General features: G+C 68.8%; 46 protein-coding genes, 1 tRNA gene and 2 pseudogenes. 24 read left to right on the top strand and 25 right to left on the bottom strand.

Features of this window, described 5'->3' with window-relative positions; translation table 11 throughout:
• Positions 1 to 652, bottom strand: a pseudogene (locus ON21_RS01340) (MinD/ParA family ATP-binding protein); the annotation flags it as partial.
• Between the two features lie 264 nt (positions 653 to 916).
• Entirely contained in the window at positions 917 to 2,710 is a 1,794-nt protein-coding gene (leuA, locus tag ON21_RS01345) for a 2-isopropylmalate synthase (protein ID WP_039794497.1), read from the bottom strand.
• Positions 2,711 to 2,979: 269 nt separating this feature from the next.
• On the opposite strand from leuA, the gene ON21_RS01350 reads away from it, so the two are divergent.
• The 4 genes from ON21_RS01350 to ON21_RS01365 all read left to right on the top strand — a co-directional run bounded on the left by ON21_RS01350 (position 2,980) and on the right by ON21_RS01365 (position 8,221).
• Positions 2,980 to 3,747 carry a sulfite exporter TauE/SafE family protein gene (locus ON21_RS01350; RefSeq protein ID WP_039794498.1) on the top strand — a complete coding sequence of 256 codons (768 nt, stop codon included), beginning with the start codon at positions 2,980 to 2,982 and terminating at the stop codon, positions 3,745 to 3,747.
• 166 nt (positions 3,748 to 3,913) lie between these two features.
• Entirely contained in the window at positions 3,914 to 5,533 is a 1,620-nt protein-coding gene (locus ON21_RS01355) for an alpha/beta hydrolase (RefSeq protein ID WP_039794500.1), read from the top strand.
• A gap of 76 nt (positions 5,534 to 5,609) precedes the next feature.
• Positions 5,610 to 7,229: a GMC oxidoreductase gene (locus ON21_RS01360; protein WP_039794502.1), complete on the top strand. Its 1,620-nt coding sequence runs from the start codon at positions 5,610 to 5,612 to the stop codon at positions 7,227 to 7,229.
• A 122-nt stretch (positions 7,230 to 7,351) separates the two neighbouring features.
• Positions 7,352 to 8,221, top strand: a complete 870-nt coding sequence (locus ON21_RS01365; protein WP_245562414.1) for an ion transporter — start codon at positions 7,352 to 7,354, stop codon at positions 8,219 to 8,221.
• Here the strand turns inward: ON21_RS01365 and ON21_RS01370 are convergent.
• Both ON21_RS01370 and ON21_RS01375 read right to left on the bottom strand, forming a co-directional pair.
• Positions 8,199 to 9,410, bottom strand: coding sequence for a low temperature requirement protein A (locus ON21_RS01370; protein WP_039794558.1), 1,212 nt, complete (start codon positions 9,408 to 9,410; stop codon positions 8,199 to 8,201). The genes ON21_RS01365 and ON21_RS01370 overlap by 23 nt on opposite strands.
• A gap of 87 nt (positions 9,411 to 9,497) precedes the next feature.
• Positions 9,498 to 9,956 carry an SRPBCC family protein gene (locus tag ON21_RS01375; protein WP_039794504.1) on the bottom strand — a complete coding sequence of 153 codons (459 nt, stop codon included), beginning with the start codon at positions 9,954 to 9,956 and terminating at the stop codon, positions 9,498 to 9,500.
• Between the two features lie 253 nt (positions 9,957 to 10,209).
• Here ON21_RS01375 and ON21_RS01380 point away from each other — a divergent pair, with 253 nt between their 5' ends.
• Positions 10,210 to 10,563: a hypothetical protein gene (locus ON21_RS01380; protein WP_039794560.1), complete on the top strand. Its 354-nt coding sequence runs from the start codon at positions 10,210 to 10,212 to the stop codon at positions 10,561 to 10,563.
• Positions 10,564 to 10,638: 75 nt separating this feature from the next.
• On the opposite strand, the gene ON21_RS01385 is transcribed toward ON21_RS01380, so the two are convergent.
• Together ON21_RS01385 and ON21_RS01390 are read right to left on the bottom strand one after the other, a co-directional pair.
• A complete protein-coding gene (locus ON21_RS01385) occupies positions 10,639 to 10,830 on the bottom strand; it encodes a DUF1918 domain-containing protein (protein ID WP_039794508.1) in 192 nt (63 codons plus the stop codon).
• A gap of 89 nt (positions 10,831 to 10,919) precedes the next feature.
• Complete coding sequence (locus ON21_RS01390; RefSeq protein WP_039794563.1) at positions 10,920 to 11,333, bottom strand: secondary thiamine-phosphate synthase enzyme YjbQ; 414 nt, start codon at positions 11,331 to 11,333, stop codon at positions 10,920 to 10,922.
• 163 nt (positions 11,334 to 11,496) lie between these two features.
• Here ON21_RS01390 and ON21_RS01395 point away from each other — a divergent pair, with 163 nt between their 5' ends.
• On the top strand, positions 11,497 to 12,762 hold the full coding sequence (locus ON21_RS01395) for an aspartate kinase (RefSeq protein WP_039794509.1): 1,266 nt from the start codon (positions 11,497 to 11,499) through the stop codon (positions 12,760 to 12,762).
• A gap of 3 nt (positions 12,763 to 12,765) precedes the next feature.
• A complete protein-coding gene (locus ON21_RS01400; protein WP_039794510.1) occupies positions 12,766 to 13,800 on the top strand; it encodes an aspartate-semialdehyde dehydrogenase in 1,035 nt (344 codons plus the stop codon).
• A 187-nt stretch (positions 13,801 to 13,987) separates the two neighbouring features.
• On the opposite strand, the gene ON21_RS01405 is transcribed toward ON21_RS01400, so the two are convergent.
• Positions 13,988 to 14,551 (bottom strand): TetR/AcrR family transcriptional regulator, encoded by a 564-nt coding sequence (locus tag ON21_RS01405; RefSeq protein WP_039794511.1) that lies wholly within the window; start codon positions 14,549 to 14,551, stop codon positions 13,988 to 13,990.
• Positions 14,552 to 14,635: 84 nt separating this feature from the next.
• Between ON21_RS01405 and ON21_RS01410 the strand changes: the two genes are divergently transcribed.
• Both ON21_RS01410 and ON21_RS01415 read left to right on the top strand, forming a co-directional pair.
• The gene (locus ON21_RS01410) at positions 14,636 to 15,058 is read left to right on the top strand and encodes a nuclear transport factor 2 family protein (protein WP_039794512.1); all 423 of its coding nucleotides are present in this window, start codon (positions 14,636 to 14,638) and stop codon (positions 15,056 to 15,058) included.
• Positions 15,059 to 15,216: 158 nt separating this feature from the next.
• On the top strand, positions 15,217 to 16,140 hold the full coding sequence (locus ON21_RS01415) for an aminotransferase class IV (RefSeq protein ID WP_039794514.1): 924 nt from the start codon (positions 15,217 to 15,219) through the stop codon (positions 16,138 to 16,140).
• Between the two features lie 8 nt (positions 16,141 to 16,148).
• Here ON21_RS01415 and ON21_RS01420 read toward each other — a convergent pair whose 3' ends face one another.
• Both ON21_RS01420 and ON21_RS01425 read right to left on the bottom strand, forming a co-directional pair.
• Positions 16,149 to 17,498 (bottom strand): serine hydrolase domain-containing protein, encoded by a 1,350-nt coding sequence (locus ON21_RS01420; protein ID WP_039794515.1) that lies wholly within the window; start codon positions 17,496 to 17,498, stop codon positions 16,149 to 16,151.
• A 124-nt stretch (positions 17,499 to 17,622) separates the two neighbouring features.
• Positions 17,623 to 18,201 (bottom strand): annotated as a pseudogene (locus ON21_RS01425) (amino acid permease); the annotation flags it as partial.
• A gap of 652 nt (positions 18,202 to 18,853) precedes the next feature.
• Between ON21_RS01425 and ON21_RS01430 the strand changes: the two are divergent.
• From ON21_RS01430 to ON21_RS01450, 5 genes are all read left to right on the top strand, one after another.
• Positions 18,854 to 19,279, top strand: a complete 426-nt coding sequence (locus ON21_RS01430; protein ID WP_039794516.1) for a Fur family transcriptional regulator — start codon at positions 18,854 to 18,856, stop codon at positions 19,277 to 19,279.
• Positions 19,280 to 19,340: 61 nt separating this feature from the next.
• Entirely contained in the window at positions 19,341 to 20,810 is a 1,470-nt protein-coding gene (locus ON21_RS01435; protein ID WP_039794517.1) for a catalase, read from the top strand.
• 104 nt (positions 20,811 to 20,914) lie between these two features.
• A complete protein-coding gene (gene bla / locus ON21_RS01440; RefSeq protein WP_039794518.1) occupies positions 20,915 to 21,829 on the top strand; it encodes a class A beta-lactamase in 915 nt (304 codons plus the stop codon).
• Between the two features lie 696 nt (positions 21,830 to 22,525).
• Positions 22,526 to 23,752 (top strand): cytochrome P450, encoded by a 1,227-nt coding sequence (locus ON21_RS01445; RefSeq protein WP_039794520.1) that lies wholly within the window; start codon positions 22,526 to 22,528, stop codon positions 23,750 to 23,752.
• Positions 23,753 to 23,789: 37 nt separating this feature from the next.
• On the top strand, positions 23,790 to 24,380 hold the full coding sequence (locus tag ON21_RS01450) for a TetR/AcrR family transcriptional regulator (protein WP_039794523.1): 591 nt from the start codon (positions 23,790 to 23,792) through the stop codon (positions 24,378 to 24,380).
• 55 nt (positions 24,381 to 24,435) lie between these two features.
• Here the strand turns inward: ON21_RS01450 and ON21_RS01455 are convergent, their stop codons facing one another.
• The 4 genes from ON21_RS01455 to ON21_RS01470 form a co-directional block, all read right to left on the bottom strand.
• Positions 24,436 to 25,668: an FAD-dependent monooxygenase gene (locus ON21_RS01455; RefSeq protein WP_039794524.1), complete on the bottom strand. Its 1,233-nt coding sequence runs from the start codon at positions 25,666 to 25,668 to the stop codon at positions 24,436 to 24,438.
• Between the two features lie 163 nt (positions 25,669 to 25,831).
• Positions 25,832 to 27,553 carry an allophanate hydrolase gene (atzF, locus tag ON21_RS01460; RefSeq protein WP_039794526.1) on the bottom strand — a complete coding sequence of 574 codons (1,722 nt, stop codon included), beginning with the start codon at positions 27,551 to 27,553 and terminating at the stop codon, positions 25,832 to 25,834.
• Positions 27,554 to 31,165, bottom strand: a complete 3,612-nt coding sequence (uca, locus tag ON21_RS01465; protein ID WP_039794528.1) for an urea carboxylase — start codon at positions 31,163 to 31,165, stop codon at positions 27,554 to 27,556.
• A 13-nt stretch (positions 31,166 to 31,178) separates the two neighbouring features.
• On the bottom strand, positions 31,179 to 31,886 hold the full coding sequence (locus ON21_RS01470; protein WP_039794529.1) for a GntR family transcriptional regulator: 708 nt from the start codon (positions 31,884 to 31,886) through the stop codon (positions 31,179 to 31,181).
• A gap of 192 nt (positions 31,887 to 32,078) precedes the next feature.
• On the opposite strand from ON21_RS01470, the gene ON21_RS01475 reads away from it, so the two are divergent.
• Positions 32,079 to 32,537 (top strand): hypothetical protein, encoded by a 459-nt coding sequence (locus tag ON21_RS01475; RefSeq protein WP_039794530.1) that lies wholly within the window; start codon positions 32,079 to 32,081, stop codon positions 32,535 to 32,537.
• Positions 32,538 to 32,590: 53 nt separating this feature from the next.
• Here ON21_RS01475 and ON21_RS01480 read toward each other — a convergent pair whose 3' ends face one another.
• The 4 genes from ON21_RS01480 to ON21_RS01495 all read right to left on the bottom strand — a co-directional run bounded on the left by ON21_RS01480 (position 32,591) and on the right by ON21_RS01495 (position 36,203).
• Positions 32,591 to 33,313, bottom strand: a complete 723-nt coding sequence (locus ON21_RS01480; RefSeq protein ID WP_051020156.1) for an SDR family NAD(P)-dependent oxidoreductase — start codon at positions 33,311 to 33,313, stop codon at positions 32,591 to 32,593.
• A gap of 162 nt (positions 33,314 to 33,475) precedes the next feature.
• Positions 33,476 to 33,549: transfer RNA gene (locus tag ON21_RS01485), tRNA-Pro, on the bottom strand.
• Positions 33,550 to 33,609: 60 nt separating this feature from the next.
• Positions 33,610 to 35,115, bottom strand: coding sequence for a DUF8017 domain-containing protein (locus ON21_RS01490; protein WP_169332659.1), 1,506 nt, complete (start codon positions 35,113 to 35,115; stop codon positions 33,610 to 33,612).
• A gap of 125 nt (positions 35,116 to 35,240) precedes the next feature.
• The gene (locus tag ON21_RS01495; protein WP_039794532.1) at positions 35,241 to 36,203 is read right to left on the bottom strand and encodes a metallophosphoesterase; all 963 of its coding nucleotides are present in this window, start codon (positions 36,201 to 36,203) and stop codon (positions 35,241 to 35,243) included.
• A 133-nt stretch (positions 36,204 to 36,336) separates the two neighbouring features.
• On the opposite strand from ON21_RS01495, the gene ON21_RS01500 reads away from it, so the two are divergent.
• Positions 36,337 to 36,801 (top strand): GatB/YqeY domain-containing protein, encoded by a 465-nt coding sequence (locus tag ON21_RS01500; protein WP_039794534.1) that lies wholly within the window; start codon positions 36,337 to 36,339, stop codon positions 36,799 to 36,801.
• 56 nt (positions 36,802 to 36,857) lie between these two features.
• On the opposite strand, the gene ON21_RS01505 is transcribed toward ON21_RS01500, so the two are convergent.
• The gene (locus tag ON21_RS01505; protein ID WP_039794536.1) at positions 36,858 to 39,224 is read right to left on the bottom strand and encodes a penicillin-binding protein; all 2,367 of its coding nucleotides are present in this window, start codon (positions 39,222 to 39,224) and stop codon (positions 36,858 to 36,860) included.
• Between the two features lie 367 nt (positions 39,225 to 39,591).
• On the opposite strand from ON21_RS01505, the gene ON21_RS01510 reads away from it, so the two are divergent.
• A complete protein-coding gene (locus ON21_RS01510; protein ID WP_014981178.1) occupies positions 39,592 to 39,915 on the top strand; it encodes a WhiB family transcriptional regulator in 324 nt (107 codons plus the stop codon).
• A 95-nt stretch (positions 39,916 to 40,010) separates the two neighbouring features.
• Here ON21_RS01510 and bagB read toward each other — a convergent pair whose 3' ends face one another.
• Together bagB and bagA are read right to left on the bottom strand one after the other, a co-directional pair.
• Positions 40,011 to 41,150 carry an ATPase BagB gene (bagB, locus tag ON21_RS01515; protein WP_039794539.1) on the bottom strand — a complete coding sequence of 380 codons (1,140 nt, stop codon included), beginning with the start codon at positions 41,148 to 41,150 and terminating at the stop codon, positions 40,011 to 40,013.
• The gene (bagA, locus tag ON21_RS01520; RefSeq protein ID WP_051020157.1) at positions 41,147 to 42,166 is read right to left on the bottom strand and encodes an ATPase BagA; all 1,020 of its coding nucleotides are present in this window, start codon (positions 42,164 to 42,166) and stop codon (positions 41,147 to 41,149) included. Before bagA ends, bagB begins: the two co-directional genes overlap by 4 nt.
• A 676-nt stretch (positions 42,167 to 42,842) precedes the next feature.
• On the opposite strand from bagA, the gene sp36 reads away from it, so the two are divergent.
• Genes sp36 through ON21_RS01530 form a run of 3 tightly spaced genes read left to right on the top strand, consistent with a single transcriptional unit; the run spans position 42,843 to position 44,311 of the window.
• A complete protein-coding gene (gene sp36, locus ON21_RS37810) occupies positions 42,843 to 43,004 on the top strand; it encodes a Sp36 family protein (RefSeq protein WP_085994820.1) in 162 nt (53 codons plus the stop codon).
• A 17-nt stretch (positions 43,005 to 43,021) separates the two neighbouring features.
• Complete coding sequence (locus tag ON21_RS01525) at positions 43,022 to 43,480, top strand: RidA family protein (RefSeq protein ID WP_039794541.1); 459 nt, start codon at positions 43,022 to 43,024, stop codon at positions 43,478 to 43,480.
• Positions 43,481 to 43,519: 39 nt separating this feature from the next.
• Positions 43,520 to 44,311, top strand: a complete 792-nt coding sequence (locus tag ON21_RS01530) for an MBL fold metallo-hydrolase (protein ID WP_039794543.1) — start codon at positions 43,520 to 43,522, stop codon at positions 44,309 to 44,311.
• Between the two features lie 66 nt (positions 44,312 to 44,377).
• On the opposite strand, the gene ON21_RS01535 is transcribed toward ON21_RS01530, so the two are convergent.
• Both ON21_RS01535 and ON21_RS01540 read right to left on the bottom strand, forming a co-directional pair.
• The gene (locus tag ON21_RS01535; protein ID WP_039794544.1) at positions 44,378 to 45,052 is read right to left on the bottom strand and encodes a Crp/Fnr family transcriptional regulator; all 675 of its coding nucleotides are present in this window, start codon (positions 45,050 to 45,052) and stop codon (positions 44,378 to 44,380) included.
• A 132-nt stretch (positions 45,053 to 45,184) separates the two neighbouring features.
• Positions 45,185 to 45,427 (bottom strand): hypothetical protein, encoded by a 243-nt coding sequence (locus ON21_RS01540; protein WP_039794546.1) that lies wholly within the window; start codon positions 45,425 to 45,427, stop codon positions 45,185 to 45,187.
• Between the two features lie 223 nt (positions 45,428 to 45,650).
• On the opposite strand from ON21_RS01540, the gene nth reads away from it, so the two are divergent.
• The 4 genes from nth (at position 45,651) to ON21_RS01560 (ending at position 48,985) form a co-directional block, all read left to right on the top strand.
• The gene (nth, locus tag ON21_RS01545; protein ID WP_051020165.1) at positions 45,651 to 46,352 is read left to right on the top strand and encodes an endonuclease III; all 702 of its coding nucleotides are present in this window, start codon (positions 45,651 to 45,653) and stop codon (positions 46,350 to 46,352) included.
• On the top strand, positions 46,349 to 46,993 hold the full coding sequence (locus ON21_RS01550) for a TlpA family protein disulfide reductase (RefSeq protein WP_051020159.1): 645 nt from the start codon (positions 46,349 to 46,351) through the stop codon (positions 46,991 to 46,993). The genes nth and ON21_RS01550 overlap by 4 nt, the downstream gene beginning before the upstream one ends.
• Before the next feature lie 85 nt (positions 46,994 to 47,078).
• The gene (locus ON21_RS01555) at positions 47,079 to 47,795 is read left to right on the top strand and encodes an NUDIX hydrolase (RefSeq protein WP_039794549.1); all 717 of its coding nucleotides are present in this window, start codon (positions 47,079 to 47,081) and stop codon (positions 47,793 to 47,795) included.
• Positions 47,792 to 48,985: a MarP family serine protease gene (locus ON21_RS01560; protein WP_039794550.1), complete on the top strand. Its 1,194-nt coding sequence runs from the start codon at positions 47,792 to 47,794 to the stop codon at positions 48,983 to 48,985. Before ON21_RS01555 ends, ON21_RS01560 begins: the two co-directional genes overlap by 4 nt.
• A 167-nt stretch (positions 48,986 to 49,152) precedes the next feature.
• On the opposite strand, the gene ON21_RS01565 is transcribed toward ON21_RS01560, so the two are convergent.
• The 3 genes from ON21_RS01565 to nhaA are packed head-to-tail and all read right to left on the bottom strand — an operon-like array spanning position 49,153 to position 51,975.
• The gene (locus ON21_RS01565) at positions 49,153 to 50,088 is read right to left on the bottom strand and encodes an alpha/beta fold hydrolase (RefSeq protein WP_039794551.1); all 936 of its coding nucleotides are present in this window, start codon (positions 50,086 to 50,088) and stop codon (positions 49,153 to 49,155) included.
• A gap of 45 nt (positions 50,089 to 50,133) precedes the next feature.
• Positions 50,134 to 50,640 (bottom strand): phage holin family protein, encoded by a 507-nt coding sequence (locus tag ON21_RS01570; RefSeq protein WP_039794553.1) that lies wholly within the window; start codon positions 50,638 to 50,640, stop codon positions 50,134 to 50,136.
• A gap of 33 nt (positions 50,641 to 50,673) precedes the next feature.
• Positions 50,674 to 51,975 carry a Na+/H+ antiporter NhaA gene (nhaA, locus tag ON21_RS01575; protein WP_083880346.1) on the bottom strand — a complete coding sequence of 434 codons (1,302 nt, stop codon included), beginning with the start codon at positions 51,973 to 51,975 and terminating at the stop codon, positions 50,674 to 50,676.
• Positions 51,976 to 52,182 lie beyond the last annotated feature (207 nt).

Genomic DNA, 52,182 nt, shown 5'->3' on the forward strand with positions numbered 1-52,182 from the left:
CATGCTGCGGTTGGAACGGCAGTGCGGACTGGTATTGACCCGGACCGCCCTGCCAGCTCGGCGGCCCCTGCGGTTGCCCGAGCGGCGGCGGAGGCGGCGGTTGATAGGCGGGCGGCGGAGGCTGATGCGTCACCGGCGGAGGCGGCGGCGCCCAGCTGTAGATCGGGCCGCTGGGCTGATCCGGCTGCGCAGGGGATTCCGGCTGCGCGGACTCCACTGGCATACGGTGGGTCAGGCCGTCGCCGCCGATGTCCTGGCGGTACTCCCCATAGCCGGGATGAGGTCCGTCCGGGGGCGGGGCTATCGGGTGGCTACCGCTGTGGCCCGACGGTGGCTGAAATGCGCCGGTAGCGAACGGCTCTCCCGGAAAGGGGGACGGAGGGGGATACCCGCCCGCGCTCGGCGGAGCGTACGAACCGTAGGGCTCGGCCGGTCCGGCCTGCGGGGGAGCCCAGGCCTGCGCAGGCGCGGCGGCTTGCGGGTAGGCCGTGGTCTGCTCCGTCGAGCCTTGCGGCTCCGGCTGTTCGGGCTTGGCGTCCGGCTGGGCCGGCCCGGCCGAGACGTCGGTTTCCTTCGCTTCCGCGCCGCCGGCCTGCTCGGCCGGCGCGTCGTTGGCCGATGACTCCACGTCGCTGACTTCGGCCGTATCCACGGAATGGCTCTGCAGCCAGGGTGGAGAGGTCGGATTGTGGTCGTTTGTTGTCACGGTTCCCCCATCTGCTCGGGAGTTCGAGCAGAGAGCTCGGCGCTTGGCGTGCGAAACCAACGCTAGCACGGGGTTCGCTACCCCGTGTCGCGGTAGGCATGCCGGGCTTGGGAGCAAGACGCCCGTGACAAATGGTCTGCCCCAGCGAGATCGGGCGCCGCGCGGTGGAACCCGCGCGGCGCCCGACCGGATGCGTGCCGAGTCGCGCTGTCAGTGCGCCCGGTTCACCGCCGACACCACCGCGCGCAGCGACGCGGTCGTGATCGAGGTGGCGATGCCGACACCCCACACCACCTTGTCGCCGATCGCGCACTCCACATAGGCGGCGGCCTGCGCGTCGTCGCCCGCGGACATGGCGTGCTCGGAGTAGTCCAGGACCTCGACGTCGAAGCCGACGGCGGCGATCGCGTCGACGAACGCGGCGAGCGGCCCGTTGCCCTTGCCGGTGATCTCCTGCTCGACGCCGTCGACCTTCACCACGGCCACGATCGAGTCGACCCCGCCGTCGGTCTCCGACGCGGTGACCTTCTGGCGCATCCGCTCCAGCGGCCGGATCGGGCTCAGGTACTCCTCGTGGAAGACGTCCCACATCTCCTTGGGCGTCACCTCGCCGCCCTCGCCGTCGGTGATCTTCTGGATCGCCTGCGAGAACTCGATCTGCAGCCGCCGCGGCAACGCCAGCCCGTGGTCGGTCTTCATGATGTAGGCGACGCCGCCCTTGCCGGACTGCGAGTTGACCCGGATGACCGCCTCGTAGGTGCGGCCCACGTCCTTCGGGTCGATCGGCAGGTAGGGCACCTCCCAGACGATGTCGTCGACGTCCGACTCGGCGGCGTCGGCCGCGGTCTTCATCGCGTCCAGGCCCTTGTTGATGGCGTCCTGGTGGCTGCCGGAGAACGCGGTGTAGACCAGGTCGCCGCCGTAGGGGTGCCGCTCGTGCACCGGCAACTGGTTGCAGTACTCGACGGTGCGGCGAACCTCATCGATGTCGGAGAAGTTGATCTGCGGATCGACGCCGCGGGAGAACAGGTTCATCCCCAGCGTGACCAGGCACACGTTTCCGGTGCGCTCGCCGTTGCCGAACAGGCAGCCCTCGATCCGGTCGGCGCCTGCCTGGTAGCCCAGCTCGGCGGCGGCCACGGCGGTGCCGCGGTCGTTGTGCGGGTGCAGCGACAGCACGATCGCCTCGCGGCGGGCCAGGTTGCGGCTCATCCACTCGATCGAGTCGGCGTAGACGTTCGGCGTCGCCATCTCCACGGTGGCGGGCAGGTTGATGATCAGCGGCTTCTCCGGGGTCGGCGCGATGATCGCCGAGACCGCGTCGCAGACCTCCTTGGCGTACTCCAGCTCCGTGCCGGTGTAGGACTCCGGGCTGTATTCGTAACGCCAATTGGTGTCCGGGTAGCGCTGCTCGATCTCCAGGCAGAGTGCGGCCGCGTCGGTGGCGATCTTCTTCACCGCGTCGCGATCGGCGCGGAAGACCACCTTGCGCTGCAGGATGGAGGTCGAGTTGTAGAAGTGCACGATGACGTTCTGCGCGCCGGCGCAGGCTTCGAAGGTGCGCTCGATCAGCTCCGGGCGGCACTGGGTCAGCACCTGGATGGTGACGTCGTCGGGGATCGCGCCGTCCTCGATGATCTCGCGGACGAAGTCGAAGTCGGTCTGGCTGGCCGAAGGGAAGCCGACCTCGATCTCCTTGTAACCCATCCGCACCAGCAGGTCGAACATGCGGCGCTTGCGGGCCGGGCTCATCGGGTCGATCAACGCCTGGTTGCCGTCGCGCAGGTCGACCGCGCACCAGGCGGGCGCGCGATCGATGACCTTGTCCGGCCAGGTGCGGTCGGGCAGCGTGATCGGCTCGACCTCCTCGGCGAACGGCCGGTAACGGAACGTCGGCATCGAGGAGTTCTTCTGCTTGTTCCAACCGGGTTGGTCGGCGGGGGCTGGTCTGCTCGGCGCGGTGATGGTGCGCGCGCCTGATACGAATGCGTCAGCAGGGGACATGGGCGGTTCTCCCGAGGATGTCGTTTTTCCCAAAGGGCTGGTCGACCGGCGCGGCGAAACCCCGCGACGGGAGCCGGTCCGATCAGACCCCGTCGCGGCGGTCGAGAAGAAGTGCCCGCTGCATGATGTCCGCGAGTTTACCGTGCCGACATACGGCCGGGAAGGGAGGTCCCGTCGTCGGGTGATCCGACGACCCCGCTACCGTTCGGTCCGGCAGTGAACCACGCTTGTACGGGCCCGTGGTCCGACAGGACGTCGAAGGATTGGCTATGACCTGGCTGGAGCAACTGGCCGTTTTCGGTGCGGGCATCTGGGCGGGCGGCATCAACACGATCGTCGGCTCCGGCACGCTGATCACCTTTCCCGTTCTCCTCGCGTTCGGCCTGCCGCCGGTGACCGCGAATGTGTCCAACACCATCGGCTTGGTCCCCGGCTCGATCAGCGGCGTGCACGGGTACCGCCGCGAACTGGCGGGCCAGCGCGACCGGCTGCTGCGGTTGGGCACCGCGTCGCTGCTCGGCGGGATCACGGGTGCGGTGCTGCTGCTGGTGTTACCCGCCGAAGCGTTCAAGGCGATCGTGCCCGTCCTGATCATCCTGGCACTGGTGCTGGTCATCGTGCAGCCACGGCTCGCGAACTGGGTCAAGCGCCGCCGGGAGAACGACGGCGCCCCGGTGCCGGAGCACGGAGGACTCATCCTCGCCGTCGCGGTTTACGCCGCCGGTATCTACGGCGGGTACTTCGGCGCCGCGCAAGGCGTGCTGCTGATCGGGTTGCTCGGCGTTTTCGTGCACGACGACATCCAGCGCCTCAACGGCGTGAAGAACGTGCTCGCCCTGATCGTGAACGCGGTCTCCGCGCTGATCTTCATCGTCGTGGCGGACGTGGACTGGCGCGCGGTGGTGCTGATCGCACTCGGCTCGATCATCGGCGGGCAACTCGGCGCTCGGGTCGGCAGGCGGATGTCGCCGACCCTGTTACGCGGGGTCATCGTCGTGGTCGGCCTCATCGCGGTGGTCCGCCTCCTGACGTCCTGAGGGCACGTCGATGGCACTGGAGAGCGACACCGATTCTGGGGCAGCCATCCGCACTGTGGCGGTGCACTGATGCCGCGCCTCGGTCGGGTGCGGTAGTGCCCGCACGAATTTCAGGGTCGGATGTCAATCCTCAGGCTGACGACGGCCACCGGGCGCGGAGCACAGGATGAGTGCCGTGCTTCGCTGGAAGATCGTCATCATCGCCGCGCTGCTACCCGTGGTGAGCGGCTGTGGCGGGCCGCCGAGCCGACACGAGGCGGCGGTCGCGGAACTGGTCGCGCAAGCAGACGCCGCGCCGACGCCCCGGCTGGACTGGGCGCCGTGCGCGGAGCCGGAGCTGAGCCGATTCCAATGCGCGACCGCACAGGTGCCGGTGGACTACGCGCACCCCGACGGCCCGACCCTCGGGCTGGCGGTGGTGCGTCAGCAGGCCACCGACCCGCAGCGGCGGGTCGGCACGCTGTTCTCCGCGGTCGGCGGGCCGGGAGGGTCGGGACTGCGCTGGGCCGCGCAGGGGGAGCTGGTCGGCGGCGAACTCGCACGCCGCTTCGACGTGATCACCTTCGACCAGCGCGGCGTCGGCCGCAGCGGGCAGGTGCGGTGTTTCGCGGACACCGAGCAGCAGCGGCGGTTCTGGTCCAGCGCGGCGCTGCCGCCCGTCGACCCGGAGCAGGAGCGTGCGGCCGACGCGGCGAGCCGCGCGCTGGCCGCCGGTTGCGCGGCGCACGGCGGCGCGTTGCTCGGGCACCTGACCACCGTCGACGCGGCGCGCGACCTGGATCTGCTGCGCCGGGCCGTCGGCGACCCCCGGCTGACCTACGAGGGCGGCTCCTACGCGAGTTATCTGGGCCAGGTGTACGGCGCGCTGTTCGGCGACCGGGTGCGTGCGCTGTACCTGGCGTCGATGATCGACCCGGACGCGTACACCAACGACACCCGAAGCGCCATCGAGACCACCGCCGCCGGGACCGAGGAGGTGCTCGGCGAATTCCTGCGGCTGTGCGCGGAGGCGGGCCGGGCGCGCTGCGCCTTCGCGGCGAGCGACGGCCAAGGCGAAGCCGCCGTGCGCGGCGGCGCCGGCGATCCCGGCGGCGCGGCCGACCTCCGCGCTCGCAATGATGCTGTGTTGCAACGTCTTCGCCAGGCACCGCTGGTGGTCGGGACGGGGGAGCGGGCGCGGACGGTCACCTACGCCGAGGCGCTGTCATCGCATGCGCTGTTGCTGTACGACCCGAACGAGGGCTGGCCCGCCCTGGCCGCGTTGCTCGCCGAACTGGAGCGCGGCCCGGCGGGCAATCCCGACGCGGTGGGCGAAATCCTGTCGGCCACCGCGCAGCGGGAGGATTTCCTCGACTCGTACACCGCGATCTCCTGTGCCGACAACACATTCGCGCGCGACCCCGGCCAATGGCCCACGCTGGCAGCGGATGTGGCGCGTGCCGGGCCCACTTACGGCGCGTTCTGGCTGTGGCTGCACCAGGCCTGCGTCTACTGGCCGTCTCCGCCCGAGGGGTACGCCCAGCGGTACGCCGGGCCGTGGATCCTGCGGTCGGACACCCCGGCGCTCTTGGCCAACAACCGATTCGACCCGGTCACCCCGCTCAGCGCGGCGCGGCGCGCACAGCAGGAACTGGTGAACGCTCGTCTGGTCGTCGTCGAGGGCGGGTACGGGCACACTCTGCTCAGCGAATGCGCCCGGAAACTGAGCGAGCGCTACCTGATCGACTTGCAGCTACCTGCCCCCGGAGCCACCTGCCGCGCGGACGACCTGCCGTTCGACCGATAGCGAAAACGGATATCTGTTCACAAATCGGGAATACCGGTAATCTGCGCACGCTAAGCCTGATGATGGAAGGTGACCGGTGCGTAGACGTGCCTTGTTCAAGGCGGCTGGCACGGCCGCCCTGCTCGGTGCTGTGGGAACGATGAGGGGGACGGGCGCGGCGTCCGCCGATCCGATGTGGGAGGCCCTGTTCCGCGCTTGGGTGCCGGAGATCTTCGCCCCGATTCCCGACCCGCCGGAGCACTCGCCCGCGATCGTCATCGGCTCTGGCTTCGGCGCCGCGGTGTCCGCGTTGCGCTTGGCCGAGGCCGGGATCGTCACCACTGTGCTGGAACGCGGATCGCGCTGGCCGAACGACCCGTGGCGGGAGATCTTCACCGGTGACGACCTCCCCGACGGCCGCGGCTTCTGGCACCGCACCAACTTCACCGGCGTCACCAAGGTGCCGATGCATTTCGCCAGGTTCGGCGGCGTCTTGGACTGCACCGAATATCCGGGCATCGACGTGTGGCGCGCGGCCGCCGTCGGCGGCGGCTCGGTGATCTTCAGCGGCGCCATGATCGCCCCGGAGCGCCGCTTCTTCGACCACATCTTCGGCGGCACCGTCGACTACGGCGAGATGGAGCGCGTCTACTACCCGCGCGTGCGGGAGATGCTGCGGCTGAGCCCGATGCCCGCGGACATCTACAACTCCGCGCCGTTCGCGCACTCCCGCGCCTGGGACGATCAGGTGCGCAAGGCCGGCTATCAGCCCCAGGCGAACGACTCGATCTTCAACTGGGACATCCTGCGCGCCGAATTGGCCGGAGCCTCGCGGGCTTCCGCGACGGCGGCCAGGAGCAACCTCGGCAACTCCAACGGCGCCAAATTCGACCTGAACCAGAACTACCTGGCGTACGCGCAGGGCACCGGCCGGTGCGGAGTCTTCCCCGGTCACCGGGTCGACGCCATCGCGCAGGATTCCGGCGGCCGCTACGCGGTCACCGTCGCGAAGCTGTCGCCGACCGGCGACGTGCTGTCCACCCGCACCCTCACCTGCGATCGGCTCTTCCTCGGCGCCGGGTCGATCGGTACCTCCGAACTGCTGGTCCGCGCGCAGGCCACCGGCGCGCTGCCGAACCTGAACGAACACGTAGGCGACGGCTGGGGCACCAACGGTGACGTGGTGCTGGCCCGCGGCGCCAGCGCGCTGGCCGGTCAGGGCCAGGGCGTGCCGAGCGCGAGCCGGATCTTCGACGAGTCCGCCGTGCCGCTGACCCTGGAGAGCTGGTACATCCCCGGCATCCCGTTCGAGACCGGTGCGCTCGCCTCGCTCGGCATGGTGCTCGACCCCACCCGCACCCGGTTCGGCTACGACCGGGCCACGAACCGGGTCGGGCTGAGCTGGTCGGTCGAGAACCGGGATGAGACGGTCGCGCTGGCACGTGCGGTCGACCACCGGATCGCCGAACGAGCGGACGCCCTCGTCGAGTACGGCGTCCTCGGTTACGACGCGAACGCGCTGTTCACCGCCCATCCACTCGGCGGGGCGGTGCTTGGGCGCGCCACCGACGGCTACGGCCGGGTGCACGGTCATCCCGGTCTCTACGTGATGGACGGCGCCGCGATACCCGGCAGCACCGGAACGGTCAATCCGTCGCTGACCATCGCCGCGCTGGCCGAACGCAATATCGAGGCGATCGTTCGCGCCGGTCGGTGAACTTCGCCGGCGCCGGGCGCAGCGTTCGCCCGGCGCCTTTTCCGGGGGTATCGCCAACAGTGCCGAGCGTGCTTTCCGCGTATTAGTGTCGGCGGCACCGTTCGGCGTCGAAGGGATCCGCAGTGTCCGCTCCCAGCTCGGGTATCGAAAGTTCCTCCGTCGAGCGATACGGTCTGCGGGAAGCGCCACGATCGCAGGACTATCCGCGCAAGCCGCCGATGTTGTGGACGGATTTCGTGATGCTGGCGCTGGCCATCGTCTCGGTAGCGCTGGTCACCTGGATCACGTTCTTCCCGGTCTCCGGGCACACCTACCACACGATCGTGGTAGTCGACTGGTCGTTGTGCGCGGTGTTCGCGCTCGAGTTCCTGTGGCGCTGGCGCCGCGCGGGCTGGCCGTGGACCTTCCCGTTCGTCTATTGGTACGAGATCCTCGGCATGATCCCGGTGACCAGCCCGTTCTTCCGCGGCTTCCGGCTGTTGCGCATCGTGGTGATCCTGGGCAGGCTCGCCCGGGTGGCGGACCGGGTGTTCGGCGACCGGGTGACCGCCGCGGTGGTGAACCGGTTCGTCGCGACCATCGTCGACACCATTCGCCGTCCGATGACGATCGCGGTGATGGACGAGGTGGCCGAGGTGCTGCGCACCGGCCACTACACCCGCAACATCGCGGCCGCCCTGGAGGAGAACCGGGCCGAGCTGGACGAAATGATCCTGGAGTTGATCAAGAAGGATCCGCAAGCGGGACGGGTACGCTACATCCCCTTTCACGACGAGATCATCCGGCTGATCGCCGACACCACGTTCCGCATCGTGTTCCAGGTGCTGGAGGATCCGCGCACCGACGAACTCGTCGCCGACGTCCTGCGGGAGAACATCGATCAGATTCGCGACGCGGTCCGCGACGGCGTGCGGGTGCCGCCGGCCGCGTACGGGCGCACACCCGATGAGGACGGCGTGCGGCATCGCGTCAATCAGGTACCGCGTGCCTGATCGCGTCCCGCGGCTGCGCCAGACGTACGGTCTCCCAAGCGATCAGCGCGACCAGGACGCCACACAGCAGGGCCAGCGAGGCCAGCGCGGGCAGGCCGCAGGCCAATGGGATCAGCGCGAGCAGCACCGCGATCGCGACCACGCGCGCCACCGTGACGGTGCGCGTGGCGTAGTGCTTGAACCCCACCAGCGCGATCAGATACAGCACGACGCCGCCGTAGAGGGCATAGAGCGGAATCCCGTACAGCGCGTCCTTCAAAGTGTGGTGTGAGGAGTCCCCGACGTAATAGAGCACCTTCTTCAGACCGAGCGACAGCGCGATGATTCCGACGATCATCGGGAAATGCCAGAAGGTATAGGAAGCCTGCGCGATCTTGATCTGCCGCCTGCCCTCCGCGTGGACGAGTTCGTGCTCCACCGCCAAGGCGGCGACGTCGAAATACGCCCACCACAGCAGACCGGAAATGGCGAGGCCGAGCATCGATCCGAGCGCGATCGGCCAGGAGATCGGCAGGCCGGCCACGCCGATGCCGATGGAGACGACCGATTCCCCGAGCGCGACGATGATGATCAGTCCGTATCGCTCGACGAAATGGTTGGCCGAATTCAACCGCCAATCGGTGCCTGCGAACAGCGTCCAGAGGTAGTCGCCCGCGATCGCGGCGATCCACAGCGCGATCTGCACGCGACCGGTGGTCAGCGCGGCGACCACGAGCAGCGTGGTGCCGAGGGTGATGGAACCGAGCGCCCAGCGCAGCAGCTGGCCGCGCAACTGCGGATCCTCGGAACTGGCCAGCCAGAACATCCCGAGATGCACCAACCGCACGATCAGATAGGCGACGGCGAAGACCAGCGGGCCGAACCATCCGCCCGGCGCGTCCTGGAACGCCTCGGGGATGGTGAGCGCGGCGAGGAAGGCGCCGCCCATGGCGGCGAACATGCCGACCCGCGCGATGCCCTCGTCGGCGCGGACCACGTTGCCGAGCCAGGAGTAGGCGATCCACAACCACCACATCACCGCGAGCACCAGCAGCGCGCGCACCATGTTCTTCGCGCTGGTCTCGCCCGCGGCCAGGCCGGTGACCATGGTGAACGCGAACACGAGCACCAGGTCGAAGAACAATTCGAGTTGGGTCACCGACGCGCCTTCGGCCGTCGGCTGGAACCGCACTCGTTTGGAACCGATCATGGGCTTCATCGTCGCACCCCGATCGATTCCGCGCCGGTTCGCCGCTGCACCCGGCGGTGGATTTCGCGCAGAGCGCAGCCGTCCGCGCTATACGGGTTGATAGGTCTCCGTTTCGGGGAACCGCTCGGCGAAATCTATGAAGCACTCCACGACCACCTCGTTGGCCTTGCGGAAAGTGCGTTTGAGCAGAAATCCGGGAACCGGGAGCGGCAGATAGAGCTCGACGTGGTACCAGACGTGCGTGCCGTCGACGCTGTCGGACACCTCGAAAAAACCGCCGCCCCGCACGCCCCTGGTGCTGTCGGCGACGATCCAGGAGGACCGGTCGTCGGTCCAATCGTATTCCAGCACTTGCAGATCCGAACTGCCGAGTAGCTCCGCCTTGAGGAAGACCCGCCGCGGCCTGCGCCGGGCGTCGCGGGTCGCGACCCGGACGTCGCTGTAGGAGGTCGACCATTCCGGAAGCGATTCGACGTCGGTCAGGGCGTCCATGACCTGATCGGGATCGGTGTCTACGAAGAATCGGATATCCGTTTTGGTGCGCATGGCATACCTCCGACCCCCGGTTGGACAAGTCGGCCCGATTGTCTCCGTGATTTGTCCGGTTCGTCAACTCGACTGTGCCAGGCCGTATCTCGGCTAACCGGAAACACGCCGTTATCTGGTCGAGATCGGCGATCGGCAACCGCGGGAACAGCTTCCGACTGGAAGGACCCCGCATGCCGGGGGTCCGCGCGCCTACGATCGGTTCCGAATGGGCGCCGGTATCCGGCGCCGTCGGTACGGGCGGGAGGATGTCATGAAATACGCCGAACTGCTTGCGCAGGCGCGGGACACGATCACGGTGCGCCGGGTTTACGGCGAGCCCTACGAATGCGATGGGGCGATCGTCATTCCCGCCGCCTCGGTCGGGGGCGGCGGCGGGGGCGGTGGCGGCGCCGGGAACAGCGCCGACGGAGACGGCTCCGGGGAAGGCGTGGCGTTCGGCGTGGGCGCGAAGCCCGTCGGCGCCTACCTGCTCCGGGACGGCCGACTCACCTGGCACCCGGCCGTGGACGTCAACGGGATCATCGAGACGGCGGGCAAGGTGCTGGTGCTGATCGCCGCGATCCTGGCCTTCTCGCTGACCCGCCGCGGCAAGCGTCGCGCCTGAGCGGCGCGAGTTCTCCGTTTGCGAGCGCCGGACCGAGCGGAGGCGAGGCCTCCAGCGCCCGATCCGGCGCGGGTTTCATTCCGACGTAGCGGGCTCGACGATCGCGTCGGGCCCCGGATACACCAGCGACTCGTGACCGTCGGAGAAACGCACCACGTAGGGCGGCGTCCCGTCCGGTCCGCGGACCTCGATGATCTCGGCCAGGTGATCCACTTCTCCCACCACGTGTCCGTGCACGCAGAGTCGATCTCCTACATGTGCGATCATCGCCCCATTATCGAACGGAGTGGTGCGCGTCACAACCACCAAGGTGGGTGCGCAGGGCTCAGCGCCACTATGTATGTAGTGATCTCGGCTCAGTCCGCGTCGCGGAGGAACGACAGCCGCACCTGGCGGTCCGGGTTGTCGACATTGAGATCGACCAGCGCGATCGACTGCCAGGTGCCGAGGGCGAGTTTTCCGCCGAGCACCGGGACGGTCGCGTACGGCGGGATGAGGGCGGGCATCACATGCGAGCGCCCGTGTCCGCGCGAGCCGTGCGCGTGCCGCCACCGGTCGTCGGCGGGCAGCAGATCGCGCAGCGCGGCCAGCAGGTCGTCGTCGCTGCGCGCGCCGAGCTCCATGATCGCGATCCCCGCCGTGGCATGCGGCACGAAGACGTGCAGCAACCCGTCCCCGCCCGCTTCGCGCACGAATGACGCGCACTGCGGCGTGATGTCCTGTACCACTTCACTGTGGCCCGTTCTCACCTCGAGCAGCGTGCTCTTCATGCGCCCATCGTCCCCCATCCGCGGCGGCGCGCGCGGAACGACCGGGAACGGAAGCGGCTGTGTGGTTTTCCACAAGCCGGGTAGGTAGAAGCAAAACCGCTGGCCTCGGCCGGTACCCTGGATGACTGTTACCAGTTTGTTGTCGATCTTGGAGGACCCTGTCGTGGCTCTCGTGGTTCAGAAGTACGGAGGATCCTCGGTAGCGACCGCCGAGCGGATCCGGCGCGTCGCTGAACGGATCGTGGAGACCAAGAAGCAGGGCCACGACGTGGTCGTCGTCTGCTCCGCCATGGGCGACACCACCGACGAGCTGCTCGATCTCGCTCAGCAGGTGGCGCCGTCGCCGCCGGCCCGCGAGATGGACATGCTCCTCACCTCGGGTGAGCGCATCTCCAACGCGCTGGTCGCGATGGCCATCCACTCGCTCGGCGCGGAGGCCCGCTCGTTCACCGGCTCGCAGGCGGGCGTGATCACCACGGGCGCGCACGGCAACGCGAAGATCATCGACGTGACCCCCGGCCGCGTCCGCGATGCCCTGGACGAGGGTCTCGTCGTGCTGGTCGCTGGCTTCCAGGGCGTGAGCCAGGACAGCAGGGACGTCACCACGCTCGGCCGTGGCGGTTCGGACACCACGGCGGTCGCGCTGGCCGCCGCACTGGACGCGGACGTCTGCGAGATCTACACCGACGTGGACGGCGTCTTCACCGCCGACCCGCGGATCGTGCCCGACGCGCAGCGGCTCGAGCAGGTCTCCTACGAGGAGATGCTGGAACTGGCGGCCTGCGGCGCCAAGGTGCTGATGCTGCGCTGCGTGGAATACGCCCGCCGCTACAACGTGCCCGTGCATGTGCGCTCGTCCTACACCGACAAGCAGGGCACCTACGTTTACGGATCGATGGAGGACATCCCCTTGGAGCAAGCAATCCTCACTGGCGTCGCGCACGACCGCAGCGAGGCCAAGGTGACCGTGGTCGGGCTGCCGGACGAACCGGGCTACGCCGCCAAGGTGTTCCGCGCCGTGGCCGACGCGGAGATCAACATCGACATGGTCCTGCAGAACATCTCGAAGGTCGAGACGGGCAAGACCGACATCACGTTCACGCTGCCGAAGACCGAGGGCGCCCGCGCGGTCGACATGCTGACCAAGCGCCAGTCCGAGATCGGCTTCTCCCAGGTGCTCTACGACGACCACATCGGCAAGGTGTCGCTGGTCGGCGCGGGCATGAAGAGCCACCCCGGCGTCACCGCCACCTTCTGTGAGGCGCTGGCCCATGCCGGCGTCAACATCGATCTCATCTCCACCTCCGAGATCCGGATCTCCGTGCTGGTCAAGGACACCGAGCTGGACGAGGCGGTCCAGGTGCTGCACAAGGCGTTCGACCTGGGCGGCGACGAGGTCGCGGTGGTCCACGCGGGAACGGGGCGATAAACCATGGGAGTTCGCGTAGGAGTCGTCGGCGCGACCGGACAGGTCGGCGCCGTGATGCGGAAACTGCTGGAGGAGCGCAACTTCCCGGCCGACGAGGTCCGGTTCTTCGCCTCGGCTCGTTCGGCGGGCAAGACGCTGCCGTGGCGCGGCCGCGAGATCGTCGTCGAGGACACCGAGACCGCCGATCCGTCCGGCCTGGACATCGCGTTGTTCTCCGCGGGCGCCACCATGTCCCGCGTGCAGGCGCCGCGCTTCGCCGCGGCGGGCGTCACCGTGATCGACAATTCCTCGGCGTGGCGTAAGGACCCCGAGGTCCCGCTGGTGGTCAGCGAGGTCAACCCGGAGCAGGCGCGCAACCTGGTCAAGGGCATCATCGCCAACCCGAACTGCACCACGATGGCGGCCATGCCGGTGCTCAAGCCACTGCACGACATCGCGGGTCTGCGCCGCCTGATCGTCTCCAGCTATCAGGCGGTCTCCGGCAGCGGTCTGGCCGGTGTCGAAGAGCTGGTGAGCCAGGCTCGCGCGGTGATCGACGAGGCGGAGAAGCTGACCCACGACGGCCGCGCCGTCGACTTCCCCGCGCCGAACAAGTACGTCGCGCCCATCGCGTTCAACGTGCTTCCGCTGGCCGGTTCGCTGGTCGACGACGGCTCGGGCGAGACCGACGAGGATCAGAAGCTGCGCAACGAGAGCCGCAAGATCCTCGGCATCCCGGATCTCGCGGTGAGCGGCACCTGCGTGCGCGTGCCGGTCTTCACCGGCCACTCGCTCTCGGTGAACGCCGAGTTCGCCGAGCCGCTCTCGGTCGAGCACGCCAAGGAGATCCTGGCCAAGGCGCCCGGCGTGAAGCTGGTCGACGTGCCGACTCCGCTCGCCGCCGCCGGCGTCGACGATTCGCTCGTCGGCCGCATCCGCCAGGATCCGGGTGTGCCGGACGGTCGCGGGCTCGCGCTGTTCATCTCCGGCGACAACCTGCGAAAAGGCGCGGCGCTCAACACCATTCAGATCGCCGAGGTGCTACTCAGCGACCGCTGAGACGTTCCTCGAACGAACGGGCCGTGGACTTCCACGGCCCGTTCGTCGTTTCCGTCTTCGCGACCGCGTCCGGGGCATGGATGGTGCCGATGGAGGCGGCCGGTTTCGTATCGCTGATATCCGCGCTGCGCTGAGCGGGCGGAGGGATCGATCCGCGGCCGGATTCGGCGGGCGCTTCTGGAGCGGATCAGCGGACGCGCAGTCCGTCGAAGACGACGGCGAAGGTGCGCTCGCGCTGGGCGGGGGTGGCGGAGGTGCCGTGGGTGGCGAGGAACGCACCCTTGATGACCCGCATCAGGTCTTCGACCTCGATGTCGGTGCGCACGCCGCCCGCCTTCTGCGCGCGGGTGAGCAGCGTGCCGATGGCCGCGTTGAGTTCGTGCACCGGCCGGAGATACTCCGGGGCGTCCGGGCCGCCGACGGCGTCGGCGAGATCGCGCTTGACGCTGCCCTCCGCTACGAGCCGGTCCAAGAAGTCGAAGAACGCGGGCACCGGTTCCGCGGCATCGGCCAATTCCCGTGCCAGCGCGATGATCCGGTCTACCCGATCCACGATCGCCGCCTCGAACAGCGCTTCCTTGGTGGGGAAGTGCCGGTAGACGGTGCCCGCGCCGACACCGGCCCGCCGCGCGATCTCGTCCAGCGGCACCGACAGCCCTTCCGCCGCGAACGCTTCCTGCGCGGCTGCCAGGACCCGCTCGCGGTTGCGGCGAGCGTCGGCGCGCAGCGGTCGGCGCTCGGGTTCGGTCACGAGAAGCGAGTTTACTGTTGACAAACGGGGCGCACGTTCCGGATGATAACCGGGTCTTGCGTTCCGGTTAGTTGGAGGTGTGTGATGGCGGCTGATTCTTCTGTGCGCAGCCCGCGCGAGCTGGTCGAGCGGTTGTTCGCCGACCTACCTGCGCGCGATGCGGACGCGTTCGTCGCGCTGCTCGCGCCCGACGCGGTCTTCGAGATCCCGTTCACCATCCCGGGGCTTCCGACCCGTTTGGAAGGCCGCGAGGCGATTCGCGAGCATCTGGCGCGGCGCTGGTCGGGGCTGTCCGGAATCGAAGTGCACGCGATTCATCCCCAGGTCTACGAGACCACCGATCCCGAAGTACTGCTCGTGGAGAACGAGGTCGACATGACCGTCCCCGGTTCCGGCCGCGCCCGGGTGCGCACCTCCGTCAACGTGGTGCGAGTCCGCGACGGCGAAGTGGTGCTCTTCCGTGACTACATGGACACCGCACGCTTCACCCGCTTGGCCGCGGGCTGAGTTCCTGCTCGGCAGTACCCCGCTGTCGGCGCGCCTCGAAGTCGCCTAGCGAGTGGTCGACGATGCGGTCTGGATCGCCGAGGTCGGCAAGCGCTACGACTGACATCGCCGCGGAAAAGGCCTCGCTCCGCGCAGGGGGGTGCTGTTAGCCTGCGCCGATGGCGAATCCTCATCCTCACGTGTATCTCGGCGACCGGATCGTTGCGGCCGAAGCGGCCACGGTGAGCGTCGCGTCGTCGGCGGTGTTGTACGGACTCAGTGTCTACACCGTCTTCCCGGTGCACGTGGATGGGGCAGCGCGCACGGCATTCCGTTTGGACGACCATTTCCGCCGGCTCGAGGAATCCTGCAAGATCATCGGGATCGATGGGTTCGCGGCGGAGTGGGATTACGCGCGGTTCCGCGCGGCCGTCGTGGAATTGATCGCGGCGAATGCGCCGCGCGAGGACGTTTTCGTGCGGGCGACGGTGCACGTGGTCGAGTCCATTCCTGGCACGCGGGTGCGGGGCTGCGCCATTCGGGTCAGCATGTTCGTCTACGACGCGGTGCCCATCGTCCCGCAGGACGGCATGCGCCTGAAATCCAGTCCGTGGCGGCGCATTCCGGACAACGCGATCCCGTCTCGCGCGAAAGTCAACGGCGCGTACGTGAACTCGGTGCTGGCCAAGCAGGACGCGATCGACAGCGGTTACGACGACTGCGTCTTTCTCGACGGCAACGGGCACGTCTGCGAACTCAGCGCGGCGAACATCTTCCTGGTCCGCAACGGCACGCTGATCACGCCCGACGTCTCCTGCGACATCCTCGACGGCATCAACCGCAGGACCGTTCTCACCTTGGCGGCCGAAGACGGGATTCCGGTGGTGGAACGCACCGTCGATCTCACCGAGCTGTACATCGCCGACGAAGTGTTCGTCACCGGCACGTCATCCGGCGCCGCGCCGGTCGTCGAGGTGGACGGCCGCCTGGTCGCCGACGGCGTCCCCGGCCCGATCTCGCAGGCGCTGCGCAAACGCCACCATGCGGCATTGCGCACCGACGACGTGCACGGCTGGGTCACGGATCTGTCCGCGACTCGGTAACAGCTCGTTCAGCGGATAGCCGGGGTGCGCGGGTCGGGTCCCAGGCAGACCAGGATGGCGCACCCGGGCGGAGTATCCGAGAACGGCGGATCCAGGGGGTGATTCAGGCAGGCGAAGACGTTGCAGCCCGGATAGGCGGCGGGCCCGAGGCCGAACACCGCGATCAGGATGTCCGTGTCGACGAAACGGCGCGGGTCCAGCCGCAGCGGCGGCTCGACGTAGGGGCCCGGGTCGGGTACCGGTCGGTCGTAGAACGCGTCGAACACTTTGCGGAAGAACTCGTAGGGCAATTCCTGGGTGTTCTGCACGACTCCGGACACGCCCTGGCTGCTGACGTTCCCGAAGACGCCGGTCCACACCACCGTGAGGTCGAGGCTGGGTATGACGAAGACGTTCTGCATGCCGAGGCCCGCCATCGCGTACACGTCGTCGGGCAGGAAGTCCGCAATCTCGGCGCAACCGCCGCCGAGCCAGAACAGGTACCCGTAGCACGCGTTCGTCGGTGAGGGCGTGCGCGCCTTGCGCAGGTAGTCGCGGGAGACGATCTGCTGTCCGCCCCAGCGCCCGTCGTTGCTCACCAGGAGTCCGAGCTTCGCGAAGTCGTTCGGCGGAATCATCAGGTGCGCGTAGCCGTAAGTGTGCCCGGAGCGGTCCTGAGCCCAGTAGTAGTCGCTGCGCGGAATCCCGAGTGGATCGAACAATTCACGCTGCGCGAAATCTTGCAGAGGCTCGGCGACGGCCAGCTCCAGCACATAGGACAAGAGGTCGACGTTGCGCTGGCTGTAGGTGAAGACGGTGCCCGGCGGGTTGTCCAGCGGCACGCCCAGCGCCTGCACCGCGCTGTCCGGGTCGACCGGGATCACACCGGTGACACCCTCGGTCAGCACGCCGACCCGCATGCCCGAGGTCTCGGTGAGCAGATTCTCGACGGTGATCGACCGGTGTTCCGCATCACCGAGTCCGGGGGGCAGATACCGATCGATGGGCGCATGGAGATCGAGTTTTCCTTGGTCCCAACCGATTCCGGCGAGAATGGAGACGACGCTCTTGGTCGCGCTCCAGATATTCCACGCCACATTCCCGCTCTGGTCGTTCGTCGGCCCCTCGCCGATGAGGCAGTTGTGCCGGAAGACCTGCACGTTGAAACGGTTTCGCCCGGCCGCGAAAGTCAGCGCGTCCTGCAGCTTCGCTGAATCCAAGCCGACTTGTTCCGGTGCCGCCCGCTCCAGATCACGCCCCGAGGTGACCGCGCACCGGACCTCGTCGCCGGTCGCGGCAACCGCGCTTGCGGCGAAGAGATTGCCCGCCACCAGCGAAACCGCCGCGATTCCCGCCAGGAATCCACCGAAACGCCCCATGGGCAAAGGCTAGCGCCCTTCGGCCTGTTCACGCGGTAAACAGGCGGGGAACTGGACGTCTGATCTCGGCAACGAGACGCTGACCGGACAGGGGGCGCTCGGTGACATAGCTGGGTCCCAGTTCCTAGCGGTAGCGCTCACCCAACGCATACAGCGCCGCGCCGAGAATCAGCGCGCCGAGCCCGGCCAGAACGGAGCCGAGGGGCAGTGCGAATCCGACGACGACGCATCCCACCGCGCCGACCACGGGAATCCACCGGGGCGGCCGATTCTCGTCGGCGGTCAGTGTGGCGGCGGAGATGTTGGCGATCAAGTAGTAGAAGAGCACCGTGAACGAGGAGAACCCGATGGCCGCGCACACATCGAAGAGCGCGGCGACCACGGCGACGATCGCGCCGACCACCAGTTCGGCGCGGTGCGGCACCCCGAATCGTGGATGCACCGCGGCGAGCGCGCCCGGCAGATAGCGGTCCCGCGCCATGGCCAGCACCGTGCGGGATACCCCGAGGATCAGGGCGAGCAGTGATCCGGCCGCCGCGACCACCGCGCCGATCCGCACCACCGGCGCGGCAGCGGGAACTCCCGCCGCGCTGACCATTCGCGCGAGCGGGCCGGTCGCCTCGGCCAGCCCGGCGGAGCCGAGCACGCTCAGCGTCGCGACCGCGACCAGCGTGTAGACGGCGAGTGCGAGCGCCACCAGCAACCAACTCCCAGCCGAAGCCGCCGCAGGCGCGAGCGCCGCGAAGATGCCCGCCCCCAACCCGATGACCACCGAATCGACAAGCCCGAGCCTCCGACGCAAGCTCCCATCCAGTGACGCCATGACACGAATCCTCCCCCACCACCCCCACCCCCGCAGCGCGACTCCGCGAGTGGCACATGGCTGCGGCGAAACGCGAGAAGCCCCACAACCATGTGCCACTCGTGGGGCTGGAAACGAGGAAGCGCCGCCAGGTTGGACCTGGCGGCGCTGTCGCTCGGACACCGTGCTGATGTCATAGCCGTCGACGTCCCACAAGCGCCTCTCGGCGAGTGGTCGCTCGTAGCGACGAAGGGTGCGGCCCGGGGCTGTCCGGACATCGGCGGTGGGTGCCGACGTCCCACAAGCGCCTCTCGGCGAGTGGTCGCTCGTAGCGACAAAGGGTGCGGCCCGGGGCTGTCCGGACGTCGACAGGGGATTCAACCACGTGCTCCCGGAGGCTATTCCGGCCGGAAATTGTGACGCTCGCCACTTCGTGCGCTGTCGGTTCAGCCGCGCCTTGTGGACCGCTGGAACAGCGCCGACCGAGCCTGTTTTCTGGAGTGATTCCACTCTCTTTTCTTGACTGATTCCAGAAGATGGCCAGAATCGAAGTATGCACGCCAACGGCACTGCCTCACGTGAGTGGCTTCGAGCAGCGGGTTTGCGGGTCACCGCGCCGCGGCTCGCGGTACTGGACGCGGTCGCGGCACGGCCGCATTCGGATGCCGACACGGTGGCCGCCACCGTCCGGGAAGCGCTGGGTTCGGTGTCCACGCAGGCCGTCTACGACGTCTTGCATGCTTGCGTGCGCGCCGGAATCCTGCGGCGGATCGAGCCCGCGGGCTCGTCCGCGCGGTACGAGACCCGGATCGGTGACAACCACCACCATCTGGTGTGCCGAAGCTGCGGTGCGGTCGTCGACGTCGACTGCGCCGTGGGCCGAGCCCCATGCCTGGACCCTTCGGACGCGCACGGATTCGTGGTCGATGAAGCCGAAGTCGTCTTCTGGGGACTGTGCCCGACCTGCCGTTCCGAGTAGCGGTCCATACACCCGGGCGGCGCATCCCGGGAAACGATGTTCACCAGCCGAGGAGTCTTCTGTGACCGAACCGACCACCACGAACACCGGCATCCCGGTCGAAAGCGACGACGAGTCGCTCACCGCGGGCGCGCAGGGCCCGATCCTGCTGCACGATCACTACCTCATCGAGAAGCTGGCCCAGTTCAACCGCGAGCGGGTGCCGGAACGCATCGTGCACGCGAAGGGCTCGGGCGCATACGGTGAGCTGGTCGTGACCAACGACGTCAGCAAGTACACCAAGGCGAAGCTGTTCCAGCCCGGTGTCCGCACCGAATCCCTGGCGCGCTTCTCCACCGTGGCCGGTGAGCAGGGCAGCCCGGACACCTGGCGTGACCCGCGCGGATTCGCGGTGAAGTTCTACACCGAGGACGGCAACTACGACCTTGTCGGCAACAACACGCCGGTGTTCTTCATCAAGGACCCGATCAAGTTCCCCGACTTCATCCGGTCGCAGAAGCGCCTGCCCGGCAACGGTCTTCGTGACCACAACATGCAGTGGGATTTCTGGACCCTGCGTCCGGAGACCGCGCACCAGGTCACCTGGTTGATGGGCGATCGCGGCATCCCGAAGACCTACCGGCACATGAACGGCTACGGTTCGCACACCTACCAGTGGATCAACGCCGCGGGTGAGCGTTTCTGGGTGAAGTACCACTTCAAGACCGACCAGGGCATCGAGTTCCTGACCCAGGCCGAGGCCGACCGGATCGCGGGCGAGGACGCCGATTACCACCGCAAGGACCTGTGGGAGGCGATCGAGCGCGGCGACTTCCCGAGCTGGACGGTGTACGTGCAGGTCATGCCGGTCGCGGAGGCCGAGAGCTACCGGTTCAACCCGTTCGACCTGACCAAGGTGTGGTCGCACAAGGACTACCCCCTGATCGAGGTCGGCAAGTGGACGCTGAACCGCAACCCGCGCAACTACTTCGTCGACATCGAGCAGGCCGCGTTCGAGCCGTCGAATGTCGTTCCCGGCATCGGCTTCTCGCCGGACAAGATGCTGCTCGGCCGCGTCTTCGCCTACGCGGACGCGCACCGCTACCGCATCGGCACGAACTACGCGCAGCTGCCGCCGAACCAGGCCAGGGCGGCGCAGGTGAACTCCTACTCCAAGGAGGGCGCCATGCGGTATCACTACAACGAGCCGAATGTGCCGGTGTACGCGCCCAATTCGTTCGGCGGACCGCACGCCGACCCGGAGAAGGCCGCGGACGGGGGCATCTGGGACTTCGATCCGACCATGGTGCGGGCCGGCTACGTCCAGCACGCAGAGGACGGCGACTTCACCCAGGCGGGCACCCTCGTGCGCGAGGTGTACGACGACGCGCAGCGAGAACGATTGGTGGACAACATCGTCGGCCACGTACTCGGCGGCGTCCGAGAGCCCGTGCTGAGCCGGGTATTCCAGTACTGGAAGAACGTGGACGCCGATCTCGGCAAGCGGGTCGAGGAGGGCGTGCGCGCGGGCCTGGACAGCTCGCGGGGCTGAGAAATCCGCATCGAAGGCAGGTGTGCGCAGCGCCGCGCACCTGCCTTCGGCGTGTCCGGCCGATCCTGTTTGCCCGGTAGGTGCTCGGGTGTCAGAGTGATGGCATGTCTCGGCTGACACGCGACTACCGGGTGGCGCTGGCCGCCGCATTGGCGCTGCTGGCGGGTTGCGGTGCGGAAACCGATGCGGCGCAGCCGGAGCCGATCACGCCGAGTGTCCAGGCCGGTCCCGTCGCGAACGCGGGCGTGGCGGACCTGGAGGCTCGGTACGGAGCGCAGATCGGATTGTTCGCACTGGACACCGGCACCGGCAGAACGGTGACCCACCGCGCCGACGAGCGTTTCCCGTTCCTGTCCACCTTCAAGACGCTCGCGGTGGCCGCGGTGCTGCGCGCGCATCCGCTCGACACGGGATACTTCGACCAGGTGCTCCGCTTCCACGAGGCGGACCTGGTCGACAACTCGCCGGTGACCAGCGCCGAGGTGGCCGGGGGTATGACGCTGGCGCGCGTGGCCGAGGCCGCGATCACCCGCAGCGACAACACGGCGGGCAATCTGCTGTTGCGGGAAATCGGCGGCCCGGAGGGGCTCACGGCGTTCCTCCGGACGCTCGGTGATCCGACGAGCAGGCTCGACCGCTGGGAGACCGACCTCAACACCGCGATCCCCGGTGACGAACGCGACACCACCACCGCGGCCGCGCTGGCCGCGGACTACCGCGCCTTGGCGCTGGGCGACGCGCTCGGCGCACGGGAACGCGACCAGCTGGTCGCCTGGCTGAAGGCGAACACGACCGGTGGCAAGCGCATCCGCGCGGGGTTGCCCGCCGATTGGGTCACCGGCGACAAGACGGGCACCGGCTCCTACGGCTCCGCCAACGACGTCGCGATCGTGTGGCCGGAGGGTGGCCGGGCGCCGATCGTGATCGCGATCCTGAGCCGCAAGCCGGCCGCGGACGCCGAGGTGAACAACGACCTGCTGGCGGAAGTGACGAAGGTGGCCGTAGACCGGCTCCGGTGACCCGCCCGGGAGCGGCGATGCGGTCGGTGCGGCGGATTCCGTCACGGCGGCAGCTGTGGCTGCTCGGCGCCCGCGAAGCGGCGAGCGGATAACGACGAGTTGTAGTAGACCTGGCCGGATCAGGCGGCCAGGCTCGGTCAGCTACAGCAAGCCCCACCAGTACAGCAGGGTCGCCAGAATCCAGACCACCACGGTTTCCATCGTCGCTCCCAATCTCCTTGGCGCACTTATGACCATCATCCCGCGATCAGGGGCTGGGCGGTAGGCGCTTGCCGGGTCACCACTCGGTAAACCTGCTGACCGGCGATTTCGATCTTGCAAGGTGTTCTTAAGAGCGCGCCAAGCCCGTGCCTGCATTCTTTGTCTCGCGGGAGGGACATACCCAGCACCGCAGGTGCGAACCGAGGAGCGACCTGTCTCGAGGGGTGACAGGTCGGGCCTCGGGGGTGGTGTCCGCCGGGCCGGTCTACGAGGGGTGGCCGGCCCGGCGGACGCGGGACGCGGAGCGGTCGCTCGCGCTGGCTCTTCCTGGAGCTGACCGGCAACCAGACGGTGTTGCGGCTGCCGAAGGTAACCCACGGGTGTGCGGCGCCGGGTCCGATGGAGCGGGAGCGGCTGGGCTGGTCGCGATGGGATCGGCCGGCCGACCTGAAACCTGTTCTAGACAGTTTCCATAATTTGTCTTACGGTCGATACATGGTAAACGTTGCGTATCGGGCGGCTCCGGTTTTCGAACTCCGTTCCGGCCCCACCTGGGCATCGCCGTGGGAGATGTACGCGGCACTGCGTGAGCACGATCCGGTGCAGCACGTCGTCCCGGCAGCGCGGCCGGAGAACGACTACTGGGTGCTCACCCGGCACGAGCACGTCTACGCGGCGGCGCGCGACAGCGACACGTTCTCCTCCCGCGACGGTCTGACCGTGGAATACGGCGAGCTCGACGAACTCGGCTTGACCGACAACCCTCCGCTGGTGATGCAGGACCCGCCGCAACACACCGATTTCCGCAAACTGGTCGCTCGCGGGTTCACCCCGCGCCAGGTCGAGGAGGTGGAGCCGGTGGTCCGCCGATTCGTGCGCGACCGGCTCGCCGCCATCGCGGCCGATGGCGGCGGTGACATCGTCGAACAGCTGTTCAAACCGCTGCCGAGCATGGTGGTGGCGTACTACCTCGGGGTGCCGGAGCAGGATCGGGCGAGGTTCGACGGGTGGACCGACGCCGTCGTCGCGGGCAGTATCGACCGGACGAACACCAAGGCGCAGGCGGCGTCGGCGGAGATGATGGGGTACTTCGCCGAGCTGATCAAACGCAGGCGCACCGACCCCGGCGACGACACCGTGTCCCTGCTGGTGCAGGCGGGAATGGCGGCCGACGACACGGACGTGCGCGGCCTGGTGCAGATCCTCGCCTACACCTGGACCATGGTCGCCGGTGGCAACGACACCACCACGGGCCTGCTCGGCGGCGCGGTGCAACTGCTGCAGCAGCACCCGGACCAGCGTGCCGCGCTCGCCGCGGAACCGGACCGGATCCGCGTCGCGGTGGAGGAGTTCGCCCGGCTCACCTCGCCGGTGCAGGGTTTGGCGCGGACCGCCACGCGCGACCTGGAACTGGCCGGGAAGACGGTGCCGGCGGGGCGGAAGGTACTGCTGGTGTTCGGGTCGGCCAATCGGGACGAGCGGGCGTTCGGCGCCGACGCCGCCGAACTGGACATCGACCGGAATCCGCAGCGCATCCTCACCTTCGGGCACGGGCCGCATCACTGTCTCGGCGCGGCGGCCGCGCGGATGCAAGCCCGGGTCGCGCTCGAGGAGTTGCTCGATCGCTTCCCGGATTACGTCGTGGACATCGAGGCGGTCGAGTACGCGAACGGTCCGTACGTCCGCAGGCCGACTACTGTGCCGTTCCGGTGCGTGGCGTGAGCGCGGAAGACCTCGTGCGCGGCGGAAGGGACACGGCATGAGTGGCGATTGGCTGGCCGACGGCCGCGCCGAGTTGGCCGGTGAGCGCATTCTCGACGCGGTGCGCGCGCTGTTCATCGACAAGGGCGTCAGCGGGGTCGGCATGGCGGAGGTGGCCGACGCCGCCGGCTGTTCCAGGGCGACGCTGTATCGCTACTTCGAGAATCGGCAGGCGCTCTACGTGGCGTTCGCGGGCCGGGAGGCGCGGCAGTTGGTCGAGCGGGTCTGGCGGGACCGGGCCGCGCCCGCGAGCGTGGAGCCGGGAGAGCAGTTGCTCGACACGTTGACCGCACTGCTCGCCGAGGTGCGCAAGACGCCGCATCTGGCGGTCTGGTTCGAGCCGTCCAACGCGGGGATCGTGGCCCAGCTGGCGAACTCGCCGGGTGTGGTCGACGCGCTCGCCACCGACTTCGTCGCCGGATTCCGTCCGGGGCTGTCCGGGCTCGCGGCCGAGCGGGTCGGCCGGTGGGTGGTGCGTGCGATGGTGTCGTTGCTGACGCTGCCGGGCGCGGGGGAAGACGAGGAACGGGCGATGCTGCGCAATTTCGTGCTTCCCTTCCTGCTCGACGACCGGACCGTGATCGACTGACGCCGATCGTCGACCGGAGCCGCGCGGGACTCCGGTCGAAGCGCGGGCCGCGGGCTCAGACGGTCGCCGCCGAGTAGTCGGGCAGATCGTAGGTCTCGGTCTTGCTCAGCATCCGCATCATGAGCGGTCGCATGGCCTTCGACATCATCAGCTTGCTGACGGCGTGACCCGCGCGAATGCCGAAGCGGGATTTGGGCGTCATGGCGTTCAGGCCGCCCGGCTGCAACTGCTGGGCCGTCTTCACGAAGGGGCGCAGCACCTCCTGGTAGCGGGCCAGGCCCTGCCCGAGGTCATCAGCGTGCGCGGCGAGTTCACCGGCGAGCACGTACGCGCCCACCAGAGCCATCGCGGTGCCCTGCCCGGTGAGCGGGGATCCGCAGTACCCGGCGTCGCCGAGCAGCACCACTCGGCCCTCGACCCAGCTCGGCATGTCGATGCGCGCCAGCTCGTCGAAATAGAAGTCCGGCGCCTCGGACATCGCCGCCGCGATGCGAGCGGCCTCCCAGCCGCCGCCGGCCAGCCGCTCGCGGATGAACTGCTGCTGTGCCGTGACGTCGCGCCGCAGTGCGGGGTCCGCCGCCGCGCGGAGCACGACCAGCGCTTTGCACGTGGCCGGGTCGGCGTCGGGGCGCATGCCCAAGCCGGTGCCGCCGACCAGCGAATGCATCGTGAACCAGTGCGGCTCCAGGTCTTCCGGGCGCTGAAGGGTGAAGAACGACATGTATCCGCCCAGATATGTCGCGAACTGCTCCTCGGGGCCGAACACCACCTTGCGGGTGGCGGAGTGCAGCCCGTCCGCGCCGATCACGATGTCGAATCGCTCGGCCGCGCCGGAGGCGAAGGTCACGTCGACGCCCGCGTCGTCCTGGCGGATCTCCGTGATCCATTCGCCGTAGCGGTAGTCGACGCCGCCCTCGGTGTCGAGCAGGTCGAGCAGCACCTGGTTCAGATCGCCTCGGGTGATCTCGATTTCGGCGACCGCGCCCTTGCCCTCGAAGAGTTCGGCGGGCATGCGGAGAATCTCGCGGCCCGCGTCGTCGACGTACTTCATGCCGCGCTCGTCGAGCTGATATTCGCGGATGCCCGGCATCATGCCCATCCGCTCGGCCACCTCGCGGCTGGGTCCGCGCAGGTCGACGGCCTGGCCGCCGGGTCGCGGGGCCGCGGCGCGCTCCACCACGGTGGCCCGGATGCCGGACCGGAGCAGTTGCAGCGCAACGGCGTTGCCGCCGATGCCGCCGCCTGCGACGAGCACGCGGAGCTGGCTGCTTACGGACTTGGCGCTCATGACTTTCCTCGACTCCCACTGTGTTTGACCAAATGTCTTAGACATATGTCTAACACAGCTGTGGCACGAATGTCTAGCACAAATGTCTAACCAGGGACGCAGGAGAAAGGCCCATGGCGGCGAGGATGTCTCGCGGCCATGGGCCACTGAAGGATCGCGAGAGCTAAGAGCGATGGTGGAGGTAGCTGCGCCAGCTCGCGTGGCGGGTGATGTCGGTGGCGGCGTTCGCGGCGTCGTAGGTGCAGGCGAATCCGACGACAGTGCGGCCATCGGCGAGTTCGATGCTGGTCAGCGCCATGGGGGCGGGCAACTCGGCGAGGAAGCGGCCCAGCCCGGCCGGGGAGACGCGGAACAGCTCTCCCTCGATCGGAGCGCCGAGGCCCGGTCCGTGGCGCACGAGTCCCGGCTTGGGCGGGGTGGTGTCCAGTGCGGTCAGGCGGTAGGCGTCGGTGGTCTCGATGTCGCCGAGGAAGCGGGCGCCGAGTTGCTCGAGTTGCCAGTGCAGCGGCTGCCCGCGCAGGTGCGCACCGAAGACGGCCAGGTCGACACCGCCATCGACGAGCAGCGGCGCGCTGTCGAGTCCGAGCAGACGGGCGGCGAGATCGACGGCCACCTGATCGGCGAAGGCAGGAGTGACCAGCATGACGCCGAAGGGCGCGCCGTCGGCGGTGGGTGCGCCGGGAACGGCGACGGCGGCCATGTCCAGCAGGTTGCAGAAGTTGGTGTACGTGCCCATCCGCCGGTTGATACCGATGGGATCGGCCGCCACAGCGGCGATGCTCGGGTGCTCGGTGGTCGTCGGCAACAGCAGTGCGTCGAAGCCGTACAACAGTTCGGCGGCCGCTGCCTTGGCGCGGGCCAGCGTGTCGAGGTCGGCGGCGAACGCCGGACCGGTCTTCTGCCGCGCCGCGCCGATGATGGCGGCGACCGTCGGATCGGCGCCCGCGGGTGCGGTGTCCAGGAACGCGCCCACCGCGGCATAGCGTTCGGCGACGAGGGCGCCGTCGTAGAGCAACAGCGCGGCGTCGAGCAGGACGGAGATGTCGATTTCCTCGGTCTTCGCGCCGGTGTCGGCGATACCTGAGACGGTGCGCGCGAACGCTTCCCGATACGGCTCACTGAGCGCGGCCAGGTCCTCGGGGCGCGGCACGGCGATGCGCGGCGCGAGCGGGGCGGCCAGGCGGATATCGGCCGGCCAGGGTCGGCTGCGCGGGTCACGCGGCTCCGGGCCCGCCATCACCGCCGCCGCGGACACCGCCGAGGCGAGGTCGGCGGCGAAGACCGTCACGGCGTCGTAATCCGCACAGGCGGGGACGGTCCCGTGCGCCGGGATCACCCCGAGGGTGGCTTTGATGCCGACGATCCCGTGCAGTGCGGCGGGCACGCGGCCGGATCCGGCCGTGTCGGTGCCGATTCCGATATCCGCGATGCCGAGCGCGACCGCCGCCGCGGAACCGGAACTCGACCCGCCCGAGACCAGCTCCGGATCGAAGGCGTTGCGCACCGCGCCGTACGGGCTGCGCGTCCCGACCAGTCCGGTGGCGAACTGGTCCAGGTTCGTCTTGCCCAGTATCAGCGCCCCCGCCGCGCGCAGCCGCTCGATCGCCGCCGCGGTCACCTCCGGCAGGTAGGCGAACTCCGGGCAGGCCGCGGTGGTCGGCAGCCCCGCCACATCGATGTTGTCCTTCACCGCCACCAGCACTCCGGCCAGCGGCAACGTCTCTCCGGCGGCGAGCCGCCGCACGAGAGCGGCCGCTTCGGCGGCGACTTCGGATTTGGGTCGCAGGGTGATCCACACCTCGGGCCGATCGACTTCGGCGATCCGCCGATAGGCGGCCGCGACGCGTTCGACGGGATCGGCTGCCGTGTTGCCTAGGAGGGGCATTCAGTCGACTCCGATCACTACTAGGGGAGTTCCCGGCTCCACCTTGGCGCCGGGCGTGGTCAGTACCTTCAGCACGGTGCCCGCGTTCGGGCTGTGCACGGGTAGTTCGAGTTTCATCGCCTCCAGGACGGCCACCGGCGCATCGGGTGTAACCCTCTGCCCCGGTGCGACTTCCACGCGCCACACATTGCCGATCATCGGTGCGGTCACCACCGTCGCGTCAGGGGGCAGCCCCGCCAGCGGGTCGTCGACCGGTGCGGTGACGGGCGCGACGGTGGCGCGTTCGAACTCGCCCGCCGCCCGCCACGCCTGCTTCTCCGCCTCGAACGCGGCGGCCTGCCCGGCCTCGAACGCGGCGATGGAGTCGGCCTCGGTGCGCAGCAGCCGCAGGTGGTCGGCGAGCGCGAAACTGCCCTCGCTCACTTCGGCGTCGAATCTTCCCGCCTCGGCCGCGGCACGGTGCTCGAGCAACTGCTCCGCGCCGACCGGTTCCCAGACGATGCGATCGAAGAACCGGAACAGCCAGGGCGTGCCCGCTTCGAACGGCGCGGACTGCCGGTAGCTCGACCAGATCGGCACGGTGCGGCCGATCAGCTGGTAGCCGCCCGGGGAGGCCATCCCGTAGACGCACAGGTACTTGCCGCCGATACCGACGGCGTCGGAGGGTGTCCAGGTGCGCGCCGGGTTGTATTTGGTGGTGACCAGACGGTGCCGTGGATCGAGCGGAACCGCCAGCGGCGCGCCGAGGTACACATCGCCGAGACCGAGCACCAGGTACTCGGCGTCGAAGACGGTGGCGCGCACATCGTCGACGCTGTCGAGCCCGTTGATGCGGCGGATGAACTCGATGTTCGACGGCAGCCAGGGCGCGGCGTCGCGCACGCCGCTGCGGTAGCGGTCGATGGCTTCGGCGATCGAGGGATCGTCGAACGACAGCGGCAGCCGGATGGTGCGGCTCGGCACCACCAGGTCGGTCGTGGCCGGCAGGTCGAGTTCGAGTTCGGCCAACGTGCCGAGCAACCGGTGCTGCGCCAGCACCTCCGGGTCGAAGTGGACGTGCAGGGACCGGACGCCGGGGGTCACATCGAGAATGCCGGGCAGCCGGATGGCCGCGAGTGCTTCGGCCAGTGCGTGCACCCGCATGCGCAGCCCCAGATCGAGGACCATCTCCCCGTATTCGACCAGCACGTTGTCGTCCCCGCCGCGCAGGTAGCGCACTCGCGGGCGGTCCCGCGACGCCTCGACGCCGCCGAGCACGCCTCGATCACGCAAGGCGGCGCGGGAATCGGTGACCAGATCCGACACGCGGCTGCCGTTGGACGCGCGCAAAGCGGCCGCCTTGTCATCGTCGACCGGCACGAACCGCACCGAGTCGCCGGGGCGCAACTGACCCATCCGCCAGCGATGGGCGGACACCACGGTGAGCGGACAGGCGAAGCCGCCGAGGCTCGGGCCGTCGGGACCGAGCAGGATGGGCGTGTCGCCGGAGACGTTCAACGCGCCCACGCTGTAGGGATTGTCGTGCAGGTTGGACGGGTGCAGCCCGGCCTCACCGCCGTCGGTGCGCGACCAGGCCGGTTTCGGGCCCTCCAGCCGGATGCCGGTGCGATTGGCGTGGCTGCCGACTCGCCACGGGTGCGTGCAGAACTGGGTCATGTCGGCGTCGGTGAAGTACGCGGGCGAGGTCTGCGGGCCGACACCGACCGCGAGCTGCCACTCGTGGGTGAACTCCGGCCGGTCACCCGGCGGTACCGCGGCGGGTGCGCCGAGTGTGCCGACGTCCGCCGGGGCGATACCCAGCACGTCGCCGGTGGCCACCGCCTTACCGGTCACACCACCGAATCCGCCGAGGGTGAAGGTGGACGCGCTGCCGTGATAGAGCGGTGCGTCGATGCCGCCGCGTACCGCCAGATAGGTGCGCAGGCCGGTGTCGGTCGGTGCGCCGATGTCCAGTACCGCGCCCGCGGCCACGGTGACGGGCTCCCACATGGGCACCGGCCGGCCGTCCACCGTCACCGGAGTCGGCGCACCGGTCACGCACACGATGGAGGTGTCGGAGAAGCGCAATTGCGGGCCCTGCAAGGTGCATTCGAGCGCGGGGACGCCGGCCGGGTTGCCGACCGCGGTGTTGGCGAGGGTGAAGGAGAGGTCGTCCATCGGACCGGACGGCGGAATGCCGACCTCCCACAGGCCGATCCGGCCCGGATGGTCCTGCACCGTGGTCATGGTTCCGCCGCGCAGCACGTCGATACGGCGTCCGACCGGGCGGATCTCGGCCAGCGTGGTGGTGGTGTGCGCGGTGCGCAGGACCCGGCCGTCGGCTGTGGCCTGACGCAGTTGCGGCAGATTCGTCTGCACACCGTAGATCCGGGTCGCGGTGAGAGCGGTGCGCAGTGCGGCGAAGGCGTCGGCTCGGTTCTCGCCGGTGCCGATCACCTTGGCCAGCAGCGGGTCGTAATACGAACTGACCTCGGTACCCGTGCCGACCCACGTGTCGACCCGAACGTCGTCCGGGAAGTGCGCGGCCGTGACCAGGCCCGCGCTCGGGCGGTAGTCGTGGCCGGGATCTTCCGCGTAGACACGCGCCTCCACCGCGTGACCGGTGATCGCCGGTCCACTCTCGGGCTGCTCGTCCACCATCGTGGTGTCGCCACCGGCCAGGCGCAACATCCATGCCACCAGGTCGACGCCGGTGACCGCCTCGGTCACCGGATGCTCCACCTGGAGGCGAGTGTTCATCTCCAGGAAAGACGCGGCGCCGCTGTCGGCGTCGTAGACGAACTCCACCGTCCCGGCCGAGCGGTACCCGACCGAGCGGGCCAGTTCCCGCGACGCGGCGAGCAGGTGCTCCGACAATTCCGCGGTGAGTCCCGGCGCGGGCGCCTCCTCGATCACCTTCTGGTTGCGGCGTTGCAGCGAGCAGTCCCTGGTCCCGAGGCTGACGACGCGGCCGTTGCCGTCGCCGAACAACTGCACTTCGACGTGCCTGGCCCGCGCGACGAAACGTTCCAGGAAGACGCCCGTCGAACCGAAGTTCGCCGCGGCGATGCGCTGCACCCGCTCGTAGGCCGCGCGTACCTTGTCCGGGCCGAAGCAAGCTTGCATGCCGATGCCGCCACCGCCGCCGACCGCCTTCAGCATCACGGGAAACCCGATCCGCTCCGCCTCCGCCACCGCGTGCTCGGCCGATTCGAGCAGGTCGCTGCCGGGGATGAGCGGCACGCCCACGGCACGGGCCGCGGTGCGGGCGGTGTGCTTGTCACCGAAGACGCGCAGCTGCTCTGGGGTCGGTCCGACGAACGCGATGCCCGCCTTCTCGACCTCGGCGGCGAAATCGGCGTTCTCCGAGAGAAAACCGTAGCCCGGATGAATGGCTCCGGCACCGGTCGTCAGCGCCGCCTCGACCACCGAGTCGGCGCGCAGGTAGGACCGCGCGGCCGGTCCCGGGCCCAAGCGCACCGCGACATCGGCCATTTCGACGTGCGCCGCGCCGACATCGGCATCGGAGTACACGGCCACCGTCTTCAGCCCGAGTTCCCGTGCCGTGCGTATGATGCGGCAAGCGATCTCGCCGCGATTGGCGACGAGCACCGTATCGAATTCCAGACTCACTGCCCGCTCCCTGCTATTCCGTTGCCAGCGACATCGCCGCGATCGCGCGGGTGACCCGTTCGAGCACCACGTCCAGCGATTCGCCGATGTGCGTGTGCAGCAGCCGATACGCGAGCGGAAGGTCGTCCGCCAGAACGGCGTCCAGGATTCCGAGATGCTCGGCGATGGTGGTCTCGATCCGGTTGTTGACCATGAAGTCGTACATGCGCACGTGGCGGATGCGGGAATTCACGGCTTTGAGCGCGCGCACCATCTCGGTGTTGCCCGCCGCGGTCAGCAGCGTGACGTGGAATTCCTCGTCGCGCACCACGAAACCGGGTTCCTGTACGGGAGGGTCGGCGCGCAGTTCCAGCCAGGCGGCGCGCTCGGCTTCCAGCAGCGCCCGATCGTGGGCGACTGCGGGGTTGGTCATCGCGCGCTGGAGACCGCCCAGCTCCAAAGTGATTCGCAGCTCGTACAGATCGCGGATCAAGGGGATGCTCGGCCGGACCGGACTGAACCCGTATTCTTCGCGTTGCAGCAGTCCGTCCGAGCACAGGACGGTCAGCGCTTCGCGGATCGGTGTGCGCGAAATGCCGAAGCGCGTGGAGAGTTTCGGCTCGGTGAGGCGTTCGCCGAACTTGATGTCCCCGTTCATCAGCTCGCCGCGCAGCTTCTCGTACACCACGTCGCGTAGCGGTTTGCCCGCCGCGTCGGCCAGGGTCGCTATCCGTGTCGACATGGCTGTATACGCTATTGACCTCGCATTTCGGTGGAGTGTCCGTAAGTTATCGCCGCGTTAGCGTCTGCTCACCGCGCCGGTCGGAGCAATGTTCGGCGGCCATACGGGGTACCCGGGGTGAAACGGAAAGCGGTGCCGGCTCGACAGAGTCATCGGGTCGGTTGTCCATCAGCGAAGCATCGAGGAGACGGTATGAAGCGCAGCACGAAGTTCGCCGGAGCACTTGCCGCCGTTGCGGCGGCGACCCTAGTGGCGGCCGGTAACGCCCAGGCCGACCCGGGTACGGTCTACTTCTCGGCGGGCAGCACGAACTGCGCGATCTTCGCGAACGGCTCCGTAGGATGTGATTTCGGCTATCCCCAGCACATGAGCTACCACGTCGGCGGCACCTACATCCCGGTGCCGGTGACGGTGAACGAGATCGTGATCGACCAGGGCTGGCTGCCCGCGCATCCCACCTTCGACCCGGCCACGCCGTACACACTGCCTGGCGGCAACCCGAGCATCGACGCGGTGAAAACCGGCTCGGGACAATGGGGTCCGATCATCGAGCACGCCGGGGCGTCGTGCCAGGTCGGCTTCCACGGCAGCTTCAGCTGCCAGGCGCTGGGCCGGGGATTCAGTTCCTACGGCGGTACGGTCACCGCCTGAGCGCCCGACCGGCGCGCTCGCCGATCGCTCGCGCGCCGGTAGCGGGTGCGCGGCTACCGGCCGCCGGTGCCGTCGAGCCGGATGATCTGGGCGTTCACCGTGCCGGCCGCGGCACCGGCCAGATAGGCGACGACCGCGCCCGGCTCGGTCGGCCGCATCGCGGCGATGGCGGTCTCGAGTTCCGCGTTGCCGATCGTGCCGACGCCGTAGCTGACCGTATTGACGGTGATCCGCCGGGGCGTGAAGTCCGGGGCCACGGCCTGGCCGAGCTGCTCGACCGCGCCGCGCGTCGCGTCGTGGACCGCGCTGCCCGGGTTGGTGGGATCACAGACGGTGATGACCCGGCCTTCGTCGGCCAGGTGCTGCAGGGCCAGCTGCAGGCCGTGGAAGACGCCCTTCACCGTCGCCGCGAAGCCGCTGTCGAACGCCTCCGAGGTGAGCTTGGGGAACGGCTCGGACTCCGGCACCGCCGCGGTGTTCACCAGGACGTGCCAGCCTCCGCAGTCCTCGAGCAGCGCCTGCACCAGCTCCTCGTATTCGTCGCGATCGGCGATGTCCGCCGCGAGGGCCAGCGCCGCGCCGCCCGCCTCGGTGATCTCCTTGACGACCTCCGCGGCGGGTTCGGGGAAGTGCGGATGCTGCACCACGACCTGAGCGCCTTGCGCGGCAAGCGTTTTCGCGATAGACCTGCCGATTCCGGTGTAGGCCGCCGTGACCAGCGCGGTCTTCCCGGACAGCGGTTTGTCCGCGGGCGCGCCATCGACGGGCTTGCTCATCTGCCGACCTTTCGTCGATTGCGGGAATTGGGTTTCAGCGATGATATTCCCGCATGCGGTCCGACCAACCTACAAAGGTCCGCCCACCGTCATCGTGTCCGGCAACGGAGAAGGCCCCCGACCAGTATTGGTCGGGGGCCTTCCCGTCGTCTCAACCACGAGTCGGGGTGACAGGATTTGAACCTGCGACCTCTTCGTCCCGAACGAAGCGCGCTACCAAGCTGCGCCACACCCCGTGAAGCGAACCTGGAGTAGCTTACAACAGGGGTGCCCGAGACGTTAAACCGGCAGGTCAGTCACCCTGCGAGGGGTCGAATGCTGGTGAAGATGCGTTTGGCGGTCTCGGCGTCGAGCGCGTGCGGGACGCCCGTGTCGGCGGCGATCACCATGACGAAGTTTCCCTGCTCGTTGGGGAACGCGGCGGTGTAGACGGAGTACGCCTTCGCGCAGCCGGGCTTGGCGTCGGCGACGGTGCCCTTGGTCTCCACGAACATGCCGTGCTGCGATCCGTCCAGCGACGCCAGCGGCATGGGCAGACCGGGTGTGCCGCCGGGCGTCGCCTTGTAGGCGAGCGTGGCGGTTCTCGTGCCGAGTTCGGTGGCCGCCTTTCCCGGGTCGGAGGTGTTGGAGCCGGTGAGGAAGGATACGGTCCGGGTCGAGCCGGGGCAGTAGCCTTTGCCCTCGCTGGCCAAGCCTTTCCCCGCGACGGCGTTCGGCGGCTCGCCGAAGCCCCCGATGGTGCCCTGCGGCGCGACCGTCCAGTCGGCGGGCACGTCGTAGGCTGCGCCGCTGTCGGGCGCTCGGACGACCTGGAAGCCGGGGACGACCGGAGTCTTGTCGCCGGAACCCCGCGTGGTCGTCGTCGGGGCGGATCCGGTCGTGGTTCGGGCGGGCGCGCCCGCTGTGGGGCTGTTGGCGGTAGTGAGCGCGTTCACCATCGACGGCTCCGCGCCCTGAGCGGATCGGTCCGTCTTCATCCTCGTCAGGGCCACAGCTCCGGCCACGAGACCGGCCACCAGCAGCGCCGCCAGGCCGGCCGTCAGGACGGCTTTTCCGCCCTTGCTTCCGCCCGGAGGGTTCGGCGGACCTCCGAATCCGCCCTGCGGAGCGTAGCCAGGTTGAAATCCGCCATCGGGCGCCGTGCCGAACTGCCCGGGGCCGCCGCCGGGTTGCCACTGCGAGGCCTGCCCCGGTTGGCCGAACCCGTTGGCGTTCGGATAGCCGAACAGGGTCGGCGCAGAATCACTGGGTCCCGTCGGGGAACTCGGCCCGCGGCGGCCCAAGACGGCGGTTTGGTCGAGCGCGCCCAGCGGCTGCCCGAGCATGGTCGGATCGTTGCGCCCGGGTGCGCCGGGATCCGGCTCGGCCTGCGGCGGCCACTGCCCGGATGGCGTCTGCCCGAGGGATCGGGCGAGCATGGTCGGGTCGTTGCGGCCCGCTGTTCCGGGCTGCTCGGGTCCCGGCTGCCTGCCGCCCCACTGGGCGAGCAAGGTCGGGTCGTCCTGCGCGGACTGGTTCGGCGCGGAACCGCCGTCCGGGGCCCAGGAGAGAGCGGGATCGCTCTGCCAGCCGGGTCGCCACTGGAGTGTCGGTGCGGGTTCCTGGTATGGCTGCCACTGGGACGGGTGCCCCGGAGTCTCGGCGGAGGGCTGGTCCTGAGCCGCACGCTGCCAAGGCGTGCCTGCTGGGCGTCCCGGGTCCGGCTGCCATTGCGTGGGCTGCTGTTGCGCGCCCGGATGCGCTCCGCTGTGCGGCGGACGAGCGCTGTTGTCGTCGTCCGGCGGAGTGGGGACCGAATGCAATGGGGGAAAGGTTTGTTGCCGAGGAGTCGGCGGCCCGGCGGGCCGTCCCGGAGTCGTCGGGTCGCGCCGGTCGTCGAATCCACTCACAGTTGTCCCCTACCTGCCACACGTCTCGGCAGGGGACATTAGCGGGCGATGGCCTCCGATGCCGACACTCCCTGGCCCGTGTCGGCTCCCGGCCGCTTCGGCGGCGCGGCCACCAGCGTCAACAAGGTCGCCTCCGGGCGGCAGCAGAATCGGTACGGCGCCCACGGCGAGGTGCCGACACCGGCGGAGACGTGCAACTGGGTGTGCTCGCCCCACTTCGACGACCCTTTCACCCGGGACCGGTCGATCCCGCAGTTGGTGACCAGTGCGCCGTATCCGGGCAGGCACAACTGGCCGCCATGGGTGTGCCCGGCGAGCACCAGGTCGTACCCGTCCTCGGCGAAGCGGTCCAGCACCCGGGGCTCGGGGGAGTGGGTGAGGCCGAGCCGCAGGTCGGCCAGCGGATTCGGGGCGCCGGCGACAGTGTCGTACCGGTCGCGCTGCAAATGCGGATCGTCGACGCCTGCGGTGGCGATGCGGATGCCCGCCACTTCGAGGTCGCGACGCACATGCGTCAGATCGAGCCAGCCGCGCTCGGTGAAAGCCGCGCGCAGGTCCTTCCACGGCAGCGGAGCGCCGTAGGTGCGGCGGTGGTCCTTCTTGAAGTACTTCAGCGGGTTCTTCGCCACCGGCGCGAAGTAGTCGTTGCTGCCGAAAACGAAAAGGCCCGGGCGGGAGAGCAATCCGCCGAGGGCCTGGACCACCGCGGGCACCGACTTCTGGTGCGAGAGATTGTCGCCGGTGTTGACCACCAGGTCCGGCTCCAGCCGGTCCAGCTCCCGCAGCCACTGCTGCTTGAGCTTCTGACCCGGCATCATGTGCAGGTCACTGAGGTGGAGCACCCGCAGCGACGACGACCCCGGCGCCAGCACGGGCATGGTCGCCTCCCGTAGGACGAAGGCGTTGCGTTCGACCAGCGAGGCGTAGCCGATTCCGGCCACCGCGGCCCCGGCGGCTCCCAGCGCGGTCGTGCGTACAGCAGAGGTCGAGATCACGGGCATTTGCCCAGCATAGGTGACCTCGCGCAGGAGCGCCGAGTGTGTTTCCGCACAGGCGACCGTTTTTCCGGCCGGAAATCGGGCCGCGCGGCAAATGTAGTGGGACCACCGCGGCCGAGCGGCTACCGTGAGCGGCATGTCGGAACTCAAATCGCAGCTGCGAGCGGATCTCACCGCCGCGATGAAAGCCAAGGACACGCTGCGCCTTTCCACGTTGCGGATGCTGCTGTCGGCGATTCAGAACGCCGAGGTCGCCGGGGCACAGGCTCGTGAACTCACCGACGCCGAGATCGTCTCCGTGTTGCAGAAGGAGTCCAAGAAGCGCAGCGAATCCGCCGAGGTCTACACGCAGGCCGGGCGCGGCGAACTGGCGGCGAACGAGCGTGCCGAGGCGCAGATCATCGAGGAGTACCTGCCGACCCAGCTCACCGAGGCGGAGGTCGCCGATCTCGCCGACACCGCCATCGCGCAGGTCGCCGAGGAGATCGGCGAGCGTCCCGGCATGCGCCAGATGGGGCAGGTCATGAAGATCGCCACCGGCCTCGCCGCGGGCAAGGCCGACGGCTCGCGCATCTCGGCCGCGGTGAAGGCGCGGCTGTAGGTTCGCGACGCGAAAGGGGCCGCGAACCGTATGGGTTCGCGGCCCCTTTCGCTTGCTCAGCGCGGAATCGGGATCGGAATGGGGATCGGTGGCAGCCGGGGCACGGGAAGTCCCGGGAGGCCCGGCGGCGGCGGAGGCGGCCCCGGCGGCGGCGCGGCCCGGACGGTGCCGTCGCTGATGTAGAGCGTGATCACCGAACCGGGGATCGCCGACCCGTTGGGCGCGGTGCCCATGACGGTGCCCTTGGGGCGATCGCCCGCCCCGGTCACCGGCGACACCTGGAAGCCCGCGGCGACCAGAGCGGAGGTGGCCTCGCCCTGGGTCATGCCGACGACATCGGGTACCTGCGCGTTGTTCGCGCCGCGCACGTACTTGTGGTCCAGCGGGGGCAACCCCGGCGGCGGGAACAGCGGTATCACCGGCTTGATCGCGTTGAACCAGGTGCGCGCGGGCTCGTTACCGCCGAACAGGTTGCCGTCGCCGCAGTTGCGCAGCGGGAACGAGCAGATCTCACCCGGGGTCGGGCTGTCGCCGTAGGCGTAGACCGCGGCGGCCAGAGCGTTCGTGAAGCCGAGGAAGGCCGAGGAGCGGTGGCTTTCGGTGGTGCCGGTCTTGCCCGACATCGGGAAGTTCCAGCCCACCGACTGAGCCGCGCCCGCCGCCGTGCCGGAGATGTCGTCCTTGCTCATGGCGTTGGCCAGGGTGTTGGCCAAGCCCGGCTCGACGACCTGCTCGCAGGCCTGCTGGGTCAGCGGCACCTGCTTGCCCTGGCGGTCGACGACCTCCTTGATCGGGTTCGGCGGGCACCACCGGCCGCCGGACCCGAGCGTCGCGGCGACGTTGGACAGCTCCAGCGGATTGATCGCGACCGGTCCCAGGGTGAACGAGCCGAGGTTCTGTTCCTTGATCATGTCGGCGAGGCTCTGGTTGCCGTGGCCCGAGGTGCCCGCTTCGGTGAACGAGCGCATGCCGAGCCGGACCGCCATGTCGACGGTCGGGGTGACGCCGACGGCCTGGATCAACTTGACGAACGCGGTGTTCGGCGACGTGGCCAGCGCCTCGGTCACCGACATGGGCGACTTGTACTTGCCCGCGTTCTCGACGCAGTAGGTGGCGGGCGGGCAGCCGCGGGCGCCGCCGTTACCCATGCCCTTGGCCTCGAACCGCCCCGGCACGTCGAGTTGGGCGTCGATGCCGAGCCCCTTCTCCATGGCCGCCGCGGTGGTGAAGATCTTGAAGATCGAGCCCGCGCCGTCGCCGACCATGGAGTACGGCTGTGGTTGCACGGTCTCGTTCGCGTCCCGGTTCAGGCCGTAGGTGCGGCTGCTGGCCATCGCGAGCACGGGGTGGGTGTCGTGCCCGGGGCCGACCACCGACATGACTTCCGCGATGTTGTCCAGGTTCGGGTTCGCCGCGTCGGTCACCGCTCGTTTCACCGAGTCCTGCACGGCCGGATCGAGGGTGGTCTTGATCAGGTAGCCGCCCTTCTCGATCTGTTCGCGGCTGATCCCGGCGTTGGCCAGGTACTCCAGCGCGTAGTCGCAGAAGAAGCCGCGGTCGTTGGCCGCGATGCAGCCGCGCGGCAGGCCCTTGGGTTCGGGCAGCACGCCCAGCGGCTTGGTCTTCGCCTCGCGGAACTCCTCGGCGCGGCTGGGAATGTTCTGGATCATCGTGTCCAGCACCGTGTTGCGCCTGGCCAGCACGCCGTCCGGGTTGGTGTAGGGGTTCAGCTTGGAGGAGCTCTGCACCATGCCTGCGAGCATCGCGGCCTGCGAGACGTTCAGTTCGGCCGCGTCCACGCCGAAGTAGGTCTTCGCCGCGTCCTGGATGCCGTAGGACGAGTTTCCGAACGGGACGAGGTTGAGGTACCTGGTGAGGATCTCGTCCTTGGTCAGCTGACGGTCCAGCGTCAGCGCCATCCGGATCTCCCGGATCTTGCGGGCCGGAGTGGTCTCGATGGCGGCGCGGCGCTCGGCGTCGGTCTTGGCGACCACCAGCAGCTGGAAGTTCTTCACGTACTGCTGGTCCAGCGTCGAGGCGCCCTGCTGGACCTCGCCGCTGGCGGAGTTGGTGAGGAATGCGCGCAGCGTGCCCTGCCAGTCGACGCCCTCGTGCTCGGCGAAGCGGCGGTCTTCGATGGACACGATCGCCAGTTTCATGTCGTTGGAGATCCGGTCGCTGGGCACCTCGAATCGGCGCTGCTCATACAGCCAGGCGATCGGATTGCCCGCCGCGTCGACCATGGTCGAGACCGCGGGCACCGTTCCCTCGACCAGCTCCGAGGAGACGTTGTCGACAGCGTCGGCGGCACGGTTGGAGACGAACCCGAAGCCGCCGGCGAGCGGGAACAACAACCCGGCGACGAGCACGGAGGCCAGCACGCAGCTACCGGCCAGCCGCGCGAGCGTATGTGTGATCGGCACGAATCAAGACTACGGGTTGCCATTCCGGCGTTCTTGGCGGCATTTGTCCGAAGGGCGGAACTGGTTGTTCAGGAACCGGAATGGGCGTGTCGCGTCATCGTGCCCGGCGTGTCGCGGGAGGGCGCGCACGCAATCTGCCTGCCCGTCCAGTGCGCGCCCGGCTTTGCAGGGACGGACGTACCAAAAAATCTCGAGGTGGTCTTGCGCAAGCGCCATACCTTTACCTAGATTGAGAACCCAGTGTGATAGAGCTAACACTCAAAGTGGAATGTGGTGCACTTCGCAGCGGGGTTTGGGTGCTGCGTGGTGACAACGCGATTCTGGAGCGCCGTTGACCCGGTGTTCGGACTGCAAAGGGGCACACCAAATGCACATGACAACCCCCATCGCTCGATTGGACGTGGAGCAGGCCGAAGCAAGGATCGCCTGGGTAGCCCAGGCACGATGCAAGGAAGTGGATCCCGATCAGTTGTTCGTCCGCGGCGCGGCGCAGCGCAAAGCGGCGACGATCTGCAGGCACTGCCCGGTGCTCATGCAGTGCGGTGCCGACGCGCTGGACAATCGCGTCGAGTTCGGTGTGTGGGGCGGCATGACGGAGCGGCAGCGTCGCGCCCTGTTGAAGCAGCATCCGGAAGTGACCTCGTGGGCCGATTTCTTCCAGGCCCAGCGCCAGCATCAAGTGGCGATGTAGCCCCGGCGAAGTCGAAACAGAGCCCGCGGAAGCGGGCTCAGTTTCGTTTCAGGACTGTTATTTCCGTTCGGAGCAATAGCGGATACGCCTAAGTATCAGGCGGTCGCGGGCGCCGTACCGGCGAGCTGATCACCGACGGCGCGCAGCGCGTCGAGGTCGGACACTTCGAACGGAAGCGCGGTGACCGACACGATCGGCACCCGCGGATGGGCGCCGGTGAAGCGGTGCAGTAGATGCTGTTCCCGCTTATCGGTGGCGACCCGGCGGGCGTGCACCCGCAACACCGCCGCGGTGAGTGGATCGGAGTCCGCCACCTGGTCGGCGGCGGTGAGCGCGTGATCGGCGGGCAGCGAGCTCAGCACGGGATGGGTGCGGTTGAGCACCAGGCCCGCCAGCGGCATGCGCTCGGTGGAGAGGCGGTCGACGAAGAACGAAGCCTCCCGCAGCGCGTCCGGCTCCGGCGCAGCCACCACGAGGAAATGCGTGCCCGGCTTCGACAGCATCGCGAAGGTGCGCTCGGCCCGCTCCTGGAAGCCGCCGAACAGCGACTCCAGGGATTGCAGGAAGTTCGACGCGTCCTTGAGCATCTGCCCCCCGACGACGGTGGACACACCGCGCACCGCCAGGCTCATCGCCCCGGTCACGAGCCGGGTCACGCCACGGCCGGGAGCCATGATCACCCGGATCATCCGGCCGTTGAGGAAGTTGCCCAGTCGCTTCGGGGCGTCCAGGAAGTCGAGAGCGTTGCGCGAGGGCGGCGTGTCGACCACGATCAGGTCCCATTCCCCGCGGTGGGCCAGCTGGCCCAGCTTCTCCATCGCCATGTATTCCTGTGTGCCGCCGAAGGAGGAGGCGACCGTCTGATAGAAGGGGTTGGCGAAGATCTGCTCCGCTTTCTCTCCGCTGGTGTGCTCGAGCACCATGTCGTCGAACGTGCGGCGCATGTTGAGCATCATCGCGTGCAGCTCGCCCTTGGCCTCCGGCCCCAGCGCCACCCGCTGCGGGTTGTTGCCGAGGTCGGCGACGCCCAGTGACTGAGCCAGTCGGCGCGCGGGGTCGATGGTGAGCACCACGACCTTGCGCCCCTGTTCGGCGGCGCGCAGCGCGATGGCGGCGGCGGTGGTCGTCTTGCCGACGCCGCCGGAGCCGCAACAGACCACCACGCGCGCCGACGGGTCGGCGATGATCCGCGAAATATTCAGCGGGGCAGCCGGGGGATGGGTCGGCGTGCTCATCGGACTCCCTGTGCGGTGAGGTGTTCGGCTAGTTCGTACAGCCCGCCGAGGTCCATTCCGTCGGGAAGGGCGGGCAAGTAGAGCCGGGAGATGTCGACCTTCGCCAGTTCTTCGGCGCTGTCGTCCTGTGCTTGCAGAGTCGCGGAGTGCTCCATCGTTTCGGTGAGCAGCCCCTGGAAGTCGCTGTCCGGGAGGCTGATCCCCGCGGAGTCCAGGCCCGCGCGAATCGCGTCGGCGTCCAGATCACCCTCGGCGGCCCGGGCGCGCAGCTCGGGCGGGAGCTGCCCCTCGGTCGCCCGGTTCACGATGACGGTGCCGATGCGCAGGTCCGCGGCGGTGAGTTCGGCGACGGCGTCGGCGGTTTCCTGCACCGGTAGCGCCTCCAGCAGTGTGACCAGGTGAATCATGGTCTGGTCGGAGTGCAGCAGTTGTGAGACGCCCTCGGCCTGCGACGCGATCGGCCCGCCCTTGGCCACCTCCGCCATCGCCTTGGTGACGTCGAGAAAGCCGGCGATCCGGCCGGTGGGCGGAGCGTCGACCACGATTTCGTCGTAGACCCGTTTGCCGGACTTGTCCACCCGAACCGCGCACTCCTTGATCTTGCCGGTCAGGATGACGTCGCGCAGACCCGGCGCGATCGTGGTGACGAACTCGATGGCGCCCATCCTCCGCATCGCGCGGCCCGCGAAGCCGAGGTTGTAGAACATGTCGAGGTATTCGAGGAAAGCGTGCTCGATGTCGAGGGCCAGCGCGACCACCTCGCCACCGCCGTCCGCGGTGGCGATCCGTGTCTCGGTCGGCGGCAGCGGCGGCAGATCGAACAGTTGCGCGATCGATTGCCTGCTCTCCACCTCGACCAACAGCACCCGGCGCCCGCCGGCGGCGAGCGCCAAGGCCAGCGCCGCGGCGACCGTCGACTTGCCCGTGCCTCCCTTGCCGGAGACGTAGTGCAAGCGGGCCTGTTCAGCGCGCTTCGGCCACCTTGCGCCCACTCCCGGCTCCTCCGAAAGCGGCACTGCTGTTGGTACTCCCACGATCGCGAGCCTATAACTGGTTCGCCGCCGCGGGGCACGGGCCGTACCAGACGGGTGAGTCGAAGGGCGCGCCTCCCTGCGACGACGGCGACGCATGTCGAGTTCCTCACGTGACCGTGCCGGCGCAGCTCCCGGTAGCGGACGCGGCCGTACCGCCTGTGGCTTTCGGCGCTCCCGACTCCAGTTCGCGGCTCCGAGAATCGGTGGCTGCCCCGGACCGCCGCGCTACCTCGATCCACGGGTAGGCGCGGTACGTCGCCCACACAGCCGATTCGGCGTGGCTCCGGCTCGGGCAAAGCGAGACCGGCTGTTCATTCCCCGCGGCCCCGAGCTCTGTCCGAACAACGCGACAAGATCGGCAGCAATATCGCGATGACGTCGCGAAACCACCTCGATCCCGGGTAGCGCGACTCCCGCCCCACGCGCCCAGCGCACCCGAACCACGAGGCTCGCAAACGAACGCGCCCAGCGCACCTCAACCACGTCTTTCGAGCGAAGCGAGACCGAGCCTGTCCCGTTCGCGGCCCGGCTCGCGTGTGCTCGGCCGCCGCGTCCGCGACGAAGGAGCAAGCGGCGGTCGCGCACACGCGAGCCACAAAGGGGCCGCGAACACGCCGCGACGAAGTCGCGGCAATCAGACAGAGCTACGCTCTCGCACATGAGTGATACGACCTTGTGGGAGTACGCGACCGTCCCGCTGCTGACGCACGCGACGAAGCAGATTCTGGATCAGTGGGGAGCCGACGGCTGGGAGCTGGTCACCGTGCTGCCCGGCCCGACCGGTGAACAGCACGTCGCCTACCTCAAGCGGCCCAAGTAGCGAAGGAGGGTGACGCAGTGACCCAGTGGGAGAAGAACCTCGCCGAACTCGGAATCACCCTGCCCCCGGTCGCGGCCCCGGTCGCGGCCTACATTCCGGCGATCCGCACCGGGTCGCTCGTCTACACCTCCGGTCAGCTGCCGTTCGTGAACGGCGAGCTGTCCGCGGTCGGCAAGGTCGGCGCGGAGGTCTCGGTGGAGGCGGCCAAGGAAGCCGCCCGGCTGTGCGCGCTCAACGCGCTGGCCGCGGTGCACGATCTGGTCGGGCTGGACGCGGTGGTGCGGATCGTGAAGGTGGTCGGATTCGTCGCCTCGGCACCCGGTTTCGCCGATCAGCCGGTGGTGATCAACGGTGCGTCGGAGTTCCTCGGTCAGGTCTTCGGTGACGCGGGCAAGCACGCGCGCTCGGCCGTCGGTGTCTCGGAACTGCCCCGCAACACTCCGGTCGAAGTCGAACTGATCGCCGAGGTGCGCTAGACCGGAATTGTCGGCTCCGTTTCTATCCGAGGTTTTGCGATGACGTTGACACACCCCGCCTACGGGCAGCTCCGGCAGGTCACCGAGACGGCGGCGGTGCTGCTCGCCGACAATCCCGGACAGATGACCCTGGAGGGAACGAACACCTGGATCCTGCGCGCGCCGGGGCGGTCGGACTGTGTGGTGGTGGACCCGGGGCCGAAGGACGAGTCGCACAGCGCCGCGATCGCCGAGGCGACCGGCGGCCGGGTCGCCCTCACCTTGATCACCCATCGCCATCACGACCACACCGGCGGTATCGATCGGCTCGTCGAGCTGACCGGGGCGCCGGTGCGCGCCAAGGATTCCGGCTTCCTGCGCGGCTCGGACGCCCCGCTCGTCGACGGTGAGGTGATCGAGGCCGCGGGCCTGCGGATCGCCGTGCTCGACACGCCGGGCCACACGGGTGACTCGGTGAGTTTCGTGCTCGACGACGCGATACTGACCGGCGACACCATCCTCGGCGCGGGCACCACCGTGCTCGACTCGAGCGACGGCACGCTGGCCGACTATCTGTCCTCGCTGGACCGGCTGGTCGAAGCGGGCAAGGGCAAGGCGCTGCTTCCTGCGCACGGGCCCGATCATCCGGATCTCGAGCCGGTGGCGCGTTACTACATCGCGCATCGGCACGAGCGCCTCGATCAGGTGCGGGAGGCGCTGCGGACGCTCGGCTCGGATGCGGGCGCGATGGCGGTCGTACGGCGCGTGTACGCCGACGTGGACAAGCGGCTGTGGCCCGCGGCGCGCAGTTCGGTGCAGGCGCAACTGGACTACCTGCGCGTGCACGGCTAGCGGGAGCGACACAACGCCGGGTTCAGTGGAGCGCTGAACCCGGCGTTTCGTCGTATGGGTGCTCGTTTACCGGGCGCGGCGGGCCAGGCGCTCGGAATCGGAGATGAGCACGCTCTTGCCCTCCAGCCGCAGCCAGCCGCGATGCGCGAAGTCGGCGAGCGCCTTGTTCACGGTCTCGCGGGAGGCGCCGACCAGCTGGGCGATCTCCTCCTGGGTCAGGTCGTGGGTGACGCGCAGCGCGCCCGCCTCTTGCGTGCCGAAGCGCTGCGCGAGCTGCAGCAGCGCCTTGGCGACGCGGCCGGGCACGTCGGTGAAGATCAGGTCGGCCAGGTTGTTGTTGGTCCGGCGCAGGCGGCGGGCGAGGACGCGGAGCAGTTGCTCGGCGATCTCCGGCCGCTGGTCGATCCAGGTCTTGAGGGCGTCGCGGTCCATCGTCACCGCGCGTACCTCGGTCACCGTGGTGGCGGTGGAGGTGCGCGGACCGGGGTCGAAGATGGACAGCTCGCCGAACATGTCGGACGGGCCCATGATGGTCAGCAGATTCTCGCGCCCATCGGGCGAACGGCGTCCGATCTTCACCTTGCCGGACGTGATGATGTACAGCCGGTCACCCGGCTCACCCTCGTTGAAGATGACATGACCGCGCGGGAAATCCACCGGCTGAAGTTGCTTGGCGAGGGCGGCCACCGCAGTGGGCTCGACGCCCTGGAAGATGCCTGCTCTGGCGAGGGCCTCGTCCACGAATGTGCTCCTTAGGGAAATGGCTCTGTACCGGACCGAAGCGACTCGGCCAACAGCGCAGTCTACGCGGCGTCACTACAGCGTAGTGACGGACACCACGTAACGAGTGGATTGCGCGACACTCGCGCCGCCTCAGCTCGCGCGGGCCACGTCCATCTCCTCGCCGCGGGAGCGGCGCTTGCGCATCCGGGCAACGGCGGCGGGCAGACCGAGTTTCGTCAGCTCCTTCACCTCGGCGTTGCTTGCCTTGTCCAGGTACTGCTGAACCTCTTCGTCGGGTTCGAGAAGCTTGCGGAGCCGGTTCTCGACCCGCTCCATACCCAGTGCGAACAGCATCAGCACCACTGGGAAGAGCACCACAGCGAGTCCTTGCATGACGAGCAGTAAACACCGTCGAGGTCTCAGATGGAACACGGCAACTGAACTGGAAGGGCAACGTTGTCCGGCGGTTCCGTATGGTGGACGCGTGCGCGTCTCCCCCTCCACCGCCTCCGGGAACGGGCTTCCGCCCGGCTCCGAGCCCTCCGGAACGCCGCCGGTCGCCGCCGCGGCTCCGAAACGGAAAACCAGGGCACGACAGGCGGAAACCCGGCTCGGGCTGGTTCGTCGCGCGCGCCGGATGAACCGGGAACTGGCGACCGCTTTCCCCGACGCGCACTGCGAACTGGATTTCACCACACCGCTGGAATTGGCGGTGGCGACGATACTTTCGGCGCAGTGCACCGACGAGCGCGTGAATCTCACCACGCCCGCGCTGTTCGCCCGCTACCCGGACGCCCGGGCCTACGCCGAGGCAAATCGCGCGGAGCTGGAGGAATACATCCGCCCGACGGGGTTCTTCCGGAACAAAGCCTCCTCCCTGATCGGACTCGGCCAAGCGCTGCTGGAACGTCACGACGGTGAATTGCCTCACACCCTGACCGAACTGGTCCAGCTGCCCGGCATCGGGCGCAAGACCGCCAACGTCATCCTCGGCAACGCGTTCGGGGTCCCCGGCATCACGGTCGACACCCACTTCGGCCGCTTGGTGCGCCGCTGGGGATGGACCGAGGAGGAGGACCCGGTCAAGGTCGAGCACATCGTCGGCGCGCTGATCGAGCGCAAGGAATGGACGATCCTCTCGCACCGGGTCATCTTCCACGGACGGCGCGTCTGCCATTCCCGCAAGCCCGCGTGCGGCGCGTGCGTCCTCGTCAAAGACTGTCCGTCGTTCGGGATCGGGCCGACCGATCCGGAAGCCGCGGCCAAGTTGGTGAAGGGGCCGGAGCGGGAGCATCTGCTCGAGCTGGTGGGCCGGTGAGTTCGGAGCCCTCGGGCCGAAGGAGTACGGGACATGCGTGGCGCTGGGCACTTGCCGGTTTGATCGTCGTGGTCGCGCTCGCGGTCGCGGTGTGGCCGCGCGGCGACGACCGGACCGAAGAACAACACCCGGCTCCCGTCGCCTCCGGCGTCTCCGACGACCTGCGCGCCGCCGCCCGTCTGCCCGACTGCCCGAGCGGCGCAGTCCCTGGTAACGGTCCGCTGGCCGGGATAACACTGGGATGCCTGGCGGACGGCAGGCCGGTCGACCTGGCCGCAGCGCTGGCCGGCAAGCCCGCCCTGCTGAACCTCTGGGCCTACTGGTGCGCACCGTGCGCCAGGGAGTTGCCGTATTTGCAGCAATACGCCCAACGCGCCGGAAACGCGATTACGGTGCTGACCGTGCACAGCGACCCTGATGAGGCCAAGGCACTGTCCCGTTTGCGCGGACTGGATGTTCGATTGCCCGGCGTACTCGACGCCGACGCGCGAGTGCGCACGGCCGTCGGAGCCCCCGCGGTGCTGCCGATCTCGGTGCTGGTGCGGGCAGACGGCTCGGTCGCCGACGTCGAGGTGCGCGCTTTCGACGGGGTGGATGACATCGCGAATACCGTCGCGGGCAAGCTCGGAGTGGTCGCATGACGATGCGGGTGGATGAATCGATGGTGGAGGTGACGGTGCGGGCGTGCACGCGGGTCGGTGGGCGAAGGCGCGGGGGAGGTGCGCGATGACCATCGAGATGCCGCCCGGCATCCCGGCATGGCTGACCCGCTCGGCCGAACCGGCCCCCGACAGCGCCGACACCATGACCAGGGCGCGTGCGCTGCGCCGCGCCATGACCGTGACCTCGAAACCGCGTCAGGCGGCGGTGCTCGTGCTGTTCGGCGGCTCGCCGGAGCCGGACCCGGAAGCGCCCGGCGGGCTGCCCGCCGATGCGGAAGTGTTGCTCACCCAGCGCGCCTCGACCTTGCGCCAGCATCGCGGCCAGGTGGCCTTCCCCGGTGGTGCGGCGGACCCGGGCGACGCCGGACCGATCGATACCGCACTGCGGGAGGCTTGCGAGGAGACCGGCCTCGACCGTTCCGGCGTGGAACCGTTCGCGGTGCAGCCGAAGCTGTTCGTGCCGGTGTCCCGTTTCGACGTGACGCCGGTGCTCGCGTACTGGCGCACGCCGGGTGCGGTGAAAGTGGTCGACCAGAGCGAGACCGAGCGGGTCGTGCGCGTTCCGCTCGCGCGACTGCTGGACCCGGCCAACCGCTTCCTGGTCCGCAGCCCGCTCGGCTATCAGAGCCCGGCGTTCCAGGTGGACGGCATGCTGGTCTGGGGCCTTACCGGCGGCATCCTCGCCGGGATCAGCAAGGCCTCCGGCTGGGACCGCGAATGGGACCACGAGGACGTCCGTGATCTACAGACCGCACTCGCCGCCGTGGGGATGACGTTATGAGCTCATCGGCCTGGCTCGACATCGCCGTCGTGCTGCTGGCCCTGCTCGCCGCCTCTTCGGGGTGGCGGCAAGGCGCGGTGGCCTCCGCGCTGGCCTTTCTCGGCGTGGTGCTCGGTGCGGTGGCGGGCATCCTGATCGCGCCGCACATCCTGGTGCACGTCGACGAGGGACGCACCAGAGTGCTCACGGGCGTGCTGCTCATCGTGGTGCTGGTGATCGTCGGTGAGGTCGCGGGCATGGTGCTCGGGCGCGCGGCGCGCAGCGGCATGCGTCATCCGTTCACACGCAGCGTGGACAGCGTGGTCGGGGCGGTGCTGCAGGCGGTCGCCGTGCTGGTCACCGCGTGGCTGCTGGCGCTGCCGCTGGCCACCTCGTCGCAGCCGGCCATCGCGACCGCGATCAACGGCTCCCGGGTACTCGCCGACGTCAACGACGTCGCGCCGAACTGGCTGCGCAAGCTGCCGAACGAATTCTCCAAACTGCTGAACACCTCCGGCCTTCCGGACGTGATCGGGCCGTTCGGGCGGGCGCCGATCGCCGCCGTGGAACCACCCGATCCGAGCGTGCTGGCCAGCCCGGTCGCCGCCTCGCTGCAACAGAGCGTGCTGCGTATCCGCGGTGTCGCGCCGAGTTGCCAGCGGGCGCTGGAGGGCTCGGGCTTCGTGATCGCTCCGGAGCGTGTGATGACCAACGCCCACGTCGTCGCGGGCACTACGAGCGTCGACGTGGACACCGCTTACGGGTCGCTGCCCGCTTCGGTGGTGCTGTTCGATCCGTTCACGGATGTCGCGGTGCTGTCGGTGCCCGGCCTCACCGCTCCGGTCGTGCCTCAGGCGCCGTCGCCCGCCCGTACCGGCGACAGCGCCATCGTGCTCGGCTACCCGGGCGGTGGCCGGTACACCGCGAGCGCGGCCCGGATCCGCGAGACCCTGGATCTGACCGGCCCGAACATCTATCGCGACGGAACGGTGAAGCGTGAGGTGTACACGGTCCGCGGGCTCGTCCAGGCAGGCAACTCCGGTGGGCCGCTGGTGGATACCGAAGGACAGGTGCTCGGGGTCGTGTTCGGCGCGGCGGTGACCGACAACGACACCGGTTATGTGCTGACGCTCAACGAAGTCCGCTCCGAGCTCGACGCTTCGCAGCGTTCCGATGGTCCGGTGGCCACCGGAGCGTGCGTGTTGAGCTGATCCGCGGTGCTCAGCGCGACGCGGGCCGCACACACCATCGGTGCCGCGTGACTCGTTCGGCCGCAGGGGTGCTCGCGCTTGTGGACGCGAGGGCACGGATTCGGTGTAGGCGCCCGTTCGTCTCCCTTTGGTCCCGGCCGCGAACCCGCGGTCGGGGACCAAAGAGATCAGTCGAGGAGTTCGGCGAGTTCCTTCGTCACGGCGTCCGGGTTCTCCTGATGGGCGAAGTGCCCCGCGGCCGGGATACCGGCCAGCCGCCGCTCCGGTGAGAGATGAAGGTCGCGGCGGAAGGTTCCCGGCAGCACGTACGGGTCCAGCTCGCCGCGCATGGCCAGGACCGGGATGTGGATGGGTTCACGCATGGTCGCCATGAACCGGCGGCCGTCCGGACGCCACTGGCTGCGGAAGGCCCAGCGCTGGTACTCCAGCGCGCAATGCGCAGCGCCGGGGATCCGGATCGCCGACCGCATCCGCTGTGCGGTGTCGACGAATTCGGCGGTGCCCGCCCAACCGGCGCTCACCCGCTGGCGCAGCAGCCGTTCGACTTCGAAGCCGTCGGCGGTGGTCAGCAAGTGCTCGCCGTACCGGGGGAGCTGATAGCGAAGGAAGTTCGGCAGCCAGGCCGCGCGCTGGCGGCGGTTGCGCAGCACGGAACTCTTCAGCGCCGACGGGTGCGGCGAGCCCACCAGCGCGATCGAGCGAACCAGCCGCGGATGCAGCACCGCCGTGGTCCAGCAGACCAGGCCGCCTTCGGCGTGCCCGGCCAGCGTCGCCTCGGTATAGCCGAGCGCACGGATCAGCCCGGCGACGTCACCGGCGAGGGTCCAGCCGTCGTAACCGCGCGGCGGCTTGTCGCTGTCGCCGTAGCCGCGCAGGTCGACGGCCACGGCGCGGTAGCCGAGTTCGGCCAGGCCGGTCAGTTGGTGCCGCCAGGACCACCAGAAGTCCGCGAAGCCGTGCAGCAACACGACCAGCGGAGCATCCGGCCGTTCCGGCGCCGCGTCCACCACGTGGAATCGGATGCCGTTGGCGTGAACGTCCCGATGCGTCCACGGTCCGTCGTAACGGACGCTGGACGGATCCGGAAGGAAGTTCGCCGACACGCCGATCGAGCCTAGTAGCCGCCGTACCGGCTCGCGAACGCGCGCCTAGGAAGTCTGCTTCTCCAAGGCGATGCGGTCGTCGTGCGCGGCGGCGCCCAAGCCGTGCGGCAGTACCGTACGCGCCTGCTTGAGTGAATCGATCGTCTTCTCCGGCGCGCGCAGTTTCTTCACCCGGCGGTAGCCGAGGAACGCCAGCACGGCGGTCGCCACGACCATCAGCAGGAAGACGATCAGGAAGGCCGCCCAGCGGGCCAGCCACACGTCGAGCAGTTCGCCGAGGAAGAAGAAAAAGAAGAACGTGCTGAACAACAGCACGGTGAGCGCGAGGATGAAGTAGACGCTGCCCTGCAGGCCCTTCTTGATCTCACCGGTGACTTCGGCCTTGGCCAGCTCGACCTCGGCGCGGACCAGGGTCGACATCTGCTCGGCGGCGTCGCGGACCAGGGTCCCGAAACTCGCGGAACCGAGCGGATCGGCATCCGTGAGCGGAATGGAGGTGACCGTACGACCGCGCTCCGCGTCGTTCCCGTTACCGCCGTGGTTGAAACTCACTTGGTCGACCCTTCTCCCTGTCCCGGCACTGCTTCAACTCCCGTTCGATCGGCGGTGCTCCCGGTGTCCTCCGTGGTCACGCAGGCTACCGCCTCCGGGCGGATCGCTCGCGCCGCCGTATTGTTCACGTTGTAGCGCACGGGCGTCCCGCCGAGCCTGGTGGACACGCCCACGCCGCAACAGTAGCGCCGAACCGGCGAGCGACGCCGTCATTGATGTCACCAACACGGCGGCCTTCGCCAACTCGACGGCCGACTCGCCCGCGGCATCGGCGAGCGCGAGTTCCGCCACGAGAAGGCTAACCGTGAAGCCGATCGCGCCGAGCACCGACAGGGCGAACATGTCCCGCCAGCCGAGACCGCCGGGGCGCGTCGCCACCCCGAACCGGATTGCCGCCCAGCTCATCCCGAAGATCCCCAGCGGTTTACCCACCAGCAGGCCGAGAATCACGGCCAGCGCGAGGCGGTCGGTGAACAACTCGCCGAAGATTCTCGGATTCAAGGGGACTCCGGAGGCGAAGAAGGCGAACAGCGGAACGCACAATCCCGCGGAAATCGGCTGAAAGAGGTGCTCGAGCCGGGTGGCAGGCGCTTCCCGCTCACCGGGATCCGGACGCACCCGCGTGAGCAAGCCGAGTGCGACGCCCGCCAAAGTGGGATGGATGCCCGCCTCGTGCAGCGCGTACCAGGAAACCAACGCCAGCGGGACATAGAGCAACGGCGTGCGGATTCGCGCGTGCTGACCCCATGCCCACCCGGCGAAGCACCCGGCGGCGGCGAGCAGCCACCACAGCGACACGGTCGTGGTGAACAGCACCGCGATCAGCACGATCGCCATCAGGTCGTCGACCACGGCCAGACTGAGCAGGAACACCCGCGCGCCCGCCGGGATGCGGGATCCGGTCAGCGCCAGCACGGCGAGCGCGAACGCGATATCGGTGGCGACCGGGATCGCCCAGCCGCGATCCATCCCGGTGATGCCGAACCCGACCACCGCCGCGATCAGCGCGGGGGTCACCACACCGCCGATCGCCGCGACCACCGGCAGGGTGGCGCGTCTGCGGTCGGCGAGTTCGCCGACGACCAGTTCGCGTTTGAGCTCCAGTCCGGCGACGAAGAAGAACACCGCCAGCAGACCGTCCGCGGTCCATTCGGCCAAGGTCAGTTCCAGGTGTAGCCGCGGTATCGCGACGACCGTCTCGGTGATCGCCAGATAACTGGCTCCCCAGGGGGAGTTCACCCACAGCAACGCGCTGGCCGCCGCGATCAGAAGCAATGCGCCGCCGAAAGTTTCCGTGCGCAGATAGCGGGACAGTTCCGAGCGCACTTGCGTGATCACGGGAAACCTTTCGGCCGGTGGTCGGGCGGCGCGGAGGCCGCACCCACCGGAATCGGCTCGACGGGTACGCGACCGCTCGCCGACCAGACTTCCCGGCACACCTTACGCAATCTTAACGGGTGCGGCCGGTGACGAATCTCGCCACCGGCCGCGCTCAATGCTGTGCGGTCAGCCCTTGCCCGCCCGGATCGCCTCGAAGACGCC

This window comes from Nocardia araoensis NBRC 100135 (assembly GCF_000308435.1).
GTDB classification, from domain to species: Bacteria; Actinomycetota; Actinomycetes; order Mycobacteriales; family Mycobacteriaceae; genus Nocardia; species Nocardia araoensis.

Excerpts from the sequence above, each read along its gene's own strand:
- ON21_RS01560 (WP_039794550.1), top strand. The coding sequence starts at position 47,792 with ATGAGCTCATCGGCCTGGCTCGACATCGCCGTCGTGCTGCTGGCCCTG.
- ON21_RS01555 (WP_039794549.1), top strand. The coding sequence starts at position 47,079 with ATGACCATCGAGATGCCGCCCGGCATCCCGGCATGGCTGACCCGCTCG.
- ON21_RS01500 (WP_039794534.1), top strand. The coding sequence starts at position 36,337 with ATGTCGGAACTCAAATCGCAGCTGCGAGCGGATCTCACCGCCGCGATG.
- ON21_RS01420 (WP_039794515.1), bottom strand. The coding sequence starts at position 17,498 with ATGGGGCGTTTCGGTGGATTCCTGGCGGGAATCGCGGCGGTTTCGCTG.
- ON21_RS01430 (WP_039794516.1), top strand. The coding sequence starts at position 18,854 with ATGCACGCCAACGGCACTGCCTCACGTGAGTGGCTTCGAGCAGCGGGT.
- ON21_RS01385 (WP_039794508.1), bottom strand. The coding sequence starts at position 10,830 with ATGATCGCACATGTAGGAGATCGACTCTGCGTGCACGGACACGTGGTG.
- ON21_RS01400 (WP_039794510.1), top strand. The coding sequence starts at position 12,766 with ATGGGAGTTCGCGTAGGAGTCGTCGGCGCGACCGGACAGGTCGGCGCC.
- ON21_RS01445 (WP_039794520.1), top strand. The coding sequence starts at position 22,526 with ATGGTAAACGTTGCGTATCGGGCGGCTCCGGTTTTCGAACTCCGTTCC.
- ON21_RS01355 (WP_039794500.1), top strand. The coding sequence starts at position 3,914 with ATGAGTGCCGTGCTTCGCTGGAAGATCGTCATCATCGCCGCGCTGCTA.
- ON21_RS01375 (WP_039794504.1), bottom strand. The coding sequence starts at position 9,956 with ATGCGCACCAAAACGGATATCCGATTCTTCGTAGACACCGATCCCGAT.
- ON21_RS01510 (WP_014981178.1), top strand. The coding sequence starts at position 39,592 with ATGCACATGACAACCCCCATCGCTCGATTGGACGTGGAGCAGGCCGAA.
- ON21_RS01380 (WP_039794560.1), top strand. The coding sequence starts at position 10,210 with ATGAAATACGCCGAACTGCTTGCGCAGGCGCGGGACACGATCACGGTG.
- ON21_RS01350 (WP_039794498.1), top strand. The coding sequence starts at position 2,980 with ATGACCTGGCTGGAGCAACTGGCCGTTTTCGGTGCGGGCATCTGGGCG.
- ON21_RS01390 (WP_039794563.1), bottom strand. The coding sequence starts at position 11,333 with ATGAAGAGCACGCTGCTCGAGGTGAGAACGGGCCACAGTGAAGTGGTA.
- ON21_RS01410 (WP_039794512.1), top strand. The coding sequence starts at position 14,636 with ATGGCGGCTGATTCTTCTGTGCGCAGCCCGCGCGAGCTGGTCGAGCGG.
- leuA (WP_039794497.1), bottom strand. The coding sequence starts at position 2,710 with ATGTCCCCTGCTGACGCATTCGTATCAGGCGCGCGCACCATCACCGCG.
- ON21_RS01370 (WP_039794558.1), bottom strand. The coding sequence starts at position 9,410 with ATGATCGGTTCCAAACGAGTGCGGTTCCAGCCGACGGCCGAAGGCGCG.
- ON21_RS01495 (WP_039794532.1), bottom strand. The coding sequence starts at position 36,203 with ATGCCCGTGATCTCGACCTCTGCTGTACGCACGACCGCGCTGGGAGCC.
- ON21_RS01450 (WP_039794523.1), top strand. The coding sequence starts at position 23,790 with ATGAGTGGCGATTGGCTGGCCGACGGCCGCGCCGAGTTGGCCGGTGAG.
- ON21_RS01455 (WP_039794524.1), bottom strand. The coding sequence starts at position 25,668 with ATGAGCGCCAAGTCCGTAAGCAGCCAGCTCCGCGTGCTCGTCGCAGGC.
- atzF (WP_039794526.1), bottom strand. The coding sequence starts at position 27,553 with ATGCCCCTCCTAGGCAACACGGCAGCCGATCCCGTCGAACGCGTCGCG.
- ON21_RS01480 (WP_051020156.1), bottom strand. The coding sequence starts at position 33,313 with ATGAGCAAGCCCGTCGATGGCGCGCCCGCGGACAAACCGCTGTCCGGG.
- ON21_RS01475 (WP_039794530.1), top strand. The coding sequence starts at position 32,079 with ATGAAGCGCAGCACGAAGTTCGCCGGAGCACTTGCCGCCGTTGCGGCG.
- ON21_RS01470 (WP_039794529.1), bottom strand. The coding sequence starts at position 31,886 with ATGTCGACACGGATAGCGACCCTGGCCGACGCGGCGGGCAAACCGCTA.
- ON21_RS01530 (WP_039794543.1), top strand. The coding sequence starts at position 43,520 with ATGACGTTGACACACCCCGCCTACGGGCAGCTCCGGCAGGTCACCGAG.
- bla (WP_039794518.1), top strand. The coding sequence starts at position 20,915 with ATGTCTCGGCTGACACGCGACTACCGGGTGGCGCTGGCCGCCGCATTG.
- sp36 (WP_085994820.1), top strand. The coding sequence starts at position 42,843 with ATGAGTGATACGACCTTGTGGGAGTACGCGACCGTCCCGCTGCTGACG.
- ON21_RS01415 (WP_039794514.1), top strand. The coding sequence starts at position 15,217 with ATGGCGAATCCTCATCCTCACGTGTATCTCGGCGACCGGATCGTTGCG.
- ON21_RS01540 (WP_039794546.1), bottom strand. The coding sequence starts at position 45,427 with ATGCAAGGACTCGCTGTGGTGCTCTTCCCAGTGGTGCTGATGCTGTTC.
- bagB (WP_039794539.1), bottom strand. The coding sequence starts at position 41,150 with ATGAGCACGCCGACCCATCCCCCGGCTGCCCCGCTGAATATTTCGCGG.